The sequence below is a fragment of the Ruegeria sp. YTSB088 genome (genome assembly GCF_059609825.1).
The window spans coordinates 56598-112370 of sequence record NZ_JBXWMM010000007.1 but is presented as its reverse complement, the minus strand read 5'-3'; the positions used below and the strand labels follow the sequence as shown (position 1 = coordinate 112370).

Below are 55773 nucleotides of genomic sequence, written 5' to 3'. Positions count from 1 at the left end.
CTCTTCGTCGATTCTGGCCTTGATCCTGACGCCCGGGCAGGCTTTGGCCTTGATGCTGCCGATTCTGATGGTGATCGACGTGGCCACACTGGGTCCGTATTGGAGACGGTGGAGTTGGCCGGATTCACGTCTGCTGATTCTAGGCGCGGTACCCGGCGTGGCGATGGGTGCGTGGCTTTATCGTGCAACGGATGATGACCTGCTGCGCCTGCTGATCGGTGGCATCTCTGTCGGATTCGTGATTTGGCACATGGCGCAATCGCAAGGTTGGGTGCGCGGGTTTGTCAGGCGACTGTCGCCGTCTTCTGGTCTTTTTGCCGGGCTGGTCGCGGGTTTCACAAGCTTCGTCAGCCACGCCGGCGGCCCCCCGGCGGCTGTCTATCTTTTGTCTCAACGGCTGACCAAAACCGAGTTTCAGGCCAGCACGGTATTGGTTTTCTGGGTGATTAATATCGCGAAATTTGTACCCTACGCTTATCTGGGCATGTTCACATGGCAGACGTTGTGGGCGGACTTGTTGCTGACACCCTTTGCGATCTTGGGGGCATGGCTGGGCGTCCGGGCACATTTCATGTTGTCCGAACGCCTGTTTTTTGGGCTCGCCTATGTGCTGCTGACACTTACCGGCAGCAAGCTGATCTGGGACTCGTTTACCTGATCAGGCATTGGGGGGCAGCGCCTCGGCGACATCTTCAAAAGACTGACCCGAAGCCACAAGGCAGGTGATCCCGTTGGGCATGGTCACCGTGATGGTCCAGCTGCCGCTTTTGTTCGAGGCAAATAGCTCCACTACTGCGCCCTTCCGGGCCAACCCCAAACCTCTGCGCGTTTCACCATAGGCCTCGTGCAACCGTTCCAGCACATCTTCTCGAGGCGCACAGTTTTGACCCTGAGCGTGCACGTGCTGCGCGGCCAGAACCATGATTCCAAGCCCCATTGTCATCTTGAACACCGTCTTTTGCATCCCGTACCCTTTTTCGGTTCCATCTGCCGATCAGGGTGGATGGCAAGGGACGAAATCCAGTTAAGGGAACGCACGTTGCGTCGGGCTTGCTGCAGTGCGGCGATTTTATGCTTGAACTTTACTGCAAAAAATGCCCCATTCCGCGCAACTTTATTTCAATGGGAGTGGTCCATGGATCCTCGTCAGCGTCCCTATCGTTCAGTTCTGTACATCCCTGGCTCGAAGGATAGAGCCCTGGACAAGGCCCGCACTCTGCCCGTGGATGCGATCATCTTTGATCTGGAGGATGCAGTTGCAGCGGACGAAAAAGAAAACGCGCGCGAAACGCTGAAAGGCGCCCTGTCCGATGGGGGCTATGGCGCACGGGTCAAGATCGTCCGGATCAATGGGCTGGACACCGAATGGGGGCGTGCCGACGCCGAGGCGGTGCGCGACATGGATGCCGACGTTGTTCTGTTGCCCAAGGTGAATTCGGCGACCGACGTAGATGCATTGGCGGCGATCACCGGAGAATTGCCGATCTGGGCCATGATGGAAACACCGCGCGGAATGCTCAACGCGGCGGAAATCGCTGCGCATCCGCTGATGGCCGGGTTCGTGATGGGCACGAACGATCTGGCCAAAGAGCTGCAAACCCGCTTCCGTCCTGATCGCTTGCCGATGATGACTTCGCTGGGTCTGTGCCTGTTGGCTGCCAAAGCCGAGGGGTTGATCATCGTCGATGGCGTGTACAACGCTTTCAAGGATGCCGAGGGTCTGGCCGATGAGTGTGCACAAGGCCGAGACATGGGCTTTGATGGCAAAACGCTGATCCATCCGGCCCAGATCGATGTGGCCAATAAAGCCTTTGCGCCATCGGATGATGAGATCGACCTGGCCCGCCGTCAAATCTCGGCATTTGAAGAGACCGAAGCGCAAGGGCAGGGTGTTGCTGTCGTGGATGGCAAGATTGTTGAAAATCTGCACGTTGTAACTGCCCGCGAAATTCTGGCAAAAGCAGAGGCAATATCAGCTTTGCAAGCGGGGTAAGCCAGCATGGGCTTTTTTCTTCTGATCTTGGGCGTCGCGTTGTGGTGGGCAGCGCATCTCTTCAAACGTGTGGCACCCGAACGCCGCGCCGCAATGGGCGACGGGGGCAAAGGGGCAGTTGCTCTGGCACTGGTCGCGTCGATCCTGCTGATGGTGTTCGGCTATCGTATGACCGACTTCATCTATGTCTGGGCGCCGCCGACCTTCCTGATTCACGTCAATAATCTGTTGGTTCTTATCGCGATCTACATGATGAGTCCTGCAGGTACCAAAGGTCGGGTGCTGAACAAGTTTCGCCATCCGATGCTCGGCGGGTTCAAGCTGTGGGCCTTTGCGCATTTGCTGGTGAACGGAGATCTGGCTTCGATCATCCTGTTCGGCGGTCTTCTGGCATGGGCTGTGGTCGAAGTCATTGTAATCAACAAGTCCGAACCTGACTGGGCGCCGGGTGAACCCGGGACTTACGGCAAGGATGCGATGTTCTTTGTGGCGTCGATCGTGCTGCTGGGGATTATCGGATATATCCACGGCCTGGTCGGTCCGTCTCCGTTCGGCTCATGAGGACCTGACCCCATGGCGAAACTCTATCGTTTGTTGACCGAAGAGGACACGTCAGCCTTCTGTCACAAGGTGTCGGATGCGCTGGCAAAGGGATGGAAGTTGTATGGCGACCCGTCCTATACGTTCGATCCGTCCACCAACAAGATGCGCTGTGCGCAGGCCGTGACCAAAGAGGTCGCGCCCGATTATTCCCCCGACATGAAACTGGGACAGCAGTAATGGTAAAAACAAATCCGGGCCGATTTTTCGAGGATTATTCCGTAGGGCAGGTACTGAAACACGCCGTGCCACGCACAGTGACCGAGGGCGAACGCGGTTTGTATCACGCGCTTTATCCCGCACGCCACGCTCTTTATTCCTCGGACGAATTTGCCCGGCATTGTGGTTTACCGGAAAGTCCGCTTGATGATCTGGCCGCGTTTCATCTGGTGTTCGGTAAGACAGTACCGGATGTCTCGCTGAACGCGGTTGCCAACCTTGGCTACGGCGAAGGCCGATGGCTGAAGCCTGTCTATGCCGGTGATACTCTGCGATCCGTGTCCGAGGTGATCGGGCTCAAGCAGAACTCCAACGGGAAAACGGGTGTGGTTTGGGTCCGTACCCGTGGATTGAACCAATTGGACGAAGTGGTCATCGAATATGTCCGTTGGGTCATGGTGCGCAAAGCAGACGTGAATGCGCCTGCGCCCGAAACGGTTGTTCCCGAATTGAAGAAGGCATTGACACCTCAGGACTTGATCGTGCCCGAAGGTCTCGATTTCTCGAATTACGACTTTGCTTTGGCCGGTGAAGCGCATCGTTGGGGCGATTATGAAATCGGTGAGAAAATCGACCACGTGGACGGCGTCACCTTGGAAGAGGCCGAACATATGCTGGCCACGCGATTGTGGCAGAACACCGCCAAGGTGCATTTCGACCTGACGTTCCGCCCGGAAGGCAGGTTGATCTATGGTGGGCACGTGATCTCGATGGCGCGGACCTTGTCGTTCAATGGACTTGCGAACGCGCAGATGATTGTTGGCCTGAATGGTGGCGCGCATGCCAACCCCTGTTTCGCGGGCGACACGATCAAGGCCTGGTCCGAAGTACTGGATAAAGCGGAAACCGGTGTTCCCGGCGTGGGTGCGATCCGTCTGCGCATGGTGGCGACCAAGGGCGGTGTTCCATTTGAGTTGAAGACTGACGAGGGGCGGTATTTGCCCGATGTGCTTCTGGACCTCGATTATTGGGCGCTCATGCCGCAATAGGAGAGCTGACGGTTATGTGAACCATTCGCGTGCAAGCCGTGCTAGGCTTGCACCATGCATCTTCTGCGCGCGATATTAGCCAGTATTTGTCTGGCCCCGTCGGCTCAGGCCTGCGATCTGGCATTGGCCCTGGCGGTGGACGTTTCCGGCTCGGTCGACAGCAACGAGTACCGCATACAGATGGACGGGTTGGCCGCCGGTCTGCGCGACCCGGTCGTGTCCGAGGCTTTGGTTCGTGGTCAGGCGCAGTTGATGCTGGTGCAATGGACCGGGTCATCGCGTCAGCAGGTCACGATCCCCTGGACCCGTATCGACAGTTTCTCTTCACTGGACCGTTTTGCCGATCAGGTTGCCGCAGATCCACGCATCTGGCGGAATTTCTCGACGGCGATAGGTGAGGCGCTGCACACGACTCTGGATGCTTTTGATGCCGTTTCAGATTGCAAACGACGTCTGATCGATCTGTCGGGGGACGGCGTATCCAATGAAGGGGTCGAACCAACGCAGGTGCATGCCGCTCTGCGGAACCGCGGCATTGTCGTAAATGCGTTGGCGATCGAAGAGAGTGAACCGGATCTGACGGCATATTTCTTTGAGAATGTCATTGTGGGCGAAGGTGCTTTTGTCGTTTCGGCCTCCGGGTTCGCCGACTACCCGGATAGAATTCGCAAAAAACTGCTGCGCGAAGTGACGCAGCAAACGGCTGGCCTTAAGTGACAGGCTGAGAGATTCGTGATCACATCGCTTTGGCCTTGAAATCGCTAACATTGATGAAGCAGAATGTAATATGTGATCACGAGAATATTTTGTGTGATCACATACCTGAATTATCCGTCAATTTGCACTGAATTTAGTGGTTTTGGCACCCGCAGCACGTGACAGTGTCGCAAAAACCAGTAAAACGTTCGGTAGCCAACCGAAAAGGAGCCGCCATGGCCGATGTAAATCGGGGCAACCGCCCACTTTCGCCGCATCTGTCGATCTATCGTCCGCAGCTGACGTCGATCACATCCATCCTGACACGCATCACAGGCAACGCGCTTCTACTGGCCGCGTTGTTGATTGTCTGGTGGTTTCTGGCCGCAGCGACTTCGCCCGAGGCTTTCGCCGTGGCAAACGGCGTAATAACCTCGATGCTTGGGGATCTGGTGATGGCACTGTCTGTTTGGGGTCTTTGGTATCACACGCTGGCCGGTGTTCGGCACCTGATCTGGGACAATGCGGTTGGTCTGGACCTTCCCACAGCGACAAAGCTGGGCTGGGCGGTTGTCATCGGATCGGTCGTTCTGACCCTTCTGACCCTTGTCATCGTCGCGTGATTGGAGGCCTTACATGCGTTATCTGACCGACCGTAAGCGCGCCGCTGGCCTTGGCTCGGCGAAATCAGGCACAGCCCATTTCTGGGCGATGAAAGTCAGCTCGGTGGCTCTGCTGATACTTGTGCCATTGTTTGTCTTCACGTTTGGCCCGGTTCTGGGCCAGCCGTTCGATGTGGTACTTGAATATTACTCGCGGCCTTTCCCAGCCATCGTGGCAGCACTGACGCTGGCGGTTGGCTTCAAACACTTCGCAGACGGTGCGCAGGTGATGCTTGAGGACTATGTTCACGGTACGCTTGAAAAGGTCCTGATCATCTTGGTCACCTGCCTGTCCTACGGTGCGGCTGCGGCCGGCATCTTCGCCATCGCGCGCATTGCCCTTTAATTCCCGGAGCTGAAAGAAATGGCTGCATACGAATACGAAACGCATGAATATGACGTGGTCGTTGTCGGCGCCGGTGGGGCCGGTCTGCGGGCGACATTGGGTATGGCAGAACAAGGTCTGCGCACGGCTTGCGTAACCAAAGTTTTCCCGACGCGTTCCCATACCGTGGCCGCACAGGGTGGCATTGCCGCGTCGCTGTCAAACATGGGCCCCGACCATTGGCAGTGGCACATGTACGACACCGTCAAGGGCTCGGACTGGTTGGGCGATACCGACGCGATGGAGTATCTCGCGCGGGAGGCACCCAAGGCAGTCTACGAGCTGGAGCACTATGGCGTTCCGTTCAGCCGGACGGAAGAGGGCAAGATTTATCAGCGCCCCTTCGGTGGGCACACCACTGAATTCGGAGAGGGTCCTGCGGTACAGCGCACTTGTGCAGCCGCCGACCGGACAGGCCACGCGATTTTGCATACTCTGTACGGGCAGTCGCTCAAGAATAACGCCGAGTTCTATATCGAATATTTCGCCATCGACCTGATCATGTCCGAGGACGGCCAGTGTCAGGGGGTCGTCTGCTGGAAACTGGACGACGGCACCATGCATGTCTTCAACGCCAAGATGGTGGTTCTGGCGACCGGCGGCTATGGCCGTGCCTATTTCAGCGCGACCTCGGCCCACACCTGCACCGGCGATGGTGGTGGCATGGTGGCCCGAGCAGGGCTGGCCTTGCAGGATATGGAGTTCGTTCAGTTCCACCCAACCGGCATCTATGGGTCAGGCTGCCTGATCACCGAAGGTGCGCGCGGCGAAGGCGGTTACCTGACAAACTCGGAAGGTGAACGGTTCATGGAGCGCTATGCGCCCCAGTACAAGGATCTCGCACCGCGCGACTACGTTTCGCGCTCGATGACCTTGGAAATCCGCGAGGGACGGGGCGTAGGGGCCGAAGGGGATCACATTCACCTGAACCTCAGCCACTTGCCTGCCGAGGCTCTGGCGGAACGCCTGCCTGGCATCTCGGAAAGCGCCAAGATTTTTGCGGGTGTGGATGTTACCAAGGAACCGATACCGGTTCTGCCCACCGTGCATTACAACATGGGCGGTATCCCCACGAACTATTGGGGTGAGGTTCTGAACCCGATCACCGATAACCCGACGGCGATTGTTCCTGGATTGATGGCCGTTGGCGAAGCCGGCTGTGCCTCGGTCCACGGGGCGAACCGACTGGGGTCGAACTCGTTGATTGACCTTGTGGTCTTTGGCCGGGCGGCAGCGATCCGGGCTGGCAAGGTTGTCGACGCCGAATCCGCGAACCCGGTTCTGAACCAAGCGTCTGTAGACAAGGCGTTTGACCGTTTTGATGCTGTGCGTAACGCCAGCGGATCAATCCCAACCGCTGATCTGCGGCTTGAGATGCAAAAGACCATGCAGGCGGACGCGGCCGTGTTCCGAACCGCCAAGACCATGGCCGAAGGCGTCGAGAAGATGACAGCGATTGCCGCAAAGATGGGCGACCTGAAAGTCACAGACCGTTCATTGGTCTGGAACAGCGATCTGATGGAAACCCTTGAACTGGCCAACCTGATGCCAAACGCGCTTGCCACCATCGTCGGCGCCGAGGCCCGCAAGGAATCCCGAGGGGCCCATGCGCATGAGGACTTCAGCGAGCGTGATGACGAAAACTGGCGCGTTCATACGGTCAGCCGGGTTGAGGGCAACAAGGTTGAGCTCAGCTACCGTCCGGTCATCGTTGATCCACTGACGACCGAAGACCAAGGCGGTATCAGCCTGCAGAAAATCGCGCCGAAGGCGCGGACATTCTAAGGTCTGGTCAGGAATAGGGGCGAGATGGCTGAGTTTTCTTCGACTGATTATTGGCAACGCCGATATGAGCGCGGCAAGACCTCGGGTGCGGGGTCTTACGGGCGTCTTGCTGTCTACAAAGCGAATTTCATCAACACGATGGTCGAGATGGAAGGCCTGGAATCGGTTGTGGAATTGGGGTCGGGCGACGGAAATCAGGCGCAATTGTTTGATATCCCGAAATATACCGGTTTGGATGTCTCTGACCTTTGCGTTCGGCGCTGCAATGAAGTTTTTCGATCCCGGCCCAATTGGGTGTTCAAAAACGCTGATTCTGAGGTTGAGCCGCATGACGTATCTCTTTCGCTGGATGTAATTTATCATCTGACAGAAGACAGCGTTTTCGAAAACTACATGCGGCGGCTGTTCGGACTGGCAAAGCGTTTTGTCTGTATCTATTCGTCGGATTTTGACCAGAACCCTTCCAATCAACATGTTCGCCATCGCCCGTATTCCGCCTGGATTGAAGACTTCATGCCCGGCTGGCAACTCTATTGTGAAGAAGAAAACCCGTTTGCCGTCAAAGGGCATGCTCATGCCTCAAAGAACAGCTTTGCCGCGTTCAAAGTGTTCGAGCGGAGATGAACGAGTGACTGGCACAAGCACCATATCGACCCGGGAAGCCAAGCCTACCGCTTTTGGTCCTTTCAAATGCCGGAAGGACGTTCAAAAAAGCGCATGTAGTGCTGAGATCCCAGGCGGACGACGGCGTATGTTTTGCTGGTGCTCTCAATGACAGTCGAGAAGCTCCAATCCGGGCAAAGCGATCCCAAGATAATCCTGATCGGCTTGAACCGATGTGCGACGACCTCGTTTCACAAGCTGTTTCAGAACAGTGGGATCCCTTCGGTGCATTGGGAAGATGATCAGGGAAAAAATCTTGCCCTTCGAATGGTTACAAACATTACCATGGGACGCAGGCCACTGGATGGGTTCGGGGCAATCCGGGCCTTCACCGATATCGCCTTTGTCAATTCGCGTTTCATGCTGGACGGCGCGAGGTTCTTTCGAGAGCTGCACGCGGCTTACCCGGACGCCTTTTTCTTGCTGAACACGCGCAATCGCGATGACTGGATCGCATCCCGTGCCAATCATTCCGGCGGTAGGTACCTTGAGCGATGCTGCAAGGCCAATGGACAAACGGCCGATGAGGTGAAACGGGGTTGGGCACATATGTACGATGTGCACCATTCCGAGGTCGAAGCTTTCTTTGACGACAACCCACGCTTTCTGCGTTTTGATATCGATCAGGACGATCCGCAAAACCTTGCGGATTTGCTCTCTCCGGATTTCGACGTGAACATCGCCCATTGGGGGCATTATAACCGAGGGGCGTCTGACAGCGCCCGGACAGGCTGAAAGGCGGCCTTGTGCTGAATGGAGAATTGACATGGTTCAACTGACCCTGCCCAAGAATTCCCGGATTATCACCGGCAAGACCTGGCCAAAGCCGGACGGCGCCACGAACGTGCGCAAGTTCCAGATCTATCGTTGGAACCCCGATGACGGGCAGAACCCGCGTGTCGATACGTATTTCGTTGATATGGATACGTGCGGTCCAATGGTTCTGGACGCGCTGATCAAGATCAAAAACGAGATTGATCCGACCTTGACGTTCCGCCGGTCTTGCCGCGAAGGCATCTGTGGATCCTGCGCGATGAATATCGATGGGATCAACACGCTGGCCTGTATCTATGGCATGGATGAGATCAAGGGCGACGTGAAAATCTACCCTCTGCCGCACATGCCGGTGGTCAAGGACCTGATCCCTGATCTGACCCATTTCTATGCCCAGCATGCGTCCATCATGCCATGGCTGGAAACCAAGACCAATCGCCCTGCGAAGGAATGGAAGCAGTCCATCGAAGACCGCAAGAAGCTGGACGGTCTTTATGAATGTGTGATGTGCGCCAGCTGCTCGACTTCATGCCCCAGCTACTGGTGGAACGGCGATCGCTACCTTGGCCCCGCAGCCTTGCTGCACGCCTATCGCTGGATCATCGACAGCCGGGATGAGGCGACGGGTGAACGTCTGGATGAGCTGGAAGATCCGTTCAAGCTCTACCGCTGTCACACAATCATGAACTGTGCCAAGACCTGTCCGAAAGGTCTGAATCCAGCCAAGGCGATTGCCGAGATTAAGAAGATGATGGTTGAGCGCGCGGTTTAATCACGGGCGCGATTTGCGATTTTCGCATGTCCATCTTGCAAAATTAGGCGATGCAGCCCCGGCTGCATTGCTATATTTTTTTGGGCAGGGAGGAGTGATGAGCTTTAATCAGGATCACTCCAATGAGCAAAGACACATTCAAACAGAAAACCGACGCCCAAGAAGCGCTGTACCTGCTTGAACAGGCATGGGCCTATTACACGCCCGAACCTGCCAAGGCTGACAAGGAACCAGAGCTGTTCGAATACGCAAACGCAGCCTGATACGGGCGGCAAGACTTGAAAACTGACGGTTTATCGGCAAAGCAGAGGGATGCCTGTTCTTCTGCTTCTTCTGGTGGCCGGCGTGTTTGCCTATTTCCTCTGGCGCTCGCGCCATTCCGGGCTGACACGTGAGTGTAGGTGGCGGCAGGACAAGAGACACGGCATCTGGCGGTGCAGCTTCTGCGGTGCCGAAATCACTGCACTGGACCAACCTTTGCGGTGTTTGAGGGCGCGTGATCCCTGAAAGATAGTGCTTTTCGCGGGCTGAATAATGCGCCACTCTGCCCGGCATGACCGTTTCAGAAAACACTATCCATCCTCCCGAAGATGCCGAATCCCGTCGCGCGGTGGCCCCTGTCATCTGTTACCCGAACGAGGCATTGCCGCGACCCGATGTGCGCTGGATGAGGTCCCTTCGCGAACGTGCAAGCAAAACGGGCGAAGTGCTGGTGCCGCCACGTGATGCGCGTTGTTTTGAAGTGCCTGCCGGCCATTTCTTTCGCATCACTTCCGTCGAGGGGCCGCAGGTTGGCGATCTGAACGTCTGGAACCTAAACGACTTGTCGGAACGCTTCTATTCCGGAAAAACCCGGGCGCTGCATGGCACGCATCTGACCACCGGAGAGCGGATGTGGTCCAGTTTCCCTCATCTGCGCCCGATGGCCACGATTATTGCGGATACGCTGGAGTGGTACGGGATCGATACCTATGGGGGGTCGGTTCATGACGTCATCGGCACGCGATGCGATCCGTATACGGGCAACCTTTTGTCCGGCACGCAATACCACCATTGCTGCCACTCCAACCTGACCCGCGCGCTTGCGGATCACCTAAATATTCCGCTGATCGAAGCCGAGCCTGCGGTGCACGACGTTCTGAATGTCTTCATGTGCACTGGTTTCACCCGCGACACTGGTCAGTACTTCATGAAAGCCTCACCCGTACGTCCCGGAGATTTTCTGGAGTTCTTTGCCGAGATTGATCTGCTGGGCAATCTCAGCGCCTGTCCGGGTGGGGATTGTTCATCCGAGCATTCCTCGGACACAGCTGCGTGCTACCCCTTGCTGGTCGAGGTTTTTGCGCCGGCTAGAGGCGATTTGGAGGGGTGGGGAAGCCCCGCGAGCAACGGTTATGATCGCTCGCACGGGCGTTAGGATTGGCAGGCACCAATATTCGGTACCTGCGCTTTGTCAGCTGTTCGGGAATGCGGCCTGAAGTGCGATCTCGACCATATCGCCAAAGCTGCTTTCACGTTCTGAGGATGGCAGAGCCTCTCCGGTCAACAAGTGATCCGAAATCGTAAGTACAGCCAACGCCCTGCACTTATGACGCGCGGCCAGAATATACAGTTCGGCTGCTTCCATCTCGACCCCCAGAATGCCGTGACGCACCATTTGTTCGTTGAGATCCGGACGCTCGTCATAAAAGACATCTGACGAGTAAATTCCACCAACATGGGTTGGCGTCCCTTTGGCGGCAGCCGCTGTGGCGGCAGCTTGCAGCAGCTCCCAATCGGCGCAGGGCGCAAAGTTGAGCTCTTTCATGATGCCGCGCGACGGTGTGCTCAGCGTGGTTGATGTCATGGCCAGAATAACATCACGAATTTTGACGCTGTCCTGCATCCCCCCGCACGAGCCAATGCGGATCAGGGTTTTTGCATCGTAATCGCGGATCAACTCGTTCACGTAAATTGAAAGAGACGGCATTCCCATGCCACTTCCCTGTATTGTTACGGGATTTCCCTTCCAGTTCCCTGTAAAGCCAAGCATTCCTCGAACGCTATTGACCTGTTTAACATCGACCAAAAACGTCTCGGCTGCCCATTTTGCCCGGTACGGATCACCAGGCAAAAGAACGGTTTCAGCTATTTCGCCTTTTTCGGCGCCAATGTGAATTGTCATTTTTCCAAAACACTCAGATTAAATTTCCAATTCCGAAATATCTGCTCCTGCCGTCAGCGCGTCATGCACCCATTGAGGTTTGCGGCCGCGGCCGGTCCAGGTTTGATCGGGATTTTCCGGATTGCGGTATTTTGCCTTTGTTTTTGTTGGCTTCAAACTGCGCGGTGCTTCTCCGGACAGTTCAGACAAAGAGAAGCCAAATTCTGCCGCGGCCTTTTCTGCGGCTTTCAATGCTTCCTGACGTTCGCGCTTTTCTGCCTTTATCAAAGCTTTTTCAACGTCATCACGCAGAGCCAAAAGGTCTTTACGTGACATTTGCTCAAGATTGATCCCCATCAGTCTTCTCCATTAGATAATAATTACGGTGCACATGAGCGCGCACCGTAATTCCAAAAATCAGCTTATTCCATCCCGAATATTTCAGGGACTGAAACAGGAGAAAAAGTGCCTTTAACCTTAATTACTCTGCTGCGAGGTTCTTAGGATCTGCCAGAGTAACAATATCGCCCATTATCGAATTGAGTTCGAAGTTTTTCGGGGTGTAGACCTTGGCAACACCCATGGTTTTCAGTTTTTCGGCATCTTCGTCCGGAATAATGCCACCAACTACGACTGGGATATGAGACAACCCCGCCTGTCGTAGACGTTCCATGACGTCTTTGACCAGCGGCAGGTGGCTACCGGACAGGATCGACAATCCAATGACATGCGCGTCATCTTCGCGGGCGGCCGCAACGATTTCTTCGGGTGTCAGGCGAATGCCATCATAGCTGATGTCCATACCGCAATCGCGGGCACGGAAGGCGATCTGTTCGGCACCGTTGGAATGGCCGTCCAGTCCGGGTTTGCCTACCAGGAACTTCAGGCGGCGGCCCAGCTTGTCGCTGACGGCATCAACGGCGGCACGCAGGTCGTCCAGCCCTTCGGTCTTGTTCGAAACGGACCCCGAAACGCCGGTTGGGCCGCGATAGGTTCCGTATACCTTTCGCATCTCTTCGGCCCATTCGCCCGTTGTCACGCCTGCCTTTGCGGCGGCGATGGAGGGTTCCATGATGTTTGCCCCGGTCCGTGCTGCTTCGCGCAGCGCAGCCAGGGTGGCCGCTACGGCCGCTTCGTCCCGCTCTGTGCGCCACGTATTCAGGCGGTCGATCTGTTCTTGTTCCACAGCAGGATCAACAACCATGATGCCACCGTCTTCGGTCTGCAGGGGCGATGCCTCGCCTTCGATCCATTTGTTCACACCGACAACAACGGTTTCGTTGCGCTCGATCCGGTTCAGGCGTTCAGCGTTGGAATCCACCAGTCGGGACTTCATGTATTCGATCGAAGCGACTGCGCCGCCCATCGAATCCAGATTGGCCAATTCGGCCCGCGCGCCTTCTTTCAGCTCTTGCACCTTGGCATCAACAGCGGGGTTGCCATCGAACAGGTCATCGTATTCCAGCAGATCGGTTTCGTAGGCTAGGATTTGCTGCATCCGCATCGACCACTGCTGGTCCCATGGGCGCGGCAGACCCAGCGCCTCGTTCCAGGCGGGCAACTGCACCGCACGGGCGCGCGCATTCTTCGAAAGGGTTACGGCCAACATCTCGATCAGGATGCGGTAGACGTTGTTTTCCGGCTGTTGCTCGGTCAGCCCCAGAGAGTTCACCTGCACGCCATAGCGGAATCGACGGAATTTCGGATTCTCTACGCCATAACGCTGTTGCAGTATTTCATCCCAAAGATCAACGAACGCGCGCATTTTGCACATTTCGGTGACAAAGCGGATACCAGCATTCACAAAAAAGGAAATGCGGCCGCAGAGTGCGGGGAAATCCTCGGCAGGTACTCGTGGGCGCAATTCGTCCAGAACGGCGATGGCCGTGGCCAGCGCATAGGCCAGTTCCTGCTCTGGCGTCGCACCCGCCTCTTGCAGGTGATACGAGCACACGTTCATCGGGTTCCATTTCGGAGCATTGGTGTAGCAATACTCGGCCACGTCCGCGATCATCTTAAGTGACGGCTTTGGCGGGCAAACATAAGTGCCGCGGCTCAAGTATTCCTTGATGAGGTCGTTTTGAACTGTGCCCTGCAGTTTCGACACATCCGCGCCTTGCTCTTCCGCGACGGCGATATACAGCGCCAAAAGCCATGGGGCAGTGGCATTGATGGTCATTGAGGTGTTCATCTGTTCCAAGGGTATCTGGTCGAACAGAACTCGCATGTCACCCAGATGGCAGACTGGTACACCCACCTTGCCGACTTCACCGCGCGCCAATGTGTGGTCGCTGTCATAACCTGTTTGTGTCGGCAGATCGAAGGCAACGGAGAGACCGGTTTGGCCTTTCGCAAGGTTTCCCCGATAGAGCGCGTTCGAGGCTTTGGCCGTGGAATGACCAGCGTAGGTTCGGATGAGCCAGGGGCGATCTTTCTGCGTCTGCGTCATTGCGGGGCCTCGCGTTTCAGTGGGCAATAAAATTACGTCTTGAGGTTCTAAAGCGCAATTTTCGGGATATGTCAATTCGCTGCGTTGCGGCATGTCGCAATTGTTCAGATTGTGGGTCAGTGAGATTGGTGGCAATGTGCAGCCATGACGCAAACCGTGGAACTTCCGCTTTGGCTTTTCGTGCTGATCGTGGTCTTTGCCATGGTCACTTTCGCATCGCATTTCCTGTTCCCGTCTGTCCGCTGGTTTTTCCGCCGGAGGCTGGAGCGCGCGGTGGCACGCCTGAACCAGCGCCTTCAACGCCCGATCCAGCCCTTCAAGCTGGCGCGTCGACATGACATGATTCAGCGATTGATTTATGATCCGCAGGTCGGTCAGGCGGTTCAGCAACATGCTCGCGAAACTGGTATGCCCGAGGCTGTCGCCTCGGAGCAGGCGCGCCGCTATGCCCGTGAGATCGTGCCATCCTTTTCGGCCTTCGCCTATTTCAGCTTTGCGATTCGACTGGCCCGGCTGCTGAGCAACACATTCTACGAGGTGCGGCTTAGCTATCAAGACGAAGAAACCGTCAAGACCATCGACCCTGAAGCAACCATTGTCTTTGTCATGAACCACCGGAGCAACATGGATTACGTATTGGTCACGTATCTTGCCGCCCATCACTCTGCGTTGTCCTATGCAGTAGGAGAGTGGGCGCGGGTCTGGCCGCTGAGCCGATTGATTCGGGCGATGGGGGCTTACTTCATCCGGCGTAAGTCCGGCAACGAGCTCTATCGTCAGGTTCTGTCCACTTATGTGCGCCACGCAACCGAGGCCGGCGTGACCCAAGCCATGTTTCCAGAAGGCGGGCTGAGCCTGACCGGGGCCATTGCCCGCCCAAAGCTTGGGCTGCTCAAATATATTATGGATGGAGCAGCGCCACAGGGACGTGATGTAGTGTTTGTTCCGGTGGCACTGAATTACGACCGTGTGTTGGAAGACACTATCCTGACCCGGGCGGCGCTTGGCACAGAACGGCGATTTCGCGCGCGGATCGGCGTCATCACGCGCTGGGTATTGAAACAGTTCTGGCGTCGTTTGATCGGCCGATACAAGCGGTTCGGTCTGGCGTCCGTCCGGTACGGGAGGCCGATCTCTCTGAAGGACTTCCGGGCTGAGGGCAGCGACGACATGATGACTGATTTGGCTCGGGCGCTGATGCAGCGTATCCAGCATGCTATTCCGCTGGTGCCGGCACCAGCGGCCTGTTTGCTGGTGCGCGACAACGGGCCAATGCCCGAAGAAGACGTGCTGTCACGTATCCAACAGATGATGGAACGCGATGACCCGCAGACAGAGGATAATTCGCAGGCCATATCAATTGCTTTGGATCAATTGGTTGAACGCCGGATTCTGAGCCGACAGGGGAACATGCTGACGGTATCAGGTCAGCGAAGCGATCTTCTAGACTATTATGCAGCATCCGTTCCGGCTGGTTCGGGGAGCGATATTTCTGCATTCGCGAAATAACTTTCTGCACTCGCTGGGTCATAAAATTTCAAAGTGAAGCCAAAAACAGTTGCAATATTTCGCAGCGGCCAATATTTCATTCTGTGAAGCGCGCGATTCTGCGTCGCGGCAAAGGTACTGAAAAGAGGAGGCCAGCATGGCTTTGGACACCGAAAGTGGTATCGCGTCGTACGAGGCACCCGAAAAAGATTTGTATGAAATGGGTGAAATCCCACCCATGGGATATGTCCCAAAGCAAATGTATGCTTGGGCCATCCGTAAGGAACGTCATGGCGAGCCGAACACGGCCATGCAGCAGGAAGTTGTCGATGTTCCGGCCTTGGACAGCACCGAAGTGCTGGTTCTGGTTATGGCCGCTGGGGTCAATTATAACGGCGTCTGGGCTGCTCTGGGGCAGCCGATCAGCCCGTTTGATGGTCACAAGGCACCTTACCACATTGCCGGTTCGGATGCGTCGGGCATCGTTTGGGCCGTTGGTGACAAGGTAAAGCGCTGGAAAGTCGGCGATGAGGTAGTGATCCACTGCAACCAGGACGATGGCGACGACGAGGAATGCAACGGCGGCGATCCGATGTATTCGCCCAGCCAGCGGATTTGGGGTTATGAAACACCTGATGGCTCTTTCAGCCAGTTCACCCGCGTGCAGGCACAGCAGCTTATGCCGCGCCCCAAGCATCTGACATGGGAAGAAGCGGCGTGCTACACCCTGACGCTGGCAACCGCGTACCGGATGCTGTTTGGCCACGAGCCGCACGATCTGAAACCGGGTCAGAACGTCCTGGTCTGGGGTGCGTCGGGTGGCTTGGGCTCTTACGCGATTCAGTTGATCAATACCGCAGGCGCGAATGCGATCGGAGTGATCTCGGACGAAAGCAAACGTGATTTTGTTATGGGTCTGGGGGCCAAGGGTGTTCTGAACCGACGGGACTTCAACTGCTGGGGTCAGCTGCCCACAGTCAATACGCCGGAATACGCCGAGTGGTTCAAAGAGGCCCGCAAGTTCGGCAAGGCGATCTGGGACATAACCGGCAAGGGCAACAATGTTGATATGGTGTTCGAGCACCCAGGCGAAAGCACTTTCCCTGTGTCGACCTTCGTGGTCAAAAAAGGCGGTATGGTCGTGATTTGCGCCGGCACCTCGGGTTTCAACTGCACGTTTGACGTACGCTACATGTGGATGCACCAGAAGCGTTTGCAGGGCTCACACTTTGCCCACCTGAAACAGGCGGCAGCTGCGAACAAGCTGATGGTAGAACGTCGTCTGGACCCCTGCATGTCCGAGGTGTTCGCATGGAACGACCTGCCGGAGGCGCACATGAAAATGCTTCGGAACGAGCACAAGCCGGGCAACATGTCCGTTCTCGTGCAGGCTCCCCGCACCGGTCTGCGCACTCTCGAGGAAGTCCTGGACGCAGGGTGATCGCCCGTAAGGGTTGTAGACAAAAAGCACCCGTGAATCGCCTTTTCGGTTCGCGGGTGTTTCGCGTTATTGAGCCCTTTGATGAACTTTCTAATGCTTGTGTTTTTTTCCATCGCTATTTTTGGGGAGTAGAAACCGGTGAATAGGCCAAAAAAGATCATACATGTTATGGTTGTGTTAACCCTTCGTTAACTGTTTCAGAGAGACCCTGATGGCGCAAAATGAGTGGATATTGGACGTATTGTCGGACCTCAATGCTTTCGCCGTTGCGAATGGGTTGAGCGCGCTTGCAGAGCAGCTTGATGACACAAGACTGATCGCGGCGGCCGAGATTGCGTCCTTTAAGAACGAGGCACGGGCGCCCGCGGATGGCAACAAAGGTCGATTTGAGTCAAATCCTGCAGGATTTGGAAAACACCAACACGCTTGAAGAACTCAGCGCAGTAGCTGAGCGTCTGCGGGACGCATTGAAGGTCGAGCACCTGACGTATCACTGGGTTGACGGTGCCGGAGATCAATACGGCTACACCACCTATTCAGACGCCTGGGATGAGCGCTATAGAGAAAAAAACTATCACCGCATCGACCCCGTCATCTTGGGGTGTTTCCAGCGATTTCACCCGGTTGACTGGAAGTCGCTGGATTGGTCCAGCAAAGTGGCAAAATCCTTCCTTCTGGATGCGCAAAACCATGGCGTTGGCAATCAGGGGTATTCCATCCCAATTCGGGGTCCAAATGGTCAGTTCGCCCTGTTTACGGTCAACCACAGTTGTGATGATCCAACCTGGAAAAGCTTTATCTCGACTTACGGGCGTGATTTGATTCTTGTTGCACATTACATAAATCGCAAGGCGCTGGAGTTTGAAAAAGACAGGCAACCGGACTGCCCACGCAGCTTGTCACCAAGGGAAATAGACGCGATCACACTTTTGGCGTTGGGGTACAGCCGGGCCCAAGTGGCCCATTCCCTGACGATTTCCGAACACACGTTACGCGTTTACATTGAAAGTGCACGGTCGAAACTAGGCGCTCATAACACAACCCACGCAATCGCCACGGCACTAAGCCGAGGATTAATAGTGGTTTAAGGGCTGAACGGCCTCCAAACGCAAAATTAACCACGACTCTGTACTCCCTTCGTTCCTGCACAGGACGACAAGGGGAACAAGTCATGTTGCGTTATCTATATGCCGATGAGTTACACAGATTTCCGATTCTGGCAGAGGGGATGTTCAAAGATCGCGCGGATCAGTTCAAGACCCGGTTGGGGTGGGATGTCCACGTAAACGAGAAAGGGGAAGAGCGGGACGAATACGATGATCTCAATCCGCTTTATGTCATCTGGGAAGAGCCGGATGGCAGCCACGGAGGGTCGATGCGGGTATTGCCCACAACAGGTCGGGTCATGATCAATGAGGTTTTTGGCCATCTGAATGGCGGCAAGCCGATTTGCAGCCCTCTGATCTGGGAGGTGACCCGGTTCTGCCTGTCGCGAACAACCAGCCCGCATACTGCCGGCGCCATCATGCTGAGCGGAGGCGAAATGATGGAAGGCTTCGGCCTGACTCATATTGCTGGCGTATTCGATGCCCGCATGATCAGAATCTATCGCCTGATCGGGTCGTCGCCCGAGGTTCTGGGAACCCAGGGCAGCGGGCGCGATCAGATTTCGGTCGGCTTGTGGCCCTATTCAGCGGGCGACTGCAACCGAGTGGCCGAGCGTGCGGGCATCCCGCGCGACCTGTCGCGGATGTGGTTCAGGACCGCATTTGGCCCCAGGAAACAGCACCGGTTCGCCCTGTCCGCTTAAGTGCCGGAAAACGCAAATCCACATCTGGTGATGGCTGGCGCGGCCCTGTAGGGTCGCGCCATGTCTTTGCCGAATGTGACTTTCTCTGAAGATCAGGCCGCCGCGTTTGACAGCATCGCCGAGATGCTGCGATCGGCAGGTGTTGATCTGGAAGATGATGCCCTTCTGAAACTGCCGGGCACAGGAAAATCCGGTGTGATGGCCGTAATCGGCAAAGCAGGTTCGGGCAAAACGCTGCTGTTGGCCGAGCTGTACAAGGCACTGGCAGAGACGGGTGTTCAGATCGTGTCCGGCGATTATGAAAGCCGCAAATCGAAAGACAAGCGCAGCCTTGCCATCCTGGCACCGACGAACAAGGCTGCAAGCGTTCTGCGATTGCGCGGCGTGCCTGCGACCACGATTCACCGCATATTGTACACGCCGGTCTATGATCCGGAATACGAGCGTATTGCCGAATGGTTGGCCGGCAATGACGAACGCCCCAATATCGAAGGTTTGACAGATGAAGCCTTGGATCGTGCGGCTGCTTTTTATCAAAACAACAAATCGATCCCCGGGGCGTTGGCCGCCGCTGGATTGCGAGGATCGGATTTCATCACAGGGTGGAAGCGCCGTGATGAGCCGCTGGATATCGGGTTGGTCGATGAGGCGTCGATGCTGGATGACCGTCAGTTCGACGATCTCAAGGAGATTTTCCCGACCCTTCTGTTGTTTGGGGATCCGGCTCAGCTGGCTCCGGTTAATCAGTCCGGTAGCATGGTGTTCGAGGCTTTGCCCGAGCCCAGGAAGCTGGCACTCCAGCGGGTGCACCGCCAGGATGCGGACAATCCAATTCTGGATCTTGCGCATGCGCTGGCCGATCCGGCAATGGGCTTCGAGGGATTCGAACGACTGATAGAAGAATCCGCTCGTCGGGATGACCGGGTTGTCTGGGGCCAGCGGGTTGAAGTGGATTTGATGGCTCGAAGCCCGGTTCTTGTCTGGCGCAACGCCACTCGCATTCGATTGATACAGGCTTTCAGGCAAGTTCACGGTGCGCCGGATACGGAACTGCTGGCCGGTGAACCGCTCATTTGTGATGGGATTGAGTTGCCCATGAAACATCGCAAGAAACGGCTGGATCTTGAGGCGCGCGGGCTGATCAAGGGGGCTCAGGTCGTATATCTCGGGCCCGGTCGGAAACCGGGTTTTTCACGCCTGCATGTGATTGGGGCCGAAGACCCTCAGGTCAGTGCCGCCTCGATCGTTCAGATCGAAAAACCCGACGAGGAAGAGCCTTTTATTCCCTACGCTGCCCGCATGGGGGCGACCTTTTTGCACGGGGCGGCCGTTACGATCCACAAGGCGCAAGGGTCCCAATGGGATACGGTTCAGGTGTTCGCTCCGGATCTCTATGCCGCCGCTCGCATGGGCCGGACCGAGGCCGGTCAGCCATTGTGGAAACGTTTGGCATATGTCGCGATCACGCGCGCGCAGGAACGTTTGATCTGGGTGGTGCGCAATCGCCTGTCAAAACCTACGCACCCCCTGCGTGTGGACGATTTGCGGGCGATCCCGGCCGCTTCGCTGACATTGGAAGTGGAAGAGACATGAAATCCATCATCGTAACGGGTGCCAGTTCCGGTATTGGCCTTGCAACAGCCCGGCTGTTCTTGTCCGAAGGGTGGACGGTTGGGCTTTTGGCCCGCGGCAAGGAAAAGCTGGAAACTCTGGCAAAGGAGCATCAGGCGGTTGTTGTTCTGCCTGCGGATGTGACCGACCCGGATGCGGTCGAACGGGCTTTCCGGTCCTTCGTGGACCGCACGGGGCGGCTGGATGTTCTGTTCAACAACGCCGGGATATTTGCACCGGGCGGCACGATTGACGAGATCGCTTTGGACGATTGGTACCAAAGCGTCAACGTGAACCTGAACGGCATGTTCTTGTGCGCTCGCGAAGCCTTCAGATTCATGCGCTACCAAAACCCGCAAGGCGGGCGGATCATAAACAACGGCTCTATAGCCGCGCATGTTCCACGCCCGAATTCGGTGCACTATTCGGCCACAAAGAACGCCATTACAGGGCTGACGCGCAGCCTTTCGCTGGATGGGCGACCCTTTGGAATTGCCTGCGGGCAGATCGACATCGGAAACGTGCGCACGCAGATGGTGCAAGGCCTTGTGGATGCTGCGCAAGCCGCTGGCGAGACACCAGACCCGACGATGGCTGTGGAAGACGCCGCGCGCTCGGTCCTGCATATGGCAAGCCTGCCGCCCGAGGCCAACGTGCAATTCATGACCGTCATGGCCACGACCATGCCCTATATCGGCCGAGGTTGACCGTTATTTTTCACGCAACAGCCGGAAGGCTGTTGAGGCTCCCCAGCCTGCCGCAATCGCTATGACCAGCGACATCAGGCCGTACCAAACGGGCTGTTGGCGGGACATATTGTACAAAAAACGCTCCAAGCCAACTTTCCGGACATCAATGATCGCTTCATATTGCGAGACGACCTCTCCGCCCCGGGTCAGGAATATCCGGGCGGCATAATCGCCTTCCGTCAGGTCTGCAGGCATGTCGATTGAAGTACGGAACAAGGTCTGTTCATCCACTGCCACGGTCTCTTCGCGGATGGAATAAAGGTGTTCGTTCTCACGAATCCTAATCACGGCATCTGCAAAGTCCTGTGCGCCCCGGATGTGCATCGCGGCACCGACTGAGCGGATCGCGCGTTCGATGGAAATCCGGTAGCGCAGGTCCTCGGTGTCGGACAGGATTTCGTCGAAGGGCCCGCTGGTCGCAACAGCATAAAAGCTGGGTGCAAGGTCGACCAGAACGCTGTCGGTGTTCACCCAAATCCCAAGTTTGCGTTCCTTGCGTCGCACGGTGACAGGTTCGGACGGACCCGCAACTGCGACGATGACTTCAACTGGTGGGCCGGAAGGGATTGGGGTTTCCCGTTTGATGGCCCCAAAAATCAGAAGTTCCGATCCGTCGAATGTAGCGGTGATGGCAACCCGGTCCTGGCTGAGACCAAGGACAACCTGCTCTTCCGCTGCCAAAGCGGGCGTGCAGAACAAGCATAGGGCGGCAGTTAATGAACGCAGCATCCTCAGTGCCCTCCGCCATTGCCAAGCGAGTAGAGCTCGGCGGGTTCAAGAAGCAGATCAAGTGCCAGCTTGCCGCATACGACCAGAACCAGCGCAGCCAGCAACACGCGCAATTGTTCCGCCGGCATCCGCGCTCCGATCACGGTTCCGATCTGGGCGCCAATGACGCCGCCTACCAGCAACAAGACCGCCAGAACAACATCAACCGTATAGTTGGTGGTGGCGTGCAACATTGTGGTGAAGGCTGTCACAAAGATGATCTGAAACAGCGACGTGCCGACAACAACCTTGGTCGGCATACCGAGTAAATAGATCATGGCAGGGACCATGATGAAGCCACCGCCGACACCCATGATCGCGGACAAAACCCCAACGCACAGACCAACCAAAGCCGGTGGAATGACCGAGATATACAGGCCTGAAGTGCGGAAACGCATTTTGAAGGGCATGGCGTGAACCCAGCCACGCTGTCGGCGTTTGGCTGGGGCCGCGCCGCCCTTCTTGGCTTTGCGCAGCGCCCTGAGGCTTTCGATGAACATCAGGCTGCCAATGACGCCGAGAAAAACAACGTAACAAAGCGTCACCAGCAGATCGACCTGACCCAGGCTTTTGAGGTAGTTGAAAACAACCACACCCAAAGCGGCCCCGATCAAACCGCCGGTCAGCAGCACCGTTCCCATTTTGAAGTCCACGGTTTTTCGTCGAAAATGCGCCAGAACACCGGAAAAGGACGATGCGACAATCTGATTGGCCTCAGTTGCAACAGCCACTGCCGGGGGAATGCCGATGAAGAAAAGCAGCGGGGTCATCAAAAAGCCGCCACCGACACCGAACATTCCGGATAGGATGCCGACCATGCCGCCCAGACCAAGGAGTAGAAATGCGTTCACCGAGACTTCGGCTATGGGCAGGTAAATATACATGATACCGTCACTTTGCGTATGCGCGTGGCTTGCCTGTTAATGGTTGCGAATTCAAGTGTGGTTATTGTCGTGTGCTGCGGGTCAAACACATCATACCCCCCCGGGTTCTGCCAGAGAAAAGATCTCTCCCGGCGGTAACAGAAGGTCAAACCCGATCTTCCCCGCAACGCCCATAACAAGAAGCGCTAATAGAATACGCAACTGTTCGGCTTTCAGGCGTGCGCCGATCTGAGTCCCGAATTGCGCACCCAGAACACCGCCGAGCAACAGGAACAGGGCGAGGACCACGTCGACACTGTAGTTGGTCGACGCATGTATCATCGTTGTGAACCCGGCGACGAAAATAATCTGGAACAGGGATGTCCCAATTACCACTTTTGTCGGGATACCAAGGACATAGATCATTGCGGGCACGATGATGAACCCACCGCCGACTCCCATGATCGCCGACAGAACACCAACGCCAAATCCGACCAGCGCCGGGGGTATGACCGAGATGTAAAGGCCCGATGCCGGGAACCGCGTCTTGAACGGGAGGGCATGAACCCAGGTTCGCTGGCGTCGCTTGGGGGCAGGTTCATTGCCTGACTGGCTGACCTTTCGGATCGCCGCCAGGCTTTCGATGAACATCAGGGTCCCGATGGCCCCCAAAAACACGACATAGCAAAGCTGTACCGCCAGATCGACCTGTCCGAGATGCTTGAGGAAATTGAAAACAACCATCCCAAGAGCCGCACCAAACAACCCTCCGGCCAGCAGAACGCTTCCCATTTTAAGGTCCACTGTCTTGCGTCTGAGATGCGCCAACAAACCCGAAATAGACGAGGCAACAACCTGATTGGCTGATGTTGCCACAGCAACCGCAGGGGGTATGCCGATAATGAACAGCAACGGAGTGATCAAAAATCCACCTCCGACCCCGAACATGCCGGACAGAATGCCGACAGCCCCGCCGATCCCCAAAAGCAGGAATGGGCTGACAGAAACTTCTGCTATGGGAAGGTATACGTGCATACCCTCTTAGAACGGTTGCGGCATGCAAAATCAACTCTGCATGCCGCTCTGCAGCGAACAGGACTGAAACTCAGTTCACAACTGGCCTTATCAGCGTTCTTTTACGTAGGGTTCTCCACCCGCCCGAGGTGGAATGGCTTTGCCGACAAAACCGGCCAGAATCACCACCGTCAGGATGTAGGGCAGGGCGTCCATCACCTGCACGGGAATCACAATACCACCCAGGTCGATGTTCTGGAACCGCAGCGCGACCGCTTGCAACAGACCAAACAGCAAGCAGGCCCACATGGCATGCCACGGGCGCCACTTGGCAAAGATCAGGGCAGCCAATGCGATAAAGCCACGACCGGCGGTCATTTCTTTGACAAACCCGGCCTGCAAGGCTGTGGCCAGATAGGCGCCTGCAATACCGCACAGCACGCCACAGATGGCGACAGCAGCGAACCGCAGGCCGACCACTGAGACACCAGCAGTGTCCACCGCCGCAGGGTTTTCACCTACGGCCCGCAGGCGCAGACCGAACCGGGTGCGATATAGAATCCACCAAGTGCCTGGAACCATCAGGAACGCGACATAAACCAGGATCGAGTGGCCCGAGAGCAATTCGGAGTAGATGGGGCCGACAATCGGCACATCGCTGAGGGACTCGGCGAAGGGGAAGTTGATCGGTTCGAACCGCCCACCGCCAAACAGCGATGGTGTCCGCCCACCCTGCTGAAACCAGCTTTGGGCGACCAGAACAGTCAGACCCGAGGCAAGAAAGTTAATGGCCACACCCGATATCAGTTGGTTGCCCCGGAAGGTGATCGATGCCAGCCCATGCAGACCCGACAGCAACAACGAGGACGCGATACCAGCCAGCAGGCCCAGCCAAACCGACCCTGTGACAGCAGCGATGGCAGCAGAAAAGAACGCTGCCATCAACATCTTGCCTTCAAGGCCGATGTCGAAGATACCGGCTCGCTCCGAAAAAAGACCGGCCAGACAGGCAAGCAGCAGCGGCGTAGACAGGCGAATGGTCGAATCCAGAACCTGAATGAGGGTAACGAAGATTTCCATCACTCAGCCCTCTTCCGCATACCAAGAAACAGTTTTTCAAGCGGCATTCGCACCATGTTATCCAATGCACCGGTGAACAGGATGACCAGTGCCTGAATAACCACGATCAGTTCCCGCGGGATCGAAGCCCACAGCGCCAGCTCGGCGCCACCCTGATACAGAAACCCGAACAAGAGCGCGGCCAGAAACACACCGAACGGATGTGACCGCCCCATCAGCGCCACGGCGATGCCAATGAAACCCGCGCCCTCGGTCGAGTTCATTACCAGTCGCTCAGCTTCGCCCATGACATTGTTGATGGCCATAAGCCCCGCCAGCCCGCCGGAAATCAGCATCGCAACAATCGTGATACGCACAGGTGAAATACCGGCATAAACCGCGCCGGTCTCGGAATGGCCGTAAGCCCGGATTTCATAACCCAGACGCGTGCGCCAGATCAGTGCCCAGACAACGACGCAGGCAAGCAACGCGATGAAGAAGGTTATATTCGCCGGTGCACCTCGGAAAACAACGTTCTCTGCGGTTGAGAACATCTCCTGGAAAGACGGCAGATGCACGCTTTCAGAGAACCGCGCGGTGGCCGGATCCTGCGACCCTTGGGGGCGCATGACATTGACCAGCATGTAATTCAGGAAAGCAGCGGCGATGAAGTTGAACATGATCGTGGTGATCACGATGTGGCTGCCACGCTTTGCCTGAAGATAGGCTGGAATTGCCGCCCATAGCGCGCCGAACAGCATCGACGCTGCGCAGGCTGCAAGCAAGGCAATGCTCCAATGCGGCCAATCGACATACAGACAGACCATGGCCACGCCCAGCCCGCCCAGCATCGCCTGACCTTCGCCCCCGATGTTGAACATACGGGCGTGGAAGGCGACCGCCACTGCCAGACCGGTAAACATGAAGTTCGTTGCATAATAGAGCGTATAGCCCCAGCCATAGGTCGATCCCAGCGCACCAGTGACCATCAGTTTGACCGCTTCGACAGGGTTTTCGCCGATGGCGAGAATGACCAGCGCCGAAAGGATTGCGGCCAGTATCAAACTGATCAGCGGGATCAGAATGACATCCGCCCATTTAGGCATTTTTTCCATGTTACGCGGCCTCTCCCGCAACACCGGCCATCAGCAGGCCCAGCTCTTTTTCATCTGTTTCATGGGGCAGGCGTTCTCCCATGATATGTCCGTCAAACATCACCGCGATCCGGTCCGAGAGCGAGAAGATTTCTTCCAGTTCGACCGATACTAGCAGGATAGCCTTGCCCTGATCGCGCAGCGCAACAATCTGTTTGTGAATGAACTCGATGGCACCGATGTCCACGCCACGCGTGGGTTGGCCGACCAGCAGCAGGTCAGGGTTGCGTTCAATCTCGCGTGCAACAACGATTTTCTGCTGGTTGCCGCCCGAGAAACTCTTGGCTGCCAACCATGGATTGGGTGGACGGACGTCGAATTTCTCGATCTTGGCTTCGGTATCGGCACGCAACGCCGCGTTGTCCATAAAGATACCGCGTTTATAGGCCGGGTCGCGGTGATACCCGAAGGCCACGTTTTCCCATGCGTGGAAATCCATGATTAGGCCTTCCCGCTGCCGGTCTTCGGGCACGTGGGCGATGTGTTGCGCGCGACGGGCCTGACCATCTGATCCTGCACCACTCAGTGCCAGCGGCTCGCCGTTCAGTTTGATCGTGCCCTGTCCCGGACGCATTCCGCCAAGAACTTCCAGCAGTTCGGATTGACCATTGCCGGCCACGCCGGCGATGCCGACGATCTCACCTGCGCGTACGGTCAGGTCGATACTCTTGACCCGTTCAACGCCGGCCGAATCGAAAACGCTGAGATTTTCGATCTCGAGGATGGGTTTGCCGGGCGTCGCAGGTACCTTGTCGACTTGTAGCAGGACCTTGCGGCCGACCATCAGTTCTGCCAGCTCCTCGGGACTGGTCTCGGATGTTTTGACAGTCGCCGTCATTTGCCCGCGCCGCATAACCGACACCGTGTCGGTGTTTTCCATGATTTCGCGCAGTTTGTGGGTGATCACGATGACCGTTTTGCCTTCGGACCTCAGTCGATCGAGGATGCGGAACAACTGATCGGCTTCGGCTGGGGTCAACACGCCGGTCGGTTCGTCCAGAATCAGTATTTCGGCCTTGCGGTACAGCGCCTTCAGGATCTCGACCCGCTGCTGCATCCCCACGCCGATCTCGTCGATGCGCTTGTCGGGATCGACGAACAGTTCGTATTCTTCCTCGAGCTCTTTCAGCTCTTTGCGGGCTTTTGCCAGTGACGGGGCCAGCAGCCCGCCATCCTCGGCACCCAGAACGATGTTTTCCAGGACGGTGAAGTTTTCCACCAGTTTGAAATGCTGGAACACCATCCCGATGCCCGAGGCAATGGCCGCCTGGCTGTCAGGGATGTCGGTCTTGGTGCCATTGATCCAAATCTCACCTTTGTCGGCTTTGTAAAAGCCGAAGAGGATGCTCATCAACGTGGATTTGCCTGCGCCGTTTTCACCGATAATCCCATGGATCGTACCGGGTGCAACACTGATCGAGATGTCTTTGTTGGCCTGAACTGGCCCAAAGGCTTTGGATATCCCTTTGAGCTCAATGGCTGGGACGGTCATGTCTTGCCCTCAACTGCCGAGAAACCCATCCGGCTGTCCGCTCGGATGGCGAAGTGGGTGGCGAGGCGGAAGGCGTCCTCCCGCCCCGCAGGTAATCAGAACTGCAGTGCCGGGCAGCTGTCGTTCTCGTAGTAGCTTACAACATTGATATCGCCGTTGATGATACCCTTGCGGGCTTCGTCGACAGCGTCGCTCATGCGAACTGAAACAAGTTCCTTGTTGTTTTCGTCCATGGCAACGCCAACACCGTCTTCAGCCAGACCCATGATGAATACACCGGTTTCGACACCATCACCCGCCTTCATCGCTTCATAAACAGCAACGTCCACACGCTTCAGCATCGAAGTCAGCACTTTGCCGGGATGCAGGTGATTCTGGTTGCTGTCCACACCAATCGACAGGATGCCTTCGTCAGCCGCAGTCTGCAGAACGCCAACGCCGGTTCCGCCGGCCGCGGCGTAAATCACATCAGCGCCCTGGCTGATCTGTGCTTTTGTAAGTTCTGAGCCTTTTACCGGATCGTTCCAGGCAGCAGGAGTCGTGCCAGTCATGTTGGCGACAACGTTGATGTCCGGGTTCACAGCCTTTGCGCCCTGAGCATAGCCGCAGCCGAAATGGCGAATCAACGGGATGTCCATGCCTCCGATGAAACCAACGGTGCCGGTTTTCGACGCCATGGCAGCCATCATGCCGACCAGGTAAGATCCTTCGTGCTCGGCAAAGCCAATCTGGCGGATGTTTGGTGTGTCCAGCCAAGTCACGTCAACAGCGACGAATTTGGTGTCAGGGTAATCACTTGCAACAGCGGCCAGGGCGTCAGCGATTCCGAACCCCATGGTGATGATCGGATTTGCGCCGGATTCCGCAAAACGGCGCAGAGCCTGTTCGCGCTGCGGTTCTGCCTGAATTTCGATTTCCAGATACTTGCCGCCGGTTTCGTTGGCCCAGCGCTGCGCGCCGTTATAGGCGGCTTCGTTGAAGGACTTGTCGAACTTGCCACCCAGGTCAAAGATTACCGCCGGCTCGGCCAGAGCCGCTCCAGCTGACATTGCGACCGCAGCGGCAGCACCCATCAAGGATTTCATCAGGGTCATTTCAGTCTCCCAGTTTATTTTGTTGGCACAGGGTCAGATTAGCCCCGTTCACCCACTTTTAGCGAGCATAACTGTTGTGATGGCGGGTATTAAGGGGGTTTGCAACCACCATGGTCAACTGAATTCTGACCAAATGGTCTAAAAAACGGGAGATTGCCGTTGGGGCAGGCAGCATTCCATTACAAGTGCATCAACTTTTTGGCCCTTTTCTCGCGCATAATACTCCTTGCGCAACCCGCACTGCCGATATCCGCATCGACTGTACAGGGAAATGGCGGCAATGTTGTCGGTTGCAACATCCAGAAAGGCACGTGTCGCCTGAAAATCGATCGCCTGATCATGCCATTCGTGCATGAGTCGAAGTGCCAGGCCCTGCCTTTGAAACGAGGGATGGGTCGCAATAGTCAGCAACTCGGCTTCGCCCGCAATCACCTGAAACAGGGCAAAACACCGGGAATCTCCGATGGAATGAGTAAAGCGGTTTTCGAGAAGAGCGGTGAATTCACCTTCTGTCCAGCCGCGCGATTGTGAGAACGCAGCGGCGTGAATCGTTGCCATCTCGTGCGGTGTCATTTGTCCAGCAGTACAGGGGGTGTATCGCGGGAAGGGGCCGCGTCCGCAGACCTCACGTACAAAGGTGCCGGAGGCGAACTGACACTGTCCCAGCGCTGCGCGGCCAGAAGGGCGATGGCTTGTGCCTGCAAGGCTGGGTCAGAGCAGGAAAACAACGGCCCGCCAAGTTCTGCTTCGGCCCTGGGCAAGAGACAAGGATCGGCACGGGGCATTTTCACATAAACCTGGTCGCGCGGGGCAGGGATCGCCGGTATCTGCCCTTCTTCCGCCAGCTCACGCAGGGCATCAAAACCGGAAACCCCGACCGCAGGGATTTCAAGCCCAAGCGCAAGACCCCGCGCGGCCGAGACCGAAATGCGGATGCCGGTGAAATTACCGGGCCCTATCCCAACGCCGATTGCGTCCAGACCAGCCCAATCACATCCGGTTTCTGCCAGAACGTCTTCCAACAGCGGAATCAATCGCTCGGCCTGGCCGCGAGACATTGCTTCGGCACGGGACGTCACGATCTTGCCATCGCGCAACAAAGCGGCCGCGCAATGCGCGGCCGATGTGTCAAATGCCAGAATCGTCGGGTTAGACGGCAACAGGGCGAACCTCGGTCACTTCCGGAATGTAATGACGCAGAAGGTTTTCGATACCCATCTTCAGGGTCAATGTCGACGACGGGCAGCCTGCGCAGGCCCCCTGCATGTGCAGATAGACCACGCCGCGATCAAAACCGTGGAACGTGATGTCTCCCCCATCCTGAGCCACCGCAGGGCGTACGCGACTGTCCAGCAAATCCTTGATCTGGTTTACGATTTCAGCGTCTTCGCCAGAGTGCTCGGCATGGCCCGATGCTCCGGCGGCATCTGCGCCCATAACGGGTTGGCCGGATTGATAATGCTCCATCACCGCACCAAGAATGGCCGGTTTGATGTGATCCCACTGAACGTCGTCCGTTTTGGTAACGGTGACAAAATCATTGCCAAAGAACACGCCGGTCACACCGTTGACTGCAAATATGCGCTTGGCCAGCGGGGATTTTTCGCCCGCTTCCGCAGTTGGGAAATCCGCTGTTCCAGCTTCCAGCACCGTTTGGCCGGGCAGGAATTTCAACGTGGCCGGATTGGGGGTGGATTCGGTCTGGATGAACATGAGGGCGCTCCGTCTGATGTGCTTCTGATATGCGCGCAGGCGTACTGGAAGTCAAGATTTGGAACGATTCTAAATTGTCGAGGCGTATTCAAGTGCGTCATCCAGACGGTCATCGCCCCAGAACAACTCCCCCCCGGCCAGAAAACTTGGTGCACCAAACAGGCCAAGCACCTTGGCACGGGCAGATTGTTCGAACAGGGCCTCTTTTATGTCCGTGTCCCCTGCGCGGTTCATCACGCTGCTGCACAACGCTGCCTCGCTGAGACAGGAGGTCAGAACGCTGTCCTCTGAGATATCCTGCCTGGCGCCGAATTCGGCGCTGTAGACAGCCCGAACAAACGCCGCCCGTTCCTTGTGATCTTCAATGGCCAGAACCAGACGCGCTGCCTTGAGCGAATTCTGCGGAAACGGATCAGGCTTTGAAAAAGGCAGTCCCCGCGCTTCACACAGACGTTCCATATCGCGCCACATGTACCGCCCCTTGGCCGGATACAAGTTGAAAGGTGAGGTGCGCCAACCCTGATCCGCGAAAATCGGACCCAGTAAGAAAGGGTGCCATTCTACGGCAACGCCCATTTCTTCTGCGGCCGCTTCGATCCGCATTGCGCTGAGGTAGGAATAGGTCGAGGCGAATTCGAACCAGAACTGTACTGTCTTCGCCATTGCCGCCCCTCAGGTGATTTCTTCCAGTTTCTCTTTGCTCAGATCACCTGGAACAATCGTGATCGGAATCGGCAGGCTGCCTGAATTCTTTGTCAGTTGAGTTACCAACGGGCCGGGGCCCTTCTTGTCGGTACCCGCTCCAAGGACAAGAACACCAATCTCAGGATCGGATTGAACATGCTCGATGATCTGCGTAACGGGATCACCTTCGCGAATGGCCAGTTCGGGTTCCACATTCTGTTTGTCCCGCATCCATTTGGCAAACACCTCGAAATGCGCGTGGATACGTTCGCGGGCTTCTTCACGCATGGTTTCAGCCACGCCGATCCAATGGTTGAACTCGTCAGGCGGGATGACAGAAAGGACTGTTACACCACCACCGGTATGGGCAGCTCGCATCGCGGCAAACCGCATTGCGTTCAGGCATTCGCGGCTGTCATCCAGAACAACTAGGAACTTACGCATGGGTATCCTCTTCAATTTTAAGGGATCATGCCCGAGCGATCGCGTGCTGGCAACTCGGACACGTCATAAGCGCTATGCTAGCGTTCGCTTGCAGCCCAATCCCAATAGAGGGCGCGGGCACGGCGGGCAATAGGGCCGACCTGAAATTGCGTGTCCTCCAAGGCGGTTACCGGTGTGACCTTACTCATGTTGCCGGACATGAAGACCTCGTCGGCTTCATGAAAATCCTCGAAGCTCAGAACCGTTTCGTGGACCGTCACACCATCTTCGCGCAGGTTTTTGATATGCCGTGCTCGCGTAATGCCAGCCAGGAAGGTTCCGTTCGGGATCGGTGTAAAGATTTCGCCATCCTTTACCATAAAGATGTTGGCCGTTGCCGTTTCGGCCACATGTCCCATCGCATCAGCTACCAATGCGTTGGAAAAACCTTTCGAGCGCGCCTCTTGCAGCATGCGGGCGTTGTTGGGGTACAGGCACCCTGCCTTGGCGTTTACGACCGCGCTTTCCAGAACCGGGCGGCGGAAGCGCGTTGTTGACAGAGTGGCCGACGCGGTTTCGGGCGCCATTGGGATTTCTTCCAGGCAGATTGCAAAACCGGTGCTGTTTTCCTGCGGGACTATGGCCGTGCTGTCGCCGTCGATCCCCCAATACATCGGGCGGATGTAAACGGCTGCATCCGGGGTGTAAGCCCGCAACCCTTCGCGCACCAAATCGACCATCTGCTCGGTCGTCATTGTCGGCGTCAGCATTAAGGCTTCGGCAGACCGGTTCACCCGTGCGCAATGGGCCGCCAGATCGGGAGAGACCCCGTCAAAATACCGCGCGCCGTCAAAGACAGAAGATCCCAGCCAGGCGCCATGATCCGCCGCGCGCATGATGGGTGCATCCCCCTCATGCCATTGGCCTTGAAAATAGGTCCGGATGTTCGTGCCGGTTGCCATGACGCCCTCCTTTGATTCAGGCAAACCCTAGGAGGGCGTCAGGCGAAGGTCCAGTGCAATCAGCGTGATGCAGGTCCGACCATGCCTACGATTTCGTAGGTCTTTTGCAGGATCGGAGCCGCGATCTCGCGGGCGCGCTCAGCTCCACGGGCCAGAATCCGGTCAATCTCGGCCTGATCCCCCATCAGACGTGACATTTCGGTCGAGATCGGGGCCAGTTTCGCCACTGCCAGATCGGCCAGCATCGGTTTGAAGTCACCGAACTGCTTGCCGCCAACATCGGCCAGAACCTGCTCGATGTTTTGATCGTTCAGGGCCGCGTAGATATTGACCAGGTTACGCGCTTCTGGGCGGCCCTCCAGCCCTTCGATTTCTGACGGCAGGGCATCGGGGTCGGTCTTGGCTTTGCGAATTTTCTTGGCAATCGCTTCGGCGTCATCAGTCAGGTTGATCCGGCTCATATCCGATGGATCGGATTTCGACATCTTCTTGGACCCGTCCCGCAGGCTCATGACGCGGGTGGCCGCACCTTCTATCACCGGCTCGGTGATAGGGAAGAAATCGACGCCGAAATCGTTGTTGAATTTGATGGCGATGTCCCGGGTCAGCTCAAGATGCTGTTTCTGGTCTTCACCGACCGGCACATGGGTTGCATGATAGATCAGAATGTCGGCTGCCATTAGGGCAGGGTAGGCAAACAAGCCAAGCGAAGCGTTCTGCTGGTTCTTGCCGGCCTTGTCCTTCCACTGGGTCATGCGCTGCATCCAACCCATACGCGCAACACAGTTGAATATCCAAGCCAGTTGCGCGTGTTCCGGCACCTGGCTTTGATTGAACAAAATCGATTTTTCAGGGTTTAGACCAGAAGCGATGTAACCGGCACAAAGCTCCCGCGTTGCATGCTGCAACTCGGTTGGGTCTTGCCAGACTGTGATTGCATGAAGATCGACCATGCAATAGATGGTTTCAAATTCATCGCTTTGCATTCTCACCCAGTTCCGAAGCGCACCGAGATAATTGCCGAGGTGCAGGTTGCCCGAAGGCTGTGCGCCGGAAAACACGCGCGGCGTGAACTGGGTCTCGGTCATCAAAGGGAACTCCTGTCTGGAAAAATCAGCCTCCGTCGCTTACCCATGAGGCAAAGGGACGTCAACAGCCGCGAAAGGCCAGCCCAATGAGCAGTGCACATTACACACCGCCTGTGAACCCCCTTCCACCGGTCGTGGTGGCGCTGGTTCTGTTCATCATCGGCATTGAGCTTGTCTTCACGCTGGGCGCGCGGGGGCTGGTCGGGGGGCCAGCGGCAGTCGGCTGGCGCCTGGACGCGATACAGCACTATTCCTTCTCGGCGGATATTTTCGACTGGATGGTACTGAACGGGCGTTGGCCGTTCGACCATTTGATCCGGTTCGTGACCTATCCCTTTGTTTCAGCCAATTTCACGCAGGCGATTTTTGTCTGTGTCTTTGTGTTGGCGATGGGCAAGATGGTCGGAGAGGTATTCGGGGGCTTTCCCATGCTGCTGATCTTCGTCGTCTCGGGGATTGGCGGTGCGTTGACCTATGCCGTTCTCCTTGATCCACGCTATCCCCTGATCGGAGGGTTCCCACCTGTTTACGGGCTGATCGGAGCATTTACGTGGTTGTTGTGGCGCAAATTGTCGCTTGTAGGGGCAAATCAGGCGAAGGCGTTTCAGCTGATCGCCGTCCTTATGGGCATTCAGTTCCTGTTTGGTCTGATCTTCGGCGGCAACGCTGAATGGGTTGCCGATCTGGGCGGGTTTGTCACGGGCTTTGGCATGTCTTTTTTGGTGGCACCCGGAGCCTGGGCCCGGATCGTCGGGCGCATCCGCCGCGATTAATCAGGACCGGCGCAGGGCGCGTTTGAATTCTGACAGTTTGAATGCGCCCAAGACATGACCAAGACAGAGATACGAGACGGCGGCGACCACGATCAGGATCAAAAGCGCAAGATAGCGCCAGCCGGGAATGTCCAGCGTCCAACCATAAAAGTGGGTCGCTGCGAACAAGACCACTCCCATCCCGACCGAGGCCAGAACGATCCGGCCCGCACGATTCCTGAACCGGTCATCGAAACGCGCTTCCTCGCCCATGCGGCGTGCGCCGAGCGCCAGCAGAACCACCATTGCCCAGCCGGCAGTTGACGCAGCAATCGCAGGGGCGATCCAGCCCACCAGCGGAAACAGGCCAAACGCCAGTGCCGCGTTCACCACCATTGCAACCATTGCGTAGCGGAACGGAGAACGCGTATCTTCACGCGCGAAGAAAAGCGGTTGCAGCAATTTTTGCAGCATGAATGCAGGCAGACCGATGCCATAGATCGCGACCGCCAGCGCTGTCGCAGCGGTATCCTCGGGGCTGAACTGTCCCCGTTCGAAAAGTACCGAAACCAGCGGGTTCGGGATGATCAGGAACGCCACGGTCGAGGGCAGTGTCAACAGCAGCATGAATTCCCCGGCGCGGGAAAACGCGTTGCGGGCGCCTTCCTTGTCGTCGGCGCGCAGGCGGCGGGACAGGTCGGGCAGCAGGACAATGCCAATGGCGATTCCGACGACGCCCAAAGGCAGTTGGTACAGGCGATCCGCGGCAAACAGCCAACTCACGGCTTTTTCAGTTTTGGACGCCACCAATTGCCCGACTACCAGATTGACCTGAGTAACCCCCATGGCCAGAGCGGCCGGAACCGCGATGCGGACCATTCTGCGCATCTCGGGCGTCAGGTGGGGCAGGCCGGGGCGTATGCGGATACCGGCACGCTCGGTCGCTACCCAGACCAGTGCCAACTGCGCGACACCAGCAACCGGAATGACCGAGATCAGCCATCGTATCACCTCGCCGCCGGACATGGCCCCGGCGATCAGCGCGGTGCAGGCAAAAATGTTCAGCAAGACAGGTGCTGCTGCGGCTGCGGCGAACCTGCCGGTTGCGTTCAATACGCCCGAGAACAGGGCCGCCAAGGACATGAAAAGGATATATGGGAACACGACATAGCCGTAGTCCACGGCCAGATCGAACCGTTCATCACCATAAAACCCTTCGGCTGTCAGCCACACCAGGCCGGGCATGAAGACCATGGCCAGCCCGACCAGTGCCAGAACAGCCAGGCCCAAAAGGTTGAACGCATCCTGTGCAAAGCCTTGAGGATTCTCATCAGCTTCCAGCCGTTTCGAGAACATGGGCACAAAGGCTGCGTTAAACGCACCTTCGGCAAAAAAGCGGCGAAACATGTTCGGCAGGCGAAAGGCCGCGACAAAAGCATCCATCACCGGCCCGGGACCGATGAAGGCGGTCAGCAGTATTTCCCGCAGGAACCCCAGTATTCGACTGGCCAGCGTCCAGAAGCCGACCGTGAACAGGCCCGAGACCAAGCGTATTTGCTTCATGACACCGCACGCTCTGCGCCTTCGGTGATTGCCTTGCGCAGCTTGGCCTCAAGCCCACGTTGCTTGCTTTCCGAATGGTACTTCAACCCGAACATATCCTTGACGTAAAACGTATCGACCACCTGTTCGCCATAGGTCGCGATCACCGCATTGGCGATATAAACATTCGCGGCGGCGAGGGTCCGGGTCAGATCAAACAGCAGGCCCGGCCGGTCGCGGGTGTCCACTTCGATGATCGTGTATATTTCAGAACCGTCGTTGTCGAAGGTGATATGCGTCGGGACGTTGAAGGCACGCTCGCGTTTCTTGATCTTGTCGCGTGATTTCAACGCCTCTTTTGCGACCACTTCGCCGCGCAGTGTCTTGTGAATCATCTGCGTTAGACGTGGCAGGCGCGAGGCTTCAAACGGGTGTCCCTCTGCGTCCTGAATCCAGAAGGCATCGGTGACGTAGCCGTCTTTGGTGGTATAGCTGCGAGCATCCACAACATTCGCGCCGACTAGGGCCAGCGCGCCGGCGATGCGCGCAAAAATACCGGGGTGATCGCCCATCGCGAAACAGGCTCGCGTTGCGTCGCGATCCTCGTCCGGCTGAAGGCGGATCTCCATCGCGCCGGGGTCGCCGCTTTGTTCCAGCGCGCGCAGCATGTTCGCAAACTCGACATGTGTAGCCAGATTGAGACCCTGCCAATACGGGTCGTAGTGACGTCCTGTCTCGGATTTGAGGTCGGCCTTGGACCAGGCTGCCAGTTCGGTGCGCAGGGCTTTTTTTGCCTCGGCCCCGCGATTGGCGCGGTTGAGGTCCTCCATCCCGGTTTCCAGCGCGCGCTTGGTTTCAGCGTGAAGGGCACGCAGCAGCGTGGCTTTCCAATTGTTCCAGGTATTCGGCCCTACACCGCGAATGTCGCACACGGTCAGAACGGTCAACAGGTCCAGTCGTTTGACTGTTTGGACTGCTTTGGCAAAATCACGCACTGTGCGGGGGTCCGAAATGTCGCGTTTCTGTGCCATGTCGGACATGAGCAGGTGATAGCGCACCAGCCATTCCACCGTCTCCGTATCCGCTTTGTTCAGACCCAATCGTGGCGCGACCTTGCGCGCGATCTGTGCCCCAAGGATCGAGTGATCTTCGGGTCGTCCTTTGGCGATATCATGCAGCAAAAGGGCGACATACAGAACCTTACGATTGACCCCGCCTTCCAGAATCGACGAAGCAAGAGGCAGGGATTCAATCAACTCTCCGCGTTCTATCTGGGCCAGATTCACGATGCACTGGATGGTATGCTCGTCCACCGTATAGCTGTGGTACATGTTGAACTGCATCATTGCCACGATGGGCTCGAACTCGGGCAGGAAAGCGGAGAGTACACCCAGTTCGTTCATCCGCCGCAAAGCGCGTTCTGGATTGCCGTGTTTCAGCATCAAGTCCAGAAAGATGCGCCGCGCCTCTTTGTCGTTGCGCATTTCGTCGTCGATCAGATGCAGATTTGCCGCCACCAGACGCATGGCATCCGGATGGATCAGCATTGCTGTTCGCAAACCTTCTTCGAACAAGCGCAGAAGGTTCACTTTGTCGGACAGAAATTTGTCAGGGTCTGCTACGTCCAAACGGCCGTGAACAACCTTGTATCCGGCTTTGACCCGCCGGCGTTTGCGGAAAATGCGCTCCAGCAATGGCGCGCCTTTCACGTGCAGCGCCTCAAGCTTTGTCAGAAAAATCCGTGTCAACTCGCCCACACGTGTGGCTTCGCGAAAATAGCGTTGCATGAATACTTCGACCGCACGGCGACCGGCGCGATCCTCATAGCCCATGCGCGCCGCGACCTCGACCTGCATGTCAAAGGTCAGCTGTTCGGTGGCGCGGCCTGTCACCAGATGCAAATGCGAACGAACAGCCCAAAGGAACTCTTCGGCCTGAACGAAGGTATTGAATTCTTCCGGGGTGAACAGACCCAAAGGCACAAGCTCGGCCACGTCCTGAACGCCGTAGATGTACTTTGCAATCCAGTAGAGGGATTGGAGGTCGCGCAACCCCCCTTTGCCTTCTTTCACGTTGGGTTCGACCTTGTATCGTTCCCCTTGTTTCAGGTGCCGCTCATCTCGTTCATTCAGCTTGGCTTCGATGAATTCCCGTTCGGTTCCCTTGAACAGGTCGGTTTTCAGCCGCCGCTCAAGCTCGTCGGCCAGCGCCTTGTCACCCGCCAGATAGCGTTGCTCCAGCATTGCCGTACGGATTGTGAAATCCTCGGTCCCCAGCCGGAGGCAGTCTTTGATCGTGCGTGACGAATGCCCGACCTTCAACCGCAGATCCCACAGGATATACAGCATCGATTCGATAACGCTCTCGGCCCAGGCCGTAATTTTGTACGGTGTGAGAAACAGCAGATCGACATCGGAAGACGGTGCCATTTCACCGCGCCCGTAACCTCCAACGGCCAGAACAGCGATCTTTTCACCCTGAGTTGGCGTCGCAATCGGATGCAGGCGTGTGCTGGAGACCAGCATTGCAGTTCCGACCAGTTGGTCCGTCAGGAAGGTATAAGAACGGGTCAGCGCGCGCGCGTCAAACGGATGCTCGCTGAAGGCATCGGCAATAGCTTTGCGACCAGCTTTCTGAGCGTCGCGCAGAATGCGCACTGTTTCAGAGCGCATTTCGCTGTTGTCAGAGCAGGTCTCGAAGGCCATAGCCAAGGCATCATTGACGCTGACGCTGTCAAAGATGTTTTCGGCTGGGCAAATCAGAGCGCCTTCAGGCGCCATAGTCACGCCCGATCGCTCAGAAACCGGCACCAGAGAAGCTTTGCGGGGCAGGGTCAATCACAACCACCTGTTTATTCTGAATCGTCGCTACGGCAAGGCCGCGTTCGTTGGTGCCGTTTGGACGCAGGCGGAAGATGCCGCCAACGCCCTGGAAACCGGCATTCTGAGTTAAGGCAGCACCGGTCAGGGCATCGGACTTGCCCTGACTGACCAAGGCACCAATCGCCGCTATGCCGTCATAGGCCAGACCGCTGATCGGGTGAGGCGCTTCGCCATACGTCGCGTTATACCGTTGACGATAGGCTTGTGCCTTGGATGGGTCGGGCAGGGCAAACCACCCCCCCTGCACACCCGGCAGTTCCAGCGTCTGCGGGGGGATATCCCAACGGGTCAGGCCGATGAATTGAGTTGTCGCCGGAGAAACGCCTGCCTCAGGCAGCAATTGCGAGAAAAGTGGCAAAGCACCCGCAGTTGTGGCCGTCATGAAAATCGAGTCCGCTCCGGTCGAGTCTACGGTGGCTTTGATCGTGGGAACCGAGTTGATAACGCCCTGTTGCGACCGGTCATATCCGACAGTTCCGGCATTGTTGACTCGGCTGTTTGCCAGCGCATTGGCGATTGCAGTTTGCCCCACTTGCCCCGCGGAATCATTGCTGTGCACGATAACCATGTTTGTTTTGCCTTGCCGGCCCGCGTAATTGACCAGCCGGCTGGCCGTGTTTTCAAAGGTCGGTCCCAGAACAAATACGTTGCCACCCGCAATGCTGGTGTTGTTCGAAAATGAAAGAACATTGATGTTATTGTTCAGCACCGCCAGTCCTGCAGCATTCGCGGCCTGGGCGTATACGGGGCCGACAATGATTTTGGCGCCTTCTGCAACGGCCTGCTGGGCCACGGCTGTCGCCGTGGTTGGGTTCCCCGCCGTATCGTAAACACGCAGGTCGATTTTGACGTTGGGCAGATCGGACATCGCCAGGCGGGCTGCGTTCTCGAGGCTCTGCGCCAGTGCTGCGTCGCCAGAGCGGGGAACCAGCAAAGCGACCGGAACAGGATTCGATGTGTTGATCGAGGGCCCACCCCCAACGCCACCCGGCTCACAAGCGGCCAGAAACGCTGCGGTCGTCAGGGCAATGGCGGCTTTCGCCAGCTTGCTTACGGGCTTGCAAACGGTAAACATCTAAATGAAAACTCCCTGATCCGGCGGCTGTGAGTGCTTCTGTTCTGTCGAGCCGCGATAATAAACGTCACGCTGTGAGGGTCCAGCTTTGAATTTCCAAAAGATCAGATTGGCTGCGGGCCTGTATTTTGTTGCCACTCCGATCGGAGCCGCGCGCGATATTACGCTCAGGGCGCTGGATGTTCTGGCCTCGGCCGATGTGATAGCGGCAGAGGACACCCGGAGTTTGCGCCGGTTGATGGAGATTCACGGCATCCCCCTGGAGGGTCGGCGTATACAAGCCTACCATGATTACAGCGGTGCAGGTGCGCGTGGCAGGCTTATGGATGCCCTGGCGCAGGGGCAATCGGTCGCCTACGCATCCGAGGCGGGTATGCCGCTGATCGCTGATCCGGGATATGATCTGGGCAAGCAAGCGGCAGAAGCCGGGCATATGGTGACCTGTGCGCCCGGTGCATCGGCCGCGGTAACCGCGTTGACATTGGCGGGCCTGCCAACAGATGCATTCTTTTTTGCGGGATTTCTACCAAATGCATCCGGTGCACGTCGGGCCCGGATTGAGGCATTGAAGACTGTTCCAGGCACCTTGGTTTTTTATGAATCTCCGAAACGCGTATCAGCCAGCCTTGTGGATCTTGCCGAGTGTTTGGGGGCAGACCGTCAGGCGGCGTTGTGTCGTGAACTGACAAAAAAGTTTGAAGAAATCCGTCGTGGAAGCCTAGCTGATCTGGCAACTGAAATTCAGGAAAAACCAGTTAAGGGTGAAATAGTTCTGCTGGTGGATCGCAGCCATTCGCAAAGCGTTAACGAATCCGACGTAGAAGAGGCCTTGAAGCGAGCTTTGGAAACCCACTCGGTTCGGGATGCAGCGGATCTTGTGTCAGAAATGTATGATCTGCCGCGGCGTCCGATCTACCAGAAAGCGCTGAAAATGGGAAAAGGGTGACATGGGGCAACGTGCAATTCAGGGCTCGGTTTCCTATCATGCGGGTCAGTCGGCCGAGCTTCGGGTCGCCTCGGATTACGAGCGTCGGGGTTTTGCAATTGTGCATCGCCGGTGGCGGGGTGCCGGTGGTGAAATCGATCTGATTGCCCGGGATGGCGACGGGGTTGTGTTTGTCGAAGTCAAGAAAAGTTCCACTTTCGAAAAGGCTGCGGCCCGGATCAGCCAAAAACAAATTGACCGAATCTGTGCCTCGGCCGCGCAATATCTGGAAAATGAGCCGGGTGGGCAGCTGACCAATGTCCGTTTTGACGCGGCACTTGTAGATGGCACTGGCGCAGTTCAAATTATCGAAAACGCCTTCGGTCATGCCTAAGCCCCATTGAACCCTCGGGCCTGCTGGGCCATGTATCTGGCATTAAACTGAGGGACACGGCATGAAAATAGCCTTTCAAATGGACCCGATCGGGGACGTGGACATCAACGCCGACAGCTCATTCCGTCTGGCGGAAGAGGCGCAGGTGCGTGGTCATTCGTTGTTTTTCTATGGGCCGGATCAACTGGCTTATCAGGAAGGACGCATTACGGCGCGCGGCCATGACATGACTGTTCAGCGGGTCGCAGGCGACCCGGCTGTTCTGGGCTCCGAACGTGAAGCTGACCTGGCCGACTTCGATGTGGTCTGGCTGCGTCAGGATCCACCCTTTGACATGCACTACATCACGTCGACTCACCTACTGGACCGCCTCAAAGGGCGAACGCTGGTGGTCAACGACCCGTTCTGGGTGCGGAACTATCCTGAAAAACTGCTGGTTCTGGATTTTCCCGACCTGACCCCCCCCACGACGATTGCGCGCGATCTGCAGACGATCAAGGCGTTCAAGGAAAAGCACGGCGATATCATCCTCAAGCCGCTCTATGGCAATGGCGGTGCTGGCGTGTTCCGACTGGATGCCAATGACCGCAACCTGACCTCTCTGCACGAGCTGTTCACGGGGTTCTCGCGCGAGCCTCTGATCGTGCAGAAATTCCTGCCGGATGTCAGCAATGGCGACAAGCGCGTGATCCTGGTGGACGGCGAACCGGTTGGTGCTATCAACCGGGTTCCCGCCGCAGGCGAAACGCGCTCAAACATGCATGTGGGCGGTCGCCCGGAAAAGATCGGGTTGTCCGAGCGTGATCTGGAAATCTGCGCCGCCATCGGACCGCTGCTGAAAGAAAAAGGTCAGATATTTGTCGGGATCGACATTATTGGCGACTACCTGACCGAGATCAACGTGACCTCGCCCACCGGTATTCAGGAGCTGGAACGGTTCGACGGCGTCAATATTGCCGAGAAAATCTGGCAGGCGATAGAAGCCAAGGTTTAGGCCATGACCCGGGCGCTGATGCGAAAGCTCAGCGCCTCTGCCACATGTGGCCTGCGGATGTCGGCTGAACCGTCCAGATCGGCGATCGTCCGCGCCACTCTCAGGATACGGTGAAAGGCGCGGGCCGATAGCCCGAACCGATCGGCTGCTTTCAGCAACACCGCTTTTCCTTCGGCGTCAGGTGTTGCGATCTCTTCCAGAACCCTGCCTTCGGCGTCGGAATTCTGGCGCAGGTTCGGTGTTTCCCGAAACCGGTCTGCCTGAATGGCGCGGGCGTTTTCAACACGTACGGCAACTGTCGCCGAGCTGTCGCCGGATGGGGGCAGATCAAGATCGGTGAAACCCACGGGCGGGACTTCGATCCGCAGGTCGAACCTGTCCATCAGGGGCCCCGAGATACGGTTCAGATAATCCTCGCCGCAGCCGGGTGCGCGAGAGCAGGCTCTTGAGGGATCCGTCAGATAGCCGCATTTGCATGGGTTCGCAGCGGCCACAAGCATGAAGCGGCAGGGGTATTTCACATGGGCATTGGCCCGTGCCACCATGACTTCTCCGGATTCAATTGGTTGGCGTAGGGTTTCCAGAACTGTACGCGGAAACTCGGGGAACTCATCCATGAACAGCACGCCGTTATGCGCCAGTGAGATTTCACCGGGTTTGGCACCTTTGCCACCACCGACAATGGCTGCCATCGAAGCCGTATGATGCGGTTCTCGAAAAGGACGTGTGCGGTTGATGCCGCCTTCGTCCAGCAACCCGCACAGGGACTGGATCATCGAAGTTTCCAACGCTTCGACCGCCGTTAGCGGAGGCAAGATGCCCGGAAGCCGAGCAGCCAGCATGGATTTGCCTGACCCCGGCGTGCCGATCATGATCAGATGGTGACGCCCGGCTGCCGCGATTTCCAAGGCGCGTTTGGCGCGTTCCTGTCCTTTTACATCGCGCAGATCCCGCGCGCTGGGCGTCAGATTCACCTCGCCGGGTTGTGCCGCCGGCAAAGGGGACTGTCCCGAGAAATGGCGGACAACATCACCAAGGGAATCCGCGCCGATAACCTGAGTGGCGTCGACCCATGCCGCTTCGGCGCTGGAGGCTTTGGGACACAGCAACATGCGATCCTCGGAAGCTGCCGTCATGGCCGCGGGCAGGGCACCGACAACAGGCACCAGGGAGCCATCAAGCGACAACTCTCCCAGTGCAACTGTTCCTTCGGCGGCATCGGCCGGGATGATCTCGAGCGCGGACAACAGCGCGACCGCGATGGGCAGGTCAAAATGACTACCTTCCTTGGGCAGATCGGCAGGAGATAGGTTAATCGTAATTCGTTTCGAGGGCAGGGCGATGGCCATCGCACTCAGCGCGCTGCGGACACGGTCCCGGGCTTCGGACACAGCCTTGTCTGGAAGGCCCACGATGGAAAAGGCCGGCAAGCCGGGTGAGACGGCACATTGCACTTCGACCGGGCGGGCATCGACTCCTTGAAACGCGACAGTGTGGGCACGGGCAACCATGGCAGTCCTGTTCTTGGTTAACAGGACGTTGCTGCCATGGTTGTGGTTTAAGAGTCGTTAACGGTTGCGCGCAAGGCAGCGAATTTGGGCCACGCGTCGGGATCTGCAACGGTTTTGTCGCGGCAGAATGGATTGCAGAAGCCCCAGCATTTGCCATCCAACTCCAGAAACTCCACGACCGGTTCGCCGGAATAAGGGCAAACTTCGTTGATTGACGGGCCGGATACCGGCTTGGCGGTTGAAACCCCTCCGATCGGCCAGGGCTTGGACGACAAGTCCTGACGATAGGGAAAAGGGTCGTATCTGACGGTCAGGCCCATTGCGCGCCATTGTCTGACGGCGGGGTCTGCCAACAGGTCCAGGCAATAGGCCCGGTTCGCCTTTGAAACTGGCAGCCCATACCCGATGATCCGCGCTGCGACGGGTGTGTAAAACACGTCCGCCAGCGAATACGTGACAAACAACGGGCCTTGTTCCGCACCGGACACTGTGCGCGCATGGTCCCAGAGTGTTTCGACGCGTGCCAGATCTACCAGTGTCTCATCCGATGGTTTGAAATCCTGCCAGACGTGCAGCAATTGCATGGGGCATTCACCTCGCAAGGCGCCAAACCCCGCCACCATCTCGGCGCATAGCCATCGGGCAGTCGCCCGGGCTGCGGAATCTGATGGCCACAACCCGGCATCAGGGTGGTGCTCGGCGAGGGTTTCGGCCATGGCCAGGCTTTCGCCGACCACAGTTCCATCCGGCAAGCGCAGGGCGGGCACAAGTCGCGCTGGAGCCAGGGAAGCCATGTCCTGTGTCATGGTGCCCGAATACAGGCCAATCATGTGGCTTCTATGGGGCAGGTTGAATTTCTCAAGCATCAACCAGCCGCGCATCGACCAGCTGGAGAAAAGGCGGTCACCGATATACAAATCATAAGTCATACGCGAACGATGCCGCAGGTTCGCAGCCCGGTAAAACGGTGATTTGTGCGGGGGCTGTTCACGGAAGGTGATTGATTGTCCCAACCAACCACTTGCCTGCGTCGATCGTGATGTCCGTCACCGACAGGTTGTCAATTGTATGTGAAAAGGTCTGTTGCCCATCCAGATCAAGGGCGCGCTGCACCTGGGTGAGGATCACGCCGAAATGCGCAACGATGACCAGATCGCGGTCTGTATGTGCCGAAACAAGCACGTCGATGGCTGCGTCGACCCGATTGCGGACATCGTTCCAGCTCTCACCCTGCGGCGGGCGGACATCGCCGGGGTTGTCCCAATACGCAAAGGCCAGTTCCGGGTCTTCAGCTTCGATTTCGGCAAAACCGCGCAGTTCCCAGCGGCCAAAGTGGATTTCCCTCAGGTCAGGGTGATGAGGCAGTCGATGACGTCGGCCTTGTATGGCCGTTGCCGTGTCAACTGCCCTTGACAGGTCTGACGAGATCACAAGCGCCTCGGACGGCAAATGGTAGTGCAGACGTTTCAGGGCCGCAGTATCGCTCAGGTCAGCGGGCAGGTCGGACCAGCCGACCATTGTTTTTGCATGGGTCGGCCCGTGTCGGACAAGATGTAAGCGTGTCACGGCAATTGCCCTTTCAGAACCAAAGGCAACCCGGCTGTGATCTGCACCACCAGATCGGCCTGCGCTGCAAGCGCGATGTTCAGCCGTCCCTGCGCTTCGCGAAACCGGCGGGCCAGGGCGTTGTCCGGAACAATACCGTGACCGACCTCGTTCGAGACTATCACAATCTGGGCCGGGCATGAGCGAAATGCTTTAAGCAGGGCGGTTTGTGCGGCTTCCAGATCGGATTCGGCCAACAGGTGGTTGCTCAGCCACATGGTGGCGCAGTCAATCAGGCAAATCTGATCGGGCGCCAACTTTGCCAGAACTGGTCCCAAATCAAAGGGTTCTTCAACCGTGGTCCAACCGTCGCCGCGTTGCTCAAGATGGCGGTCGATTTTCTGGCGCATCTCGTCATCAAACACTTGTGATGTCGCAAGGTAAACGCGGCTTTTCCCCTGAGAAACAACCAGTTCTTCGGCGAAAACCGACTTGCCCGACGCGGCCCCGCCCAGAACCAAGGTTAAATCCGGCGACACAATACTTACCTATAGTTGATCCGATTGGTGCTGTTTTGCGTAAAGGTCATAGGTCGGCAAAGCAAGTCTGACCAGTACCTGCAAACAGGGGAGAGGTTTATGGCACTGGATAACGCGACGGACTTTTCGATGTCCCGGCAAGCAATGAAGGCCGAGCTGCTGGATGCGGAAACTGAACTGAAACTGGCGTATGCTTGGCGTGATGAGCGTGATGAGCAGGCGTTGCACCGCCTGATCACCGCCTATATGCGTCTGGCGATTTCGATGGCGGCCAAGTTCAAGCGCTATGGCGCGCCCATGAATGATCTCATTCAGGAAGCAGGCCTTGGCCTGATGAAGGCTGCAGACAAGTTCGACCCGGATCGCGGTGTGCGTTTCTCGACCTATGCCGTGTGGTGGATCAAGGCAAGCATTCAGGATTACGTGATGCGGAACTGGTCCATGGTTCGGACCGGGTCCACCTCGGCTCAGAAGTCCCTGTTCTTCAACATGCGCCGTGTTCAGGCCCGGCTGGAACGTGAAGCCGCCACCGAAGGTCAGGACCTGGACCGTCATCAGTTGCATCAGATGATCGCAACGGAAATCGGCGTGCCGCTGCGCGACGTTGAGATGATGGAAGGCCGTCTGTCCGGTTCCGACTTTTCTCTGAATGCCGTGCAATCTGCGGATGAGGATGGACGTGAGTGGATCGACGCTCTGGAAGACGACCGCGAACAGGCCGCAGAAGCAGTTGAGCACAGCCACGATACCGAACAATTGCGCAAGTGGCTGTTGACGGCGATGAGTGCGCTGAATGATCGCGAGCGTTTCATTGTGCGCGAACGCAAGCTGCGAGACCCCGCTCGAACCCTGGAAAGCCTTGGAACAGAGCTGGGTCTGTCCAAAGAACGCGTGCGACAGCTCGAGGCCGCAGCCTTCGTGAAGATGCGCAAGAACCTTGAAGCCCAGTCGCGCGAGGTGCAACACTTCATCGCATGAAACAGTTTGCGATTCTTGTGTGCGTTCTTGGTCTTACGGTTGCGGCAACGCGACCGGGGCTGGCCGATAGACTAATTCCCGCTGATGCTATGTCCGCGATGCGGGACGCCGATGTCGTGATTTTGGGAGAAGTTCACGACAACCCGACGCATCATCTGGTGCAGGCCGAAGCGCTCGAGGCTGTTTCACCCTCGGCCGTCGTCTGGGAAATGGTAACCGAAGAGGGCGCACAGAGGCTTACTCAAAAAGCAGTGTCCAACCCAGAGGAGCTTAGCCGTATTTTGAAATGGGCTGAAAGTGGATGGCCGCCGCTCAGTATGTATTACCCGGTGTTTGAAGCTTCCGGCGCACCGGTTTACGGGGCCATGGTTCCGCGCACCGCCGCACGTGCCGCAATGGAACGTGGTGCGGCTACGGCTCTGGGTGCAGACGCGGCGCGCTATGGTCTGACTGTACCGTTGACGCCCGAGGAACAGGCCGCGCGCGAGGCCGACCAATTGGCTGCGCATTGCGACGCGCTTCCGGCTGAAATGTTGCCCCAGATGGTTGCGATCCAGCGCCTGCGCGATGCTGTGCTGGCCCGTGCGGTTGTGCGTGCAATGGAAGAAACCGGTGGTCCGGTTGCCGTGATCACTGGAAACGGTCACGCGCGAAAAGACCGGGGCATACCAACGTATCTCGCGCGTCTTCAGCCAGGGTGGAAACTGGTGGCTGTCGGACAATCCGAGGACGGAGCGATTGACGGTGATTTCGATATCGTAATCGACAGCCCCACGGTGGAGCGCGAAGATCCCTGTGCGGCATTTCAAGTTCAGAATTAATCGCTGGAACTACCTGCAAGCCTTGCCTAATGTCGGGGCCGACCGGGACAGGAAGGGCTGAGCATGCTGTCATCCAAACGCATTCTGCTGATTATCGGTGGCGGGATCGCGGCCTATAAGTCGCTGGATCTGATCCGCAGGTTGCGCGAGCGCGGTGCGGATGTAACCCCTGTATTGACGCGCGCAGCGGAAGAGTTCGTGACGCCTCTGTCCGTGTCTGCACTTGCAGGTGAAAAGGTCTATCGCGATCTGTTTGACCTCACCGATGAGGCCGAGATGGGGCATATTCAACTTTCACGCTCTGCTGATCTGATTGTTGTGGCCCCCGCAACGGCGGACCTGATGGGCAAGATGGCCGGAGGGCTGGCCAACGATCTGGCATCGACCCTTCTGATGGCCACGGACACACCCGTTCTGTGTGCGCCCGCGATGAATGTGCGGATGTGGACCCACCCGGCGACGCAACGAAACCTGAAGCAGTTGCAGGCAGATGGCGTGCGCTTTGTTGGCCCGAACGAAGGCGACATGGCTTGTGGCGAATACGGCCCGGGGCGCATGTCCGAGCCGATGGAAATTGTTGCAGCAGTTGAGGCTCAGTTGTCTGCGGGGCCTTTGGCGGGCAGGCGGGTGCTGGTGACGTCCGGCCCGACGCATGAACCAATAGATCCTGTCCGGTATATAGCGAACCGGTCGTCCGGGGCTCAGGGTGCCGCCGTGGCTCGGGCGCTGGCGGAATTGGGGGCCGAGGTGATCTTTGTGACCGGCCCCGCAGATGTGCCACCCCCGACGGGTGTGCGGGTCGTGCCCGTCGAAACCGCGCAACAGATGTCTGATGCGGTTGATGCGGCTCTGCCCGTCGACGCCGGAGTATTCGCGGCGGCGGTCGCGGATTGGCGTGTCGCCAGCGCGTCGGACAAGAAGCTGAAGAAAAGCCGCGACGGCCTGCCGGTACTGGAATTCGCCGAAAACCCGGACATTCTGAAACGTGTTTCTCGGATGGGCGCGAACCGTCCGCCGTTGGTTGTCGGATTTGCGGCCGAGACCGACAATGTGGTCGAACACGCCACGGCCAAGCGCCTGCGCAAAGGCTGCGACTGGATCGTCGCCAACGATGTCAGCCCTGCAACAGGCATTATGGGCGGGTCAGAGAATGCGGTCATCCTGATTTCGGACAACGGGGCCGAGGAATGGCCCCGCATGGGCAAGGACGAAGTTGCCCGGCGATTGGCGGCGAAGATTTCGGACGCGTTGGCAGGCTGAAGGAAAGGCAAGAGCATGGTTGCAATCCGAGTGATCCGCGAAGACGGGGCAGACCCCGCCGTGGCACTTCCCTCTTATGAAACCTCGGGGGCGGCCGGGGCGGATGTGCGTGCCAATCTGCCCGGCGGCGCGCCGATAGCGTTGGAGCCCGGCCAGCGGGCGCTGGTGCCAACCGGCCTGCGCATTGAAATCCCGCGTGGGTATGAGGTTCAGGTTCGGCCCCGCTCGGGCCTTGCGTTGAAACATGGGATTACACTGCCCAACACGCCGGGCACCATCGACAGCGACTATCGTGGGCCGTTGGGCGTGATCGTGATGAATGCGGGCCAGGAACGGTTCGAGATCGCCCACGGAGATCGTATCGCGCAGCTTGTGGTCGCGCCGGTGGTGCAGGCCACGTTTGAACTGGCTCAGACGCTGGGCGAAACCGATCGTGGGGCTGGCGGTTTCGGCTCGACTGGGCGCGGCTGATGCTGTTGGTTTTCATCCTGGCTGCGGGGCTTTGGGGTGTCGGTTATTTCGCGGGCACGTCGAAAAAAGCGCGGGTGGTTTCCGTGAGCGTGTTGTTGGCGGGGGTCATACTGTCTCATCTGATCTTGCCGGATGGGCACCCTCTTCGCGAAGCAACCGGCGGGTCTGCGGCGCTGTGGCTGATCCTTGTGGGTTTCGCGGCGCTGGCTTTGCTGTATGGCAGAGTGCTGAAAACCCTGCGCAACCGCGCAGCTTCAGTTGCAGACCCGGAGCCTGACATGCCCTCCGACCGATTTACCGAGACTGAGCTGGACCGCTATGCCCGCCATATCGTGTTGCGCGAACTGGGTGGGCCCGGTCAGAAAAAGCTGAAAAAGGCCCGCGTTCTGGTGATCGGCGCTGGTGGTCTGGGCGCACCTGCGCTGCAATATCTGGCGGCAGCAGGAGTCGGCACGATCGGGATCATCGATGATGACGTCGTCGAGAATGCCAACCTGCAACGACAGGTCATTCACCGCGATGCGGACATTGAAATGCCCAAGGTCTTTTCGGCCCAGCAGGCGATGGAGGCGCAGAACCCGAACGTGGTGGTTCTGCCCTATCATCGCCGTTTGAGCGAGGAAATCGCGACCGATCTGTTTGCAGATTTCGATCTGATCCTTGACGGAACCGACAATTTTGAGACCCGTTATCTGGCCAACCGAACCGCCGTCGCGCTGGGCAAACCGCTGATATCGGGGGCTTTGTCACAGTGGGAAGGTCAACTGAGTGTGTTTGACCCGGCCAACGGCAGCCCCTGCTATCAGTGTATCTTCCCAGAGGCACCGGCCCCCGGCCTGGCCCCGTCCTGTTCCGAGGCCGGAGTGATCGGCCCGCTGCCGGGCGTGGTTGGGTCGATGATGGTGGTCGAGGCGATCAAGGTGATAACGAGCGCCGGCATGGCGCTGCGCGGCGAGATGCTGATCTATGACGCGCTGTACGGTGAAAGCCGCAAGATTGCTCTGACCCGCCGGGACGATTGCCCTGTTTGTGGCATGACAAACGATTAACCTTTCTTCACATGGGTTGGGTGTTCTGGAACACCCGGCCATGGCGACATAGCTATGGGATCAAAGGAGATCTGCATGACCAACCCGATCCTGTCCAATTGGACCACACCGTTTGAAATCGCCCCTTTTTCCGATATCTCGGATGATGATTTCTCGCCCGCACTGGAGCAGGCGATGAAAGAGCATAACGCCGAGATTGACGCGATAGCAGCAAATCCGGATACCCCCACATTCGCCAACACGATCGAGGCGCTCGAGGCCGCGGGCGGGCAACTGGACAAGGTCCTGTCGGCCTTTTTCACGATTGCGGGCGCAGACAGCAACCCAAAGCGGGAAGAACTGCAACGAGAGTTTTCCCCCAAGCTTTCAGCGCATTTTTCGGGCATTTCTTCAAACAAGTCGCTGTTCAAGCGTGTTGCCGACCTATGGGCACGGCGCGATGATCTTGACCTGACCGAAGAACAGGCGCGTGTTCTGATGTTGACCCACCGAGGCTTTGTGCGTGCCGGCGCGGCCTTGGAAGGGGACGAAGACGCCCGTATGCAAGAGATCAAGTCGCGCCTCGCGTCGCTGGGCACGTCGTTTACCCAGAACCTGCTGGCGGATGAGCGGGACTGGTTCATGGACCTGACCGAAGAGGATCTGAACGGCTTGCCGGATTTCGTCGTGGACGCGGCGCGTGCCGCGGGGCAGGAGAAGAAGGCACAGGGGCCAGTGGTCACCTTGTCACGGTCGCTGATTGTGCCATTCCTGCAATTCTCGCCCCGCCGGGACCTGCGCGAAAAAGCCTATCGCGCCTGGGCCGCACGCGGTGCCAATGGGGGAGAGACCGATAACCGTGACATCGCGGCCGAGATCCTGGCCTTGCGCGAAGAGCGCGCCAAGCTTCTGGGCTATGACACGTTCGCCGAATACAAGCTGGAAACCGAGATGGCGCGCACGCCGGATCGGGTGCGTGAGCTGTTGATGCAGGTATGGGAACCGGCCAAGTCCCGCGCAGACGCCGACGCGGATGTTCTGACGCAGATGATGCAGGAAGACGGCATCAATGGCCCGCTGGAAGCTTGGGATTGGCGGTATTATGCTGAAAAGCGGCGCAAGGCGGAACACGATCTGGATGAGGCCGCGTTGAAACCCTATCTGCAGCTGGATAGCATGATCGAGGCTTCGTTTGCCTGCGCCAACCGGCTTTTTGGGCTGGAATTCAATCCGTTGGACGTACCCCTCTATCACCCGGATTGCCGGGCTTGGGAAGTTACCCGCGACGGGCAGCATATTGCCGTATTTATCGGAGACTACTTTGCACGAGGGTCCAAGCGGTCAGGTGCCTGGTGCAGCGCGATGAGGGCGCAGGCCAAATTCCCAAAGAAGCAGACACCGGTTGTCATCAATGTCTGCAACTTCGCCAAGGGGGATCCCGCCTTGCTGTCCTATGATGACGCGCGGACCCTGTTTCATGAATTCGGCCATGCCCTACACCAGATGCTGTCCAACGTGACATATGAAAGCATCTCGGGCACTTCGGTTGCGCGCGATTTCGTCGAATTGCCCAGCCAGCTTTACGAACACTGGCTGGAAGTGCCAGAGGTCCTTGCCGAATTTGCGACCCATGCGGAAACGGGCGAGCCGATGCCGCAGGAAATGCTACGGAAGGTTCTGAACGCGGCCAATTTCGATCAGGGTTTCCAGACGGTGGAATATGTCGCCTCGGCCCTCGTTGATCTGGCCTTCCACGATGACGAGGCACCGGCAGATCCGATGGCAAAACAGTCGGAAGTTCTGGCCAGGTTGGGGATGCCGAAGGCCATTGGTATGCGCCACGCCACTCCGCATTTCGCTCATGTGTTCGCGGGCGACGGCTACAGCTCGGGCTATTACAGCTATATGTGGTCCGAGGTGATGGATGCCGACGCCTTTGCCGCCTTTGAAGAGGCAGGTGGTGCCTTTGACCCGGAACGCGCCAAAGCGTTGGAGGACAACATCCTTTCCACTGGCGGTTCGCGCGAGGCAGAAGACCTGTATCTGGCATTCCGGGGAAGATTGCCGGGGGTTGACGCCCTGTTGAAAGGCCGCGGTCTGATCGCGACCTGAAATCAGTAGCCCAACGCGCGATCCACCAGGTGCACATAGGGCTCTCCGGCTTCGCCACGTCGGATGTTTTCGCAAATGACCTGCGCGGCTGTGGCCGGGCGGGTCTCGGATGCGATATGAGGGGTCACAGTCACGTTCGGATGTGCCCAATAAGGGTGATCGGGGGGCAAGGGCTCGACCCGGAACACATCCAGCGTCGCATGACCGATCTGACCCGAGTTCAAGGCATCCAGCAGCGCTTCGTCATCGATCAGGGGCCCGCGGCCCGGGTTGATGATCCGCGCGCCTTTGGGCAGCAAGGCCAGCGTTTTTGCATTCAACGCGTTTTCAGTGGTGGCGGTATCAGGCAGCAGCAGAACCAGTATCTCGGCCTGAGAAAGTGCATCACGCAGCCCGTCAGGACCGTGCAGGCAGGTCACGCAGGGGATGTCCTTGGCGGTGCGGCTCCAGCCAGTGACCGTGAAATTCAGTAAGGCCAGGGCGCGGGCCGCGGCTTCGCCCAATGCGCCGAGGCCCAGAATGCACACGTTGCGCTCTTGCGCCAAAGGTGGGGCATCCGGGGCCCAGACGCCATCCTGGATGGTGATGTGGCGATCCATTCCCAGATGATAGCGCAGCACATGGCCCACCACCCATTCGGTCATACCCTGCGTCAGCCCGTGATCCACCATCCGTGCCAAGGGGACGCTCAGCGTGTCATTGTCAGCGATCTTTTCAACCCCGGCCCAGAGGCTCAGAACCGCCTTCAGGCGCGTAAAGGGCGAAAAATCCAATAGCCCGCCATTCGGAGCGTAGACTACGTAATCAACCTGATCCGGTTCAAATTCCGTACTGATCTCCGCCTGGACGCCAGCTTCTGCAAGGTATTGAGTGAGCAGCGGTTCATACACGGGCCAGAGGGCAGGGCGCGCGGAAAACAGAACGTTTACGGGCATCTGGGGCCTTTCAGATCAGCGGGGACGATGGATATGAGCGCTTTGGACGATGCCGAACGCGGCCATCAGCACCAGCATGGCCGAACCGCCATAGCTGACCATTGGCAGAGGGACGCCCACGACCGGTGCCATGCCCATCACCATCGACATATTGACGGCAAAGAATAAGAAAAAGTTCAGCGCGATGCCCAATGTGACCAGGGAGGAGAACCGATCCTTGGAGGCCAGCGCGGTCGCTATGCAGAACACAAGGATCAGGGCGTAGAGGACCAAGAGCGTGATGCCCCCGACAAAGCCGAACTCCTCGGCGAGCGTGGTGAAGATGAAATCGGTGTGTTTCTCGGGCAAGAAGTTCAGCCGGGATTGTGTACCCTGCATGAAACCGCGCCCGTTCCAGCCCCCCGAGCCAAGGGCAATCTTGGATTGCGTGATGTGATACCCGGCACCCAGAGGATCGGTAGAGGGGTCGAGAAACGTGTCGATACGGCGGAACTGATAATCCTTGAGCAACTGCCATTCGGTCCCGCGACTGTTGAACACGGCGGCGATCAGGCCCACGACGGCTGCAATGACGGCTGCAAAATACGCCCAGTGGACACCCGCAAGAAACATCAGCCCTCCACCGGCGGCCAACAGTAGGATCGACGTGCCGAGATCCGGTTGCTTCAGAACAAGCAGAGTGGGCAGGACAATCAGGGCCACGGGGATAAAGACCCAAAGAGGGCGGGACGTCTTGTGCGATGGAAGCCAGTCGTAATACGCCGCCAGAACCATGACCAGTGCCACCTTCATGACCTCTGAGGGCTGAAGGCGCATGAACCCAAGGTCGATCCAGCGCTGTGCACCCATGCCGATGGTGCCGAACAATTCCACGAACACCAACAAGGCGACCGAACCGAGATAGGCCAGAACGGACATGTTGCGCCAGAACCAGATCGGAACCAGAGCAATGATGAACATCGCGGTCAGGCCAAGCCCAAAACGCTCCATCTGGGGCTCGGCCCAGGGCGTCCACGAACCGCCTGCGACCGAATACAGCATCAGGAACCCAGCGCTGGCGGTGCTGATCAGCAGCAGGGTCAGCGGCCAGTTCATGTACAGGAACTTCCGAAACCCCGACGGCGTGGATTTCACGGCATATTCAAGGTAGCTCATGCGCGGTCCTTTCCGTCGGGACGCGCTTTGGGGCGACGATCGCCCTCGAGCCGTTTTTGCTGTTCCTTGATACGCTCGCGGTCGGCAACAGGATAAGCCTCAAGCGGCGGAGTGCCGTTATAGAGCGCCTGAAGTATGATATCGCGGGCCACCGGTGCCGCCGCCTTGGACCCCCCGCCGCCATGTTCAACGACCACGGCAACCGCGTATTTCGGATTGTCATAGGGGGCGAAACAGACGAACAAGGCGTGGTCGCGACGTTCCCATGGCAGGTCCTTGTTGCTGATCACACCCGCAGCGCGTTCGGCCTTGGTGATGTTTCGAACCTGACTAGTGCCGGTTTTGCCGGCCATGCGGAACTCATCCGCGATGATGCGGCTGCGATAGGCCGTCCCTCGCCGATCATTCGAGACCGAGAACATGGCGTTACGAACCTGTTCCAGATTGTAAGCGTTGATGCCCAGCGGCTCCCCTGCACCTGAGGGCTGTTCGACACCGTCGATCGAGCGCACAAGGCGCGGTGTCACGGATCGGCCGGTGGCGATGCGGGCGGTCATTACGGCCAGTTGCAGCGGCGAGGCCAGCATGAACCCTTGCCCGATGGACGCGTTGGCCGTGTCGCCCACCAGCCAATCCTGACCGTGTGTCCGCTGCTTCCATTCCTGATTGGGGGTGAGCCCCGCGGCGACCGCCGACATCGGAATATCGTGTTTGGCCCCCAGACCCAGCGTGCGGGCCATCTCGGATATCCTGTCGATGCCCACCCGCAAAGCCACGTCATAATAGTAAACGTCGCAGCTGCGTTTCAGCGACAGGTTCAGATCAACCGTGCCATGCCCGCCGCGCTTCCAGCAGTGGAACCGGCGGCTGCCGACCTTCAGGTGCCCGGGGCAATACACTGTGTTGCCGGGGCCTATCACGCCAGTCTCCAGCGCGGCCAATGCAGTGACCATCTTGAACGTCGACCCCGGGGGATAAGTGCCTTGCACGGACTTGTTGGCTAGGGGGCGATACTTGTCCTGCGTCAACGCCCGATAATCAGCGACCGAGATTCCGCGCACAAACAGATTTGGATCGAAACTGGGTGTAGAGCTGACAGCGCGCAGATCCCCGGTTTCGCAATCCAGAACAATTGCGGCAGCGCTTTCACCTGCCAGCCGCGCTTGCGCATATTGTTGCAGGTCGGCATCGATCGCCAATTGCAAGTCGGCACCCGGCTGACCTTCCTGCCGGTCCAGCTCGCGCATGACGCGCCCTGTAGCATTGACTTCGACGCGCTTTGCACCGGCTTTACCCCGCAGCGCAATTTCC

58 protein-coding genes (2 of these 58 running past the window's edge) are annotated in these 55773 nt (G+C 57.7%); 30 read left to right on the top strand and 28 right to left on the bottom strand.

From position 1 onward, the window contains the following. Positions 1-658, top strand: partial view of a sulfite exporter TauE/SafE family protein gene (locus tag AC2FFA_RS12890; RefSeq protein WP_496851917.1) — the 3' portion only. Its footprint begins 98 nt before the window's first position; only the last 658 of its 756 coding nucleotides appear in the window; the start codon falls outside the window, past its left edge; its stop codon occupies positions 656-658. Here AC2FFA_RS12890 and AC2FFA_RS12885 read toward each other — a convergent pair whose 3' ends face one another. Further along, positions 659-964, bottom strand: coding sequence for a hypothetical protein (locus AC2FFA_RS12885; RefSeq protein ID WP_496851916.1), 306 nt, complete (start codon positions 962-964; stop codon positions 659-661). It lies immediately after the preceding gene. A gap of 171 nt (positions 965-1135) precedes the next feature. On the opposite strand from AC2FFA_RS12885, the gene AC2FFA_RS12880 reads away from it, so the two are divergent. The 13 genes from AC2FFA_RS12880 to AC2FFA_RS12820 all read left to right on the top strand — a co-directional run bounded on the left by AC2FFA_RS12880 (position 1136) and on the right by AC2FFA_RS12820 (position 10955). Further along, a complete protein-coding gene (locus tag AC2FFA_RS12880; protein WP_496851915.1) occupies positions 1136-1993 on the top strand; it encodes an HpcH/HpaI aldolase/citrate lyase family protein in 858 nt (285 codons plus the stop codon). A gap of 6 nt (positions 1994-1999) precedes the next feature. Next, the gene (locus AC2FFA_RS12875) at positions 2000-2554 is read left to right on the top strand and encodes an NnrU family protein (RefSeq protein WP_496672317.1); all 555 of its coding nucleotides are present in this window, start codon (positions 2000-2002) and stop codon (positions 2552-2554) included. A gap of 12 nt (positions 2555-2566) precedes the next feature. After that, entirely contained in the window at positions 2567-2773 is a 207-nt protein-coding gene (locus tag AC2FFA_RS12870) for a DUF1737 domain-containing protein (protein WP_496851914.1), read from the top strand. Further along, complete coding sequence (locus tag AC2FFA_RS12865; protein ID WP_496851913.1) at positions 2773-3801, top strand: MaoC family dehydratase; 1029 nt, start codon at positions 2773-2775, stop codon at positions 3799-3801. The genes AC2FFA_RS12870 and AC2FFA_RS12865 overlap by 1 nt, the downstream gene beginning before the upstream one ends. Before the next feature lie 54 nt (positions 3802-3855). Then, positions 3856-4518, top strand: coding sequence for a DUF1194 domain-containing protein (locus AC2FFA_RS12860; RefSeq protein WP_117870340.1), 663 nt, complete (start codon positions 3856-3858; stop codon positions 4516-4518). 215 nt (positions 4519-4733) lie between these two features. Then, complete coding sequence (sdhC, locus tag AC2FFA_RS12855; RefSeq protein ID WP_117870338.1) at positions 4734-5120, top strand: succinate dehydrogenase, cytochrome b556 subunit; 387 nt, start codon at positions 4734-4736, stop codon at positions 5118-5120. 13 nt (positions 5121-5133) lie between these two features. Then, positions 5134-5505 (top strand): succinate dehydrogenase, hydrophobic membrane anchor protein, encoded by a 372-nt coding sequence (gene sdhD, locus AC2FFA_RS12850; protein WP_117870336.1) that lies wholly within the window; start codon positions 5134-5136, stop codon positions 5503-5505. 18 nt (positions 5506-5523) lie between these two features. Next, entirely contained in the window at positions 5524-7329 is a 1806-nt protein-coding gene (sdhA, locus tag AC2FFA_RS12845) for a succinate dehydrogenase flavoprotein subunit (RefSeq protein WP_496851912.1), read from the top strand. Between the two features lie 24 nt (positions 7330-7353). After that, positions 7354-7953 carry a class I SAM-dependent methyltransferase gene (locus tag AC2FFA_RS12840; protein ID WP_496672303.1) on the top strand — a complete coding sequence of 200 codons (600 nt, stop codon included), beginning with the start codon at positions 7354-7356 and terminating at the stop codon, positions 7951-7953. A gap of 147 nt (positions 7954-8100) precedes the next feature. Then, on the top strand, positions 8101-8727 hold the full coding sequence (locus AC2FFA_RS12835) for a sulfotransferase (protein ID WP_496851911.1): 627 nt from the start codon (positions 8101-8103) through the stop codon (positions 8725-8727). A gap of 31 nt (positions 8728-8758) precedes the next feature. Next, positions 8759-9538 (top strand): succinate dehydrogenase iron-sulfur subunit, encoded by a 780-nt coding sequence (locus AC2FFA_RS12830; RefSeq protein WP_117870326.1) that lies wholly within the window; start codon positions 8759-8761, stop codon positions 9536-9538. Positions 9539-9660: 122 nt separating this feature from the next. Then, positions 9661-9801 (top strand): hypothetical protein, encoded by a 141-nt coding sequence (locus AC2FFA_RS12825; protein ID WP_299899122.1) that lies wholly within the window; start codon positions 9661-9663, stop codon positions 9799-9801. Positions 9802-10091: 290 nt separating this feature from the next. Then, positions 10092-10955 (top strand): urea carboxylase-associated family protein, encoded by an 864-nt coding sequence (locus AC2FFA_RS12820; RefSeq protein WP_496851910.1) that lies wholly within the window; start codon positions 10092-10094, stop codon positions 10953-10955. Positions 10956-10991: 36 nt separating this feature from the next. On the opposite strand, the gene deoD is transcribed toward AC2FFA_RS12820, so the two are convergent. The 3 genes from deoD to AC2FFA_RS12805 all read right to left on the bottom strand — a co-directional run bounded on the left by deoD (position 10992) and on the right by AC2FFA_RS12805 (position 14130). Beyond that, the gene (deoD, locus tag AC2FFA_RS12815) at positions 10992-11702 is read right to left on the bottom strand and encodes a purine-nucleoside phosphorylase (RefSeq protein ID WP_496851909.1); all 711 of its coding nucleotides are present in this window, start codon (positions 11700-11702) and stop codon (positions 10992-10994) included. Positions 11703-11720: 18 nt separating this feature from the next. Further along, on the bottom strand, positions 11721-12038 hold the full coding sequence (locus AC2FFA_RS12810) for an H-NS histone family protein (RefSeq protein WP_117870318.1): 318 nt from the start codon (positions 12036-12038) through the stop codon (positions 11721-11723). Positions 12039-12162: 124 nt separating this feature from the next. Next, entirely contained in the window at positions 12163-14130 is a 1968-nt protein-coding gene (locus tag AC2FFA_RS12805; protein WP_496851908.1) for a protein meaA, read from the bottom strand. Between the two features lie 144 nt (positions 14131-14274). Between AC2FFA_RS12805 and AC2FFA_RS12800 the strand changes: the two genes are divergently transcribed. From AC2FFA_RS12800 to AC2FFA_RS12775, 6 genes are all read left to right on the top strand, one after another. After that, positions 14275-15639 carry a 1-acyl-sn-glycerol-3-phosphate acyltransferase gene (locus tag AC2FFA_RS12800; RefSeq protein WP_496851907.1) on the top strand — a complete coding sequence of 455 codons (1365 nt, stop codon included), beginning with the start codon at positions 14275-14277 and terminating at the stop codon, positions 15637-15639. 136 nt (positions 15640-15775) lie between these two features. Continuing rightward, a complete protein-coding gene (gene ccrA / locus AC2FFA_RS12795; RefSeq protein WP_117870312.1) occupies positions 15776-17059 on the top strand; it encodes a crotonyl-CoA carboxylase/reductase in 1284 nt (427 codons plus the stop codon). A gap of 368 nt (positions 17060-17427) precedes the next feature. Further along, complete coding sequence (locus tag AC2FFA_RS12790; RefSeq protein WP_117870308.1) at positions 17428-18147, top strand: helix-turn-helix transcriptional regulator; 720 nt, start codon at positions 17428-17430, stop codon at positions 18145-18147. An 83-nt stretch (positions 18148-18230) separates the two neighbouring features. Continuing rightward, entirely contained in the window at positions 18231-18869 is a 639-nt protein-coding gene (locus AC2FFA_RS12785; RefSeq protein WP_496851906.1) for an acyl-homoserine-lactone synthase, read from the top strand. A gap of 60 nt (positions 18870-18929) precedes the next feature. Continuing rightward, the gene (locus AC2FFA_RS12780; RefSeq protein WP_496851905.1) at positions 18930-20462 is read left to right on the top strand and encodes an ATP-dependent DNA helicase; all 1533 of its coding nucleotides are present in this window, start codon (positions 18930-18932) and stop codon (positions 20460-20462) included. After that, positions 20459-21187, top strand: coding sequence for an SDR family oxidoreductase (locus tag AC2FFA_RS12775; RefSeq protein ID WP_496851904.1), 729 nt, complete (start codon positions 20459-20461; stop codon positions 21185-21187). The genes AC2FFA_RS12780 and AC2FFA_RS12775 overlap by 4 nt, the downstream gene beginning before the upstream one ends. 3 nt (positions 21188-21190) lie before the next feature. On the opposite strand, the gene AC2FFA_RS12770 is transcribed toward AC2FFA_RS12775, so the two are convergent. From AC2FFA_RS12770 to trpS, 14 genes are all read right to left on the bottom strand, one after another. After that, positions 21191-21958 carry a TIGR02186 family protein gene (locus tag AC2FFA_RS12770; RefSeq protein ID WP_117870300.1) on the bottom strand — a complete coding sequence of 256 codons (768 nt, stop codon included), beginning with the start codon at positions 21956-21958 and terminating at the stop codon, positions 21191-21193. 2 nt (positions 21959-21960) lie between these two features. Beyond that, positions 21961-22881, bottom strand: a complete 921-nt coding sequence (locus tag AC2FFA_RS12765; protein ID WP_299639497.1) for a sulfite exporter TauE/SafE family protein — start codon at positions 22879-22881, stop codon at positions 21961-21963. 90 nt (positions 22882-22971) lie between these two features. Next, positions 22972-23895: a sulfite exporter TauE/SafE family protein gene (locus AC2FFA_RS12760; protein ID WP_496851903.1), complete on the bottom strand. Its 924-nt coding sequence runs from the start codon at positions 23893-23895 to the stop codon at positions 22972-22974. A gap of 90 nt (positions 23896-23985) precedes the next feature. After that, positions 23986-24954, bottom strand: coding sequence for an ABC transporter permease (locus tag AC2FFA_RS12755; RefSeq protein ID WP_496851902.1), 969 nt, complete (start codon positions 24952-24954; stop codon positions 23986-23988). Continuing rightward, positions 24954-26048 carry an ABC transporter permease gene (locus AC2FFA_RS12750; RefSeq protein WP_152456858.1) on the bottom strand — a complete coding sequence of 365 codons (1095 nt, stop codon included), beginning with the start codon at positions 26046-26048 and terminating at the stop codon, positions 24954-24956. Before AC2FFA_RS12750 ends, AC2FFA_RS12755 begins: the two co-directional genes overlap by 1 nt. 1 nt (position 26049) lies before the next feature. Beyond that, entirely contained in the window at positions 26050-27579 is a 1530-nt protein-coding gene (locus tag AC2FFA_RS12745; protein ID WP_299899100.1) for an ABC transporter ATP-binding protein, read from the bottom strand. A 95-nt stretch (positions 27580-27674) separates the two neighbouring features. Next, positions 27675-28673, bottom strand: coding sequence for a BMP family lipoprotein (locus AC2FFA_RS12740; protein WP_117870287.1), 999 nt, complete (start codon positions 28671-28673; stop codon positions 27675-27677). 138 nt (positions 28674-28811) lie between these two features. Continuing rightward, on the bottom strand, positions 28812-29231 hold the full coding sequence (locus AC2FFA_RS12735) for a GNAT family N-acetyltransferase (protein ID WP_496851901.1): 420 nt from the start codon (positions 29229-29231) through the stop codon (positions 28812-28814). 11 nt (positions 29232-29242) lie between these two features. Next, positions 29243-29833 carry a tRNA (adenosine(37)-N6)-threonylcarbamoyltransferase complex dimerization subunit type 1 TsaB gene (tsaB, locus tag AC2FFA_RS12730; RefSeq protein ID WP_496851900.1) on the bottom strand — a complete coding sequence of 197 codons (591 nt, stop codon included), beginning with the start codon at positions 29831-29833 and terminating at the stop codon, positions 29243-29245. Beyond that, a complete protein-coding gene (locus tag AC2FFA_RS12725) occupies positions 29823-30386 on the bottom strand; it encodes a NifU family protein (protein WP_299639479.1) in 564 nt (187 codons plus the stop codon). Before AC2FFA_RS12725 ends, tsaB begins: the two co-directional genes overlap by 11 nt. Positions 30387-30455: 69 nt before the next feature. After that, positions 30456-31049 carry a 2-hydroxychromene-2-carboxylate isomerase gene (locus AC2FFA_RS12720; RefSeq protein WP_496851899.1) on the bottom strand — a complete coding sequence of 198 codons (594 nt, stop codon included), beginning with the start codon at positions 31047-31049 and terminating at the stop codon, positions 30456-30458. 9 nt (positions 31050-31058) lie between these two features. Next, positions 31059-31514: a universal stress protein gene (locus AC2FFA_RS12715; RefSeq protein ID WP_117870277.1), complete on the bottom strand. Its 456-nt coding sequence runs from the start codon at positions 31512-31514 to the stop codon at positions 31059-31061. Positions 31515-31591: 77 nt separating this feature from the next. Further along, on the bottom strand, positions 31592-32455 hold the full coding sequence (locus AC2FFA_RS12710) for a branched-chain amino acid aminotransferase (RefSeq protein WP_496851898.1): 864 nt from the start codon (positions 32453-32455) through the stop codon (positions 31592-31594). A 59-nt stretch (positions 32456-32514) separates the two neighbouring features. Further along, on the bottom strand, positions 32515-33543 hold the full coding sequence (gene trpS, locus AC2FFA_RS12705; RefSeq protein WP_496851897.1) for a tryptophan--tRNA ligase: 1029 nt from the start codon (positions 33541-33543) through the stop codon (positions 32515-32517). Positions 33544-33629: 86 nt separating this feature from the next. Between trpS and AC2FFA_RS12700 the strand changes: the two genes are divergently transcribed. Further along, positions 33630-34316 carry a rhomboid family intramembrane serine protease gene (locus AC2FFA_RS12700; protein ID WP_496851896.1) on the top strand — a complete coding sequence of 229 codons (687 nt, stop codon included), beginning with the start codon at positions 33630-33632 and terminating at the stop codon, positions 34314-34316. On the opposite strand, the gene murJ is transcribed toward AC2FFA_RS12700, so the two are convergent. Genes murJ through AC2FFA_RS12685 form a run of 3 tightly spaced genes read right to left on the bottom strand, consistent with a single transcriptional unit; the run spans position 34317 to position 39794 of the window. Continuing rightward, a complete protein-coding gene (gene murJ, locus AC2FFA_RS12695; RefSeq protein WP_496851895.1) occupies positions 34317-35858 on the bottom strand; it encodes a murein biosynthesis integral membrane protein MurJ in 1542 nt (513 codons plus the stop codon). Then, positions 35855-38674 carry a [protein-PII] uridylyltransferase gene (locus tag AC2FFA_RS12690; protein WP_496851894.1) on the bottom strand — a complete coding sequence of 940 codons (2820 nt, stop codon included), beginning with the start codon at positions 38672-38674 and terminating at the stop codon, positions 35855-35857. Before AC2FFA_RS12690 ends, murJ begins: the two co-directional genes overlap by 4 nt. Further along, complete coding sequence (locus AC2FFA_RS12685; RefSeq protein WP_117870264.1) at positions 38634-39794, bottom strand: penicillin-binding protein activator; 1161 nt, start codon at positions 39792-39794, stop codon at positions 38634-38636. Before AC2FFA_RS12685 ends, AC2FFA_RS12690 begins: the two co-directional genes overlap by 41 nt. Before the next feature lie 88 nt (positions 39795-39882). Here AC2FFA_RS12685 and rsmI point away from each other — a divergent pair, with 88 nt between their 5' ends. The 3 genes from rsmI (at position 39883) to gshB (ending at position 42107) form a co-directional block, all read left to right on the top strand. After that, on the top strand, positions 39883-40740 hold the full coding sequence (gene rsmI, locus AC2FFA_RS12680; protein ID WP_117870262.1) for a 16S rRNA (cytidine(1402)-2'-O)-methyltransferase: 858 nt from the start codon (positions 39883-39885) through the stop codon (positions 40738-40740). Between the two features lies 1 nt (position 40741). Next, a complete protein-coding gene (locus AC2FFA_RS12675; RefSeq protein ID WP_117870261.1) occupies positions 40742-41113 on the top strand; it encodes a YraN family protein in 372 nt (123 codons plus the stop codon). Between the two features lie 61 nt (positions 41114-41174). Beyond that, a complete protein-coding gene (gshB, locus tag AC2FFA_RS12670; RefSeq protein ID WP_117870259.1) occupies positions 41175-42107 on the top strand; it encodes a glutathione synthase in 933 nt (310 codons plus the stop codon). Here gshB and AC2FFA_RS12665 read toward each other — a convergent pair. Genes AC2FFA_RS12665 through cobU form a run of 4 tightly spaced genes read right to left on the bottom strand, consistent with a single transcriptional unit; the run spans position 42104 to position 45702 of the window. Beyond that, a complete protein-coding gene (locus tag AC2FFA_RS12665) occupies positions 42104-43618 on the bottom strand; it encodes a YifB family Mg chelatase-like AAA ATPase (RefSeq protein ID WP_496672264.1) in 1515 nt (504 codons plus the stop codon). The two genes, gshB and AC2FFA_RS12665, sit on opposite strands and share 4 nt — an antisense overlap. A 47-nt stretch (positions 43619-43665) precedes the next feature. After that, on the bottom strand, positions 43666-44547 hold the full coding sequence (locus tag AC2FFA_RS12660; RefSeq protein ID WP_496851893.1) for a glutathione S-transferase: 882 nt from the start codon (positions 44545-44547) through the stop codon (positions 43666-43668). 58 nt (positions 44548-44605) lie between these two features. Beyond that, a complete protein-coding gene (locus AC2FFA_RS12655) occupies positions 44606-45184 on the bottom strand; it encodes a histidine phosphatase family protein (protein WP_496672258.1) in 579 nt (192 codons plus the stop codon). Then, entirely contained in the window at positions 45181-45702 is a 522-nt protein-coding gene (cobU, locus tag AC2FFA_RS12650) for a bifunctional adenosylcobinamide kinase/adenosylcobinamide-phosphate guanylyltransferase (RefSeq protein WP_117870249.1), read from the bottom strand. Before cobU ends, AC2FFA_RS12655 begins: the two co-directional genes overlap by 4 nt. Positions 45703-45801: 99 nt before the next feature. Between cobU and AC2FFA_RS12645 the strand changes: the two genes are divergently transcribed. From AC2FFA_RS12645 to AC2FFA_RS12620, 6 genes are all read left to right on the top strand, one after another. Next, entirely contained in the window at positions 45802-46680 is an 879-nt protein-coding gene (locus tag AC2FFA_RS12645) for an RNA polymerase factor sigma-32 (protein WP_117870247.1), read from the top strand. Continuing rightward, positions 46677-47501, top strand: coding sequence for a ChaN family lipoprotein (locus AC2FFA_RS12640; protein ID WP_496851892.1), 825 nt, complete (start codon positions 46677-46679; stop codon positions 47499-47501). Before AC2FFA_RS12645 ends, AC2FFA_RS12640 begins: the two co-directional genes overlap by 4 nt. A gap of 63 nt (positions 47502-47564) precedes the next feature. Continuing rightward, positions 47565-48761 carry a bifunctional phosphopantothenoylcysteine decarboxylase/phosphopantothenate--cysteine ligase CoaBC gene (gene coaBC, locus AC2FFA_RS12635; protein WP_299899070.1) on the top strand — a complete coding sequence of 399 codons (1197 nt, stop codon included), beginning with the start codon at positions 47565-47567 and terminating at the stop codon, positions 48759-48761. Between the two features lie 15 nt (positions 48762-48776). Further along, positions 48777-49232: a dUTP diphosphatase gene (gene dut, locus AC2FFA_RS12630; RefSeq protein WP_117870240.1), complete on the top strand. Its 456-nt coding sequence runs from the start codon at positions 48777-48779 to the stop codon at positions 49230-49232. Next, entirely contained in the window at positions 49232-50281 is a 1050-nt protein-coding gene (locus AC2FFA_RS12625) for a HesA/MoeB/ThiF family protein (RefSeq protein ID WP_299899066.1), read from the top strand. Before dut ends, AC2FFA_RS12625 begins: the two co-directional genes overlap by 1 nt. Positions 50282-50356: 75 nt before the next feature. Continuing rightward, complete coding sequence (locus AC2FFA_RS12620) at positions 50357-52372, top strand: M3 family metallopeptidase (protein ID WP_496851891.1); 2016 nt, start codon at positions 50357-50359, stop codon at positions 52370-52372. 2 nt (positions 52373-52374) lie between these two features. Here AC2FFA_RS12620 and AC2FFA_RS12615 read toward each other — a convergent pair whose 3' ends face one another. The 3 genes in view from AC2FFA_RS12615 to mrdA are tightly spaced (at most 15 nt apart) and all read right to left on the bottom strand, a layout consistent with a single transcriptional unit that may run on beyond the window. Further along, positions 52375-53307, bottom strand: coding sequence for a 2-hydroxyacid dehydrogenase (locus tag AC2FFA_RS12615; RefSeq protein ID WP_496851890.1), 933 nt, complete (start codon positions 53305-53307; stop codon positions 52375-52377). Between the two features lie 15 nt (positions 53308-53322). Continuing rightward, positions 53323-54462 (bottom strand): rod shape-determining protein RodA, encoded by a 1140-nt coding sequence (gene rodA / locus AC2FFA_RS12610; RefSeq protein ID WP_117870230.1) that lies wholly within the window; start codon positions 54460-54462, stop codon positions 53323-53325. Then, a protein-coding gene (gene mrdA, locus AC2FFA_RS12605) for a penicillin-binding protein 2 (RefSeq protein ID WP_496851889.1) crosses the window boundary here: on the bottom strand, positions 54459-55773 show its 3' portion. Its footprint extends 635 nt past the window's final position; 1315 of the gene's 1950 nt are visible here — the last part of the coding sequence; its start codon lies beyond the right edge, outside the window; its stop codon occupies positions 54459-54461. The genes rodA and mrdA overlap by 4 nt, the downstream gene beginning before the upstream one ends.

Excerpts from the sequence above, each read along its gene's own strand:
- AC2FFA_RS12885 (WP_496851916.1), bottom strand. The coding sequence starts at position 964 with ATGCAAAAGACGGTGTTCAAGATGACAATGGGGCTTGGAATCATGGTT.
- AC2FFA_RS12880 (WP_496851915.1), top strand. The coding sequence starts at position 1,136 with ATGGATCCTCGTCAGCGTCCCTATCGTTCAGTTCTGTACATCCCTGGC.
- AC2FFA_RS12875 (WP_496672317.1), top strand. The coding sequence starts at position 2,000 with ATGGGCTTTTTTCTTCTGATCTTGGGCGTCGCGTTGTGGTGGGCAGCG.
- AC2FFA_RS12870 (WP_496851914.1), top strand. The coding sequence starts at position 2,567 with ATGGCGAAACTCTATCGTTTGTTGACCGAAGAGGACACGTCAGCCTTC.
- AC2FFA_RS12865 (WP_496851913.1), top strand. The coding sequence starts at position 2,773 with ATGGTAAAAACAAATCCGGGCCGATTTTTCGAGGATTATTCCGTAGGG.
- AC2FFA_RS12860 (WP_117870340.1), top strand. The coding sequence starts at position 3,856 with ATGCATCTTCTGCGCGCGATATTAGCCAGTATTTGTCTGGCCCCGTCG.
- sdhC (WP_117870338.1), top strand. The coding sequence starts at position 4,734 with ATGGCCGATGTAAATCGGGGCAACCGCCCACTTTCGCCGCATCTGTCG.
- sdhD (WP_117870336.1), top strand. The coding sequence starts at position 5,134 with ATGCGTTATCTGACCGACCGTAAGCGCGCCGCTGGCCTTGGCTCGGCG.
- sdhA (WP_496851912.1), top strand. The coding sequence starts at position 5,524 with ATGGCTGCATACGAATACGAAACGCATGAATATGACGTGGTCGTTGTC.
- AC2FFA_RS12840 (WP_496672303.1), top strand. The coding sequence starts at position 7,354 with ATGGCTGAGTTTTCTTCGACTGATTATTGGCAACGCCGATATGAGCGC.
- AC2FFA_RS12835 (WP_496851911.1), top strand. The coding sequence starts at position 8,101 with ATGACAGTCGAGAAGCTCCAATCCGGGCAAAGCGATCCCAAGATAATC.
- AC2FFA_RS12830 (WP_117870326.1), top strand. The coding sequence starts at position 8,759 with ATGGTTCAACTGACCCTGCCCAAGAATTCCCGGATTATCACCGGCAAG.
- AC2FFA_RS12825 (WP_299899122.1), top strand. The coding sequence starts at position 9,661 with ATGAGCAAAGACACATTCAAACAGAAAACCGACGCCCAAGAAGCGCTG.
- AC2FFA_RS12820 (WP_496851910.1), top strand. The coding sequence starts at position 10,092 with ATGACCGTTTCAGAAAACACTATCCATCCTCCCGAAGATGCCGAATCC.
- deoD (WP_496851909.1), bottom strand. The coding sequence starts at position 11,702 with ATGACAATTCACATTGGCGCCGAAAAAGGCGAAATAGCTGAAACCGTT.
- AC2FFA_RS12810 (WP_117870318.1), bottom strand. The coding sequence starts at position 12,038 with ATGGGGATCAATCTTGAGCAAATGTCACGTAAAGACCTTTTGGCTCTG.
- AC2FFA_RS12805 (WP_496851908.1), bottom strand. The coding sequence starts at position 14,130 with ATGACGCAGACGCAGAAAGATCGCCCCTGGCTCATCCGAACCTACGCT.
- AC2FFA_RS12800 (WP_496851907.1), top strand. The coding sequence starts at position 14,275 with ATGACGCAAACCGTGGAACTTCCGCTTTGGCTTTTCGTGCTGATCGTG.
- ccrA (WP_117870312.1), top strand. The coding sequence starts at position 15,776 with ATGGCTTTGGACACCGAAAGTGGTATCGCGTCGTACGAGGCACCCGAA.
- AC2FFA_RS12790 (WP_117870308.1), top strand. The coding sequence starts at position 17,428 with ATGGCAACAAAGGTCGATTTGAGTCAAATCCTGCAGGATTTGGAAAAC.
- AC2FFA_RS12785 (WP_496851906.1), top strand. The coding sequence starts at position 18,231 with ATGTTGCGTTATCTATATGCCGATGAGTTACACAGATTTCCGATTCTG.
- AC2FFA_RS12780 (WP_496851905.1), top strand. The coding sequence starts at position 18,930 with ATGTCTTTGCCGAATGTGACTTTCTCTGAAGATCAGGCCGCCGCGTTT.
- AC2FFA_RS12775 (WP_496851904.1), top strand. The coding sequence starts at position 20,459 with ATGAAATCCATCATCGTAACGGGTGCCAGTTCCGGTATTGGCCTTGCA.
- AC2FFA_RS12770 (WP_117870300.1), bottom strand. The coding sequence starts at position 21,958 with ATGCTGCGTTCATTAACTGCCGCCCTATGCTTGTTCTGCACGCCCGCT.
- AC2FFA_RS12765 (WP_299639497.1), bottom strand. The coding sequence starts at position 22,881 with ATGTATATTTACCTGCCCATAGCCGAAGTCTCGGTGAACGCATTTCTA.
- AC2FFA_RS12760 (WP_496851903.1), bottom strand. The coding sequence starts at position 23,895 with ATGCACGTATACCTTCCCATAGCAGAAGTTTCTGTCAGCCCATTCCTG.
- AC2FFA_RS12755 (WP_496851902.1), bottom strand. The coding sequence starts at position 24,954 with ATGGAAATCTTCGTTACCCTCATTCAGGTTCTGGATTCGACCATTCGC.
- AC2FFA_RS12750 (WP_152456858.1), bottom strand. The coding sequence starts at position 26,048 with ATGGAAAAAATGCCTAAATGGGCGGATGTCATTCTGATCCCGCTGATC.
- AC2FFA_RS12745 (WP_299899100.1), bottom strand. The coding sequence starts at position 27,579 with ATGACCGTCCCAGCCATTGAGCTCAAAGGGATATCCAAAGCCTTTGGG.
- AC2FFA_RS12740 (WP_117870287.1), bottom strand. The coding sequence starts at position 28,673 with ATGACCCTGATGAAATCCTTGATGGGTGCTGCCGCTGCGGTCGCAATG.
- AC2FFA_RS12735 (WP_496851901.1), bottom strand. The coding sequence starts at position 29,231 with ATGGCAACGATTCACGCCGCTGCGTTCTCACAATCGCGCGGCTGGACA.
- AC2FFA_RS12725 (WP_299639479.1), bottom strand. The coding sequence starts at position 30,386 with ATGTTCATCCAGACCGAATCCACCCCCAATCCGGCCACGTTGAAATTC.
- AC2FFA_RS12720 (WP_496851899.1), bottom strand. The coding sequence starts at position 31,049 with ATGGCGAAGACAGTACAGTTCTGGTTCGAATTCGCCTCGACCTATTCC.
- AC2FFA_RS12715 (WP_117870277.1), bottom strand. The coding sequence starts at position 31,514 with ATGCGTAAGTTCCTAGTTGTTCTGGATGACAGCCGCGAATGCCTGAAC.
- AC2FFA_RS12710 (WP_496851898.1), bottom strand. The coding sequence starts at position 32,455 with ATGGCAACCGGCACGAACATCCGGACCTATTTTCAAGGCCAATGGCAT.
- trpS (WP_496851897.1), bottom strand. The coding sequence starts at position 33,543 with ATGACCGAGACCCAGTTCACGCCGCGCGTGTTTTCCGGCGCACAGCCT.
- AC2FFA_RS12700 (WP_496851896.1), top strand. The coding sequence starts at position 33,630 with ATGAGCAGTGCACATTACACACCGCCTGTGAACCCCCTTCCACCGGTC.
- murJ (WP_496851895.1), bottom strand. The coding sequence starts at position 35,858 with ATGAAGCAAATACGCTTGGTCTCGGGCCTGTTCACGGTCGGCTTCTGG.
- AC2FFA_RS12685 (WP_117870264.1), bottom strand. The coding sequence starts at position 39,794 with ATGTTTACCGTTTGCAAGCCCGTAAGCAAGCTGGCGAAAGCCGCCATT.
- AC2FFA_RS12675 (WP_117870261.1), top strand. The coding sequence starts at position 40,742 with ATGGGGCAACGTGCAATTCAGGGCTCGGTTTCCTATCATGCGGGTCAG.
- gshB (WP_117870259.1), top strand. The coding sequence starts at position 41,175 with ATGAAAATAGCCTTTCAAATGGACCCGATCGGGGACGTGGACATCAAC.
- AC2FFA_RS12665 (WP_496672264.1), bottom strand. The coding sequence starts at position 43,618 with ATGGTTGCCCGTGCCCACACTGTCGCGTTTCAAGGAGTCGATGCCCGC.
- AC2FFA_RS12660 (WP_496851893.1), bottom strand. The coding sequence starts at position 44,547 with ATGACTTATGATTTGTATATCGGTGACCGCCTTTTCTCCAGCTGGTCG.
- AC2FFA_RS12645 (WP_117870247.1), top strand. The coding sequence starts at position 45,802 with ATGGCACTGGATAACGCGACGGACTTTTCGATGTCCCGGCAAGCAATG.
- AC2FFA_RS12640 (WP_496851892.1), top strand. The coding sequence starts at position 46,677 with ATGAAACAGTTTGCGATTCTTGTGTGCGTTCTTGGTCTTACGGTTGCG.
- coaBC (WP_299899070.1), top strand. The coding sequence starts at position 47,565 with ATGCTGTCATCCAAACGCATTCTGCTGATTATCGGTGGCGGGATCGCG.
- dut (WP_117870240.1), top strand. The coding sequence starts at position 48,777 with ATGGTTGCAATCCGAGTGATCCGCGAAGACGGGGCAGACCCCGCCGTG.
- AC2FFA_RS12625 (WP_299899066.1), top strand. The coding sequence starts at position 49,232 with ATGCTGTTGGTTTTCATCCTGGCTGCGGGGCTTTGGGGTGTCGGTTAT.
- AC2FFA_RS12620 (WP_496851891.1), top strand. The coding sequence starts at position 50,357 with ATGACCAACCCGATCCTGTCCAATTGGACCACACCGTTTGAAATCGCC.
- AC2FFA_RS12615 (WP_496851890.1), bottom strand. The coding sequence starts at position 53,307 with ATGCCCGTAAACGTTCTGTTTTCCGCGCGCCCTGCCCTCTGGCCCGTG.
- rodA (WP_117870230.1), bottom strand. The coding sequence starts at position 54,462 with ATGAGCTACCTTGAATATGCCGTGAAATCCACGCCGTCGGGGTTTCGG.